The sequence below is a fragment of the Pseudomonas sp. NY15437 genome (genome assembly GCF_048068435.1).
GTDB classification, from domain to species: Bacteria; Pseudomonadota; Gammaproteobacteria; order Pseudomonadales; family Pseudomonadaceae; genus Pseudomonas; species Pseudomonas nitroreducens_B.
The window spans coordinates 164022-207754 of sequence record NZ_JBLUQC010000011.1 but is presented as its reverse complement, the minus strand read 5'-3'; the positions used below and the strand labels follow the sequence as shown (position 1 = coordinate 207754).

The 43733-nt window shown below is 66.6% G+C and carries 42 protein-coding genes and 2 pseudogenes (1 of these 44 only partly in view); 28 read left to right on the top strand and 16 right to left on the bottom strand.

Translation table 11 applies throughout. The features are described from left to right. On the top strand, nucleotides 1-223 hold a 223-nt coding region (locus ACNFIA_RS23310), incomplete at its 5' end, for a hypothetical protein (RefSeq protein ID WP_416789071.1). Nucleotides 224-278: 55 nt separating this feature from the next. On the opposite strand, the gene ACNFIA_RS23305 is transcribed toward ACNFIA_RS23310, so the two are convergent. Next, complete coding sequence (locus ACNFIA_RS23305) at nucleotides 279-563, bottom strand: hypothetical protein (protein ID WP_416789068.1); 285 nt, start codon at nucleotides 561-563, stop codon at nucleotides 279-281. Between the two features lie 265 nt (nucleotides 564-828). Here ACNFIA_RS23305 and ACNFIA_RS23300 point away from each other — a divergent pair, with 265 nt between their 5' ends. The 8 genes from ACNFIA_RS23300 to ACNFIA_RS23265 all read left to right on the top strand — a co-directional run bounded on the left by ACNFIA_RS23300 (nucleotide 829) and on the right by ACNFIA_RS23265 (nucleotide 7439). Continuing rightward, complete coding sequence (locus ACNFIA_RS23300; RefSeq protein WP_259756690.1) at nucleotides 829-1419, top strand: amino acid synthesis family protein; 591 nt, start codon at nucleotides 829-831, stop codon at nucleotides 1417-1419. Between the two features lie 23 nt (nucleotides 1420-1442). Then, nucleotides 1443-2276 carry an alpha/beta fold hydrolase gene (locus ACNFIA_RS23295; protein ID WP_416789065.1) on the top strand — a complete coding sequence of 278 codons (834 nt, stop codon included), beginning with the start codon at nucleotides 1443-1445 and terminating at the stop codon, nucleotides 2274-2276. After that, complete coding sequence (locus ACNFIA_RS23290; RefSeq protein WP_259756692.1) at nucleotides 2273-3754, top strand: aldehyde dehydrogenase; 1482 nt, start codon at nucleotides 2273-2275, stop codon at nucleotides 3752-3754. Before ACNFIA_RS23295 ends, ACNFIA_RS23290 begins: the two co-directional genes overlap by 4 nt. A 155-nt stretch (nucleotides 3755-3909) precedes the next feature. Next, on the top strand, nucleotides 3910-4398 hold the full coding sequence (locus tag ACNFIA_RS23285; RefSeq protein ID WP_259756693.1) for a flavin reductase family protein: 489 nt from the start codon (nucleotides 3910-3912) through the stop codon (nucleotides 4396-4398). A gap of 153 nt (nucleotides 4399-4551) precedes the next feature. Beyond that, nucleotides 4552-4941 (top strand): carboxymuconolactone decarboxylase family protein, encoded by a 390-nt coding sequence (locus ACNFIA_RS23280; RefSeq protein ID WP_259759711.1) that lies wholly within the window; start codon nucleotides 4552-4554, stop codon nucleotides 4939-4941. A gap of 82 nt (nucleotides 4942-5023) precedes the next feature. Continuing rightward, nucleotides 5024-5776: a GntR family transcriptional regulator gene (locus tag ACNFIA_RS23275; RefSeq protein WP_253443407.1), complete on the top strand. Its 753-nt coding sequence runs from the start codon at nucleotides 5024-5026 to the stop codon at nucleotides 5774-5776. A gap of 4 nt (nucleotides 5777-5780) precedes the next feature. Next, on the top strand, nucleotides 5781-6344 hold the full coding sequence (locus ACNFIA_RS23270) for an NUDIX hydrolase (RefSeq protein ID WP_416789061.1): 564 nt from the start codon (nucleotides 5781-5783) through the stop codon (nucleotides 6342-6344). Between the two features lie 630 nt (nucleotides 6345-6974). Next, complete coding sequence (locus ACNFIA_RS23265; protein ID WP_416789058.1) at nucleotides 6975-7439, top strand: REP-associated tyrosine transposase; 465 nt, start codon at nucleotides 6975-6977, stop codon at nucleotides 7437-7439. A gap of 170 nt (nucleotides 7440-7609) precedes the next feature. On the opposite strand, the gene ACNFIA_RS23260 is transcribed toward ACNFIA_RS23265, so the two are convergent. The 5 genes from ACNFIA_RS23260 to ribBA form a co-directional block, all read right to left on the bottom strand. Next, nucleotides 7610-8752 carry an ABC transporter ATP-binding protein gene (locus tag ACNFIA_RS23260; RefSeq protein ID WP_416789056.1) on the bottom strand — a complete coding sequence of 381 codons (1143 nt, stop codon included), beginning with the start codon at nucleotides 8750-8752 and terminating at the stop codon, nucleotides 7610-7612. A 17-nt stretch (nucleotides 8753-8769) separates the two neighbouring features. After that, entirely contained in the window at nucleotides 8770-9579 is an 810-nt protein-coding gene (locus tag ACNFIA_RS23255) for an ABC transporter permease (protein WP_416789053.1), read from the bottom strand. A 3-nt stretch (nucleotides 9580-9582) separates the two neighbouring features. After that, the gene (locus ACNFIA_RS23250; protein WP_416789051.1) at nucleotides 9583-10533 is read right to left on the bottom strand and encodes an ABC transporter permease; all 951 of its coding nucleotides are present in this window, start codon (nucleotides 10531-10533) and stop codon (nucleotides 9583-9585) included. Then, nucleotides 10518-11543 (bottom strand): polyamine ABC transporter substrate-binding protein, encoded by a 1026-nt coding sequence (locus tag ACNFIA_RS23245; protein ID WP_259756700.1) that lies wholly within the window; start codon nucleotides 11541-11543, stop codon nucleotides 10518-10520. The genes ACNFIA_RS23250 and ACNFIA_RS23245 overlap by 16 nt, the downstream gene beginning before the upstream one ends. Before the next feature lie 322 nt (nucleotides 11544-11865). After that, nucleotides 11866-12975 carry a bifunctional 3,4-dihydroxy-2-butanone-4-phosphate synthase/GTP cyclohydrolase II gene (gene ribBA / locus ACNFIA_RS23240; protein ID WP_259756701.1) on the bottom strand — a complete coding sequence of 370 codons (1110 nt, stop codon included), beginning with the start codon at nucleotides 12973-12975 and terminating at the stop codon, nucleotides 11866-11868. 88 nt (nucleotides 12976-13063) lie between these two features. Here ribBA and ACNFIA_RS23235 point away from each other — a divergent pair, with 88 nt between their 5' ends. Then, on the top strand, nucleotides 13064-13357 hold the full coding sequence (locus ACNFIA_RS23235; RefSeq protein ID WP_416789048.1) for a DUF1330 domain-containing protein: 294 nt from the start codon (nucleotides 13064-13066) through the stop codon (nucleotides 13355-13357). A gap of 1112 nt (nucleotides 13358-14469) precedes the next feature. On the opposite strand, the gene ACNFIA_RS23230 is transcribed toward ACNFIA_RS23235, so the two are convergent. Then, entirely contained in the window at nucleotides 14470-15867 is a 1398-nt protein-coding gene (locus ACNFIA_RS23230) for a purine-cytosine permease family protein (protein ID WP_416789045.1), read from the bottom strand. 334 nt (nucleotides 15868-16201) lie between these two features. Here ACNFIA_RS23230 and ACNFIA_RS23225 point away from each other — a divergent pair, with 334 nt between their 5' ends. Then, nucleotides 16202-16687 carry a flavin reductase family protein gene (locus ACNFIA_RS23225; RefSeq protein ID WP_416789043.1) on the top strand — a complete coding sequence of 162 codons (486 nt, stop codon included), beginning with the start codon at nucleotides 16202-16204 and terminating at the stop codon, nucleotides 16685-16687. A 474-nt stretch (nucleotides 16688-17161) separates the two neighbouring features. Here ACNFIA_RS23225 and ACNFIA_RS23220 read toward each other — a convergent pair whose 3' ends face one another. Together ACNFIA_RS23220 and ACNFIA_RS23215 are read right to left on the bottom strand one after the other, a co-directional pair. Then, entirely contained in the window at nucleotides 17162-17890 is a 729-nt protein-coding gene (locus ACNFIA_RS23220; RefSeq protein ID WP_416789090.1) for a methyl-accepting chemotaxis protein, read from the bottom strand. A 129-nt stretch (nucleotides 17891-18019) separates the two neighbouring features. Further along, nucleotides 18020-18952 (bottom strand): annotated as a pseudogene (locus tag ACNFIA_RS23215) (cache domain-containing protein); the annotation flags it as partial. A 360-nt stretch (nucleotides 18953-19312) separates the two neighbouring features. On the opposite strand from ACNFIA_RS23215, the gene ACNFIA_RS23210 reads away from it, so the two are divergent. Beyond that, nucleotides 19313-20356 (top strand): LLM class flavin-dependent oxidoreductase, encoded by a 1044-nt coding sequence (locus tag ACNFIA_RS23210; RefSeq protein ID WP_416789040.1) that lies wholly within the window; start codon nucleotides 19313-19315, stop codon nucleotides 20354-20356. Between the two features lie 592 nt (nucleotides 20357-20948). Here the strand turns inward: ACNFIA_RS23210 and ACNFIA_RS23205 are convergent. Next, complete coding sequence (locus tag ACNFIA_RS23205) at nucleotides 20949-22571, bottom strand: MFS transporter (RefSeq protein ID WP_259756711.1); 1623 nt, start codon at nucleotides 22569-22571, stop codon at nucleotides 20949-20951. A gap of 184 nt (nucleotides 22572-22755) precedes the next feature. Continuing rightward, nucleotides 22756-24420, bottom strand: coding sequence for a GMC family oxidoreductase (locus ACNFIA_RS23200; RefSeq protein WP_416789038.1), 1665 nt, complete (start codon nucleotides 24418-24420; stop codon nucleotides 22756-22758). 124 nt (nucleotides 24421-24544) lie between these two features. Here ACNFIA_RS23200 and ACNFIA_RS23195 point away from each other — a divergent pair, with 124 nt between their 5' ends. Together ACNFIA_RS23195 and ACNFIA_RS23190 are read left to right on the top strand one after the other, a co-directional pair. Then, entirely contained in the window at nucleotides 24545-25456 is a 912-nt protein-coding gene (locus ACNFIA_RS23195) for a LysR family transcriptional regulator (protein ID WP_416789036.1), read from the top strand. Nucleotides 25457-26208: 752 nt separating this feature from the next. Continuing rightward, nucleotides 26209-26544, top strand: a complete 336-nt coding sequence (locus ACNFIA_RS23190) for a hypothetical protein (protein WP_416789033.1) — start codon at nucleotides 26209-26211, stop codon at nucleotides 26542-26544. Between the two features lie 83 nt (nucleotides 26545-26627). Here ACNFIA_RS23190 and eco read toward each other — a convergent pair whose 3' ends face one another. The 3 genes from eco to ACNFIA_RS23175 form a co-directional block, all read right to left on the bottom strand. Then, complete coding sequence (eco, locus tag ACNFIA_RS23185) at nucleotides 26628-27110, bottom strand: serine protease inhibitor ecotin (protein ID WP_416789030.1); 483 nt, start codon at nucleotides 27108-27110, stop codon at nucleotides 26628-26630. Between the two features lie 109 nt (nucleotides 27111-27219). Further along, the gene (locus ACNFIA_RS23180) at nucleotides 27220-27939 is read right to left on the bottom strand and encodes a tellurite resistance TerB family protein (RefSeq protein WP_416789027.1); all 720 of its coding nucleotides are present in this window, start codon (nucleotides 27937-27939) and stop codon (nucleotides 27220-27222) included. A gap of 112 nt (nucleotides 27940-28051) precedes the next feature. Then, entirely contained in the window at nucleotides 28052-28765 is a 714-nt protein-coding gene (locus tag ACNFIA_RS23175; protein ID WP_416789026.1) for a tellurite resistance TerB family protein, read from the bottom strand. A 249-nt stretch (nucleotides 28766-29014) separates the two neighbouring features. Here ACNFIA_RS23175 and ACNFIA_RS23170 point away from each other — a divergent pair, with 249 nt between their 5' ends. From ACNFIA_RS23170 to ACNFIA_RS23125, 10 genes and pseudogenes are all read left to right on the top strand, one after another. Then, entirely contained in the window at nucleotides 29015-29926 is a 912-nt protein-coding gene (locus ACNFIA_RS23170) for a LysR family transcriptional regulator (RefSeq protein WP_416789024.1), read from the top strand. Between the two features lie 299 nt (nucleotides 29927-30225). Next, nucleotides 30226-31680 (top strand): gamma-aminobutyraldehyde dehydrogenase, encoded by a 1455-nt coding sequence (locus ACNFIA_RS23165; RefSeq protein ID WP_416789022.1) that lies wholly within the window; start codon nucleotides 30226-30228, stop codon nucleotides 31678-31680. Nucleotides 31681-31937: 257 nt separating this feature from the next. Continuing rightward, the gene (ydcS, locus tag ACNFIA_RS23160) at nucleotides 31938-33083 is read left to right on the top strand and encodes a putative ABC transporter substrate-binding protein YdcS (protein WP_416789019.1); all 1146 of its coding nucleotides are present in this window, start codon (nucleotides 31938-31940) and stop codon (nucleotides 33081-33083) included. A 199-nt stretch (nucleotides 33084-33282) separates the two neighbouring features. Continuing rightward, nucleotides 33283-34311 (top strand): ABC transporter ATP-binding protein, encoded by a 1029-nt coding sequence (locus tag ACNFIA_RS23155; protein WP_416789016.1) that lies wholly within the window; start codon nucleotides 33283-33285, stop codon nucleotides 34309-34311. A 1-nt stretch (nucleotide 34312) separates the two neighbouring features. Beyond that, entirely contained in the window at nucleotides 34313-35263 is a 951-nt protein-coding gene (locus ACNFIA_RS23150) for an ABC transporter permease (protein WP_416789014.1), read from the top strand. Further along, entirely contained in the window at nucleotides 35253-36074 is an 822-nt protein-coding gene (locus ACNFIA_RS23145; protein ID WP_054908253.1) for an ABC transporter permease, read from the top strand. Before ACNFIA_RS23150 ends, ACNFIA_RS23145 begins: the two co-directional genes overlap by 11 nt. Before the next feature lie 250 nt (nucleotides 36075-36324). Further along, complete coding sequence (locus ACNFIA_RS23140) at nucleotides 36325-37749, top strand: gamma-aminobutyraldehyde dehydrogenase (RefSeq protein ID WP_416789010.1); 1425 nt, start codon at nucleotides 36325-36327, stop codon at nucleotides 37747-37749. Nucleotides 37750-37937: 188 nt separating this feature from the next. Continuing rightward, the gene (locus tag ACNFIA_RS23135; RefSeq protein WP_259756744.1) at nucleotides 37938-38414 is read left to right on the top strand and encodes an ester cyclase; all 477 of its coding nucleotides are present in this window, start codon (nucleotides 37938-37940) and stop codon (nucleotides 38412-38414) included. Between the two features lie 262 nt (nucleotides 38415-38676). Next, nucleotides 38677-38970, top strand: a pseudogene (locus ACNFIA_RS23130) (methyl-accepting chemotaxis protein); the annotation flags it as partial. Nucleotides 38971-39102: 132 nt separating this feature from the next. Further along, complete coding sequence (locus tag ACNFIA_RS23125; protein ID WP_416789087.1) at nucleotides 39103-39834, top strand: cache domain-containing protein; 732 nt, start codon at nucleotides 39103-39105, stop codon at nucleotides 39832-39834. Nucleotides 39835-39946: 112 nt separating this feature from the next. Here ACNFIA_RS23125 and ACNFIA_RS23120 read toward each other — a convergent pair whose 3' ends face one another. Next, on the bottom strand, nucleotides 39947-40276 hold the full coding sequence (locus ACNFIA_RS23120) for a hypothetical protein (RefSeq protein WP_259756745.1): 330 nt from the start codon (nucleotides 40274-40276) through the stop codon (nucleotides 39947-39949). 399 nt (nucleotides 40277-40675) lie between these two features. On the opposite strand from ACNFIA_RS23120, the gene ACNFIA_RS23115 reads away from it, so the two are divergent. The 4 genes from ACNFIA_RS23115 to ACNFIA_RS23100 are packed head-to-tail and all read left to right on the top strand — an operon-like array spanning nucleotide 40676 to nucleotide 43449. Continuing rightward, nucleotides 40676-42160 carry a hypothetical protein gene (locus tag ACNFIA_RS23115; protein ID WP_416789007.1) on the top strand — a complete coding sequence of 495 codons (1485 nt, stop codon included), beginning with the start codon at nucleotides 40676-40678 and terminating at the stop codon, nucleotides 42158-42160. Nucleotides 42161-42198: 38 nt separating this feature from the next. Next, complete coding sequence (locus ACNFIA_RS23110) at nucleotides 42199-42600, top strand: TssQ family T6SS-associated lipoprotein (protein WP_259756747.1); 402 nt, start codon at nucleotides 42199-42201, stop codon at nucleotides 42598-42600. 24 nt (nucleotides 42601-42624) lie between these two features. After that, nucleotides 42625-42987: a hypothetical protein gene (locus ACNFIA_RS23105; RefSeq protein ID WP_416789003.1), complete on the top strand. Its 363-nt coding sequence runs from the start codon at nucleotides 42625-42627 to the stop codon at nucleotides 42985-42987. Nucleotides 42988-42990: 3 nt separating this feature from the next. Next, nucleotides 42991-43449: a hypothetical protein gene (locus ACNFIA_RS23100; protein WP_416789000.1), complete on the top strand. Its 459-nt coding sequence runs from the start codon at nucleotides 42991-42993 to the stop codon at nucleotides 43447-43449. A 58-nt stretch (nucleotides 43450-43507) separates the two neighbouring features. Here the strand turns inward: ACNFIA_RS23100 and ACNFIA_RS23095 are convergent, their stop codons facing one another. Next, nucleotides 43508-43733, bottom strand: partial view of an NADH:flavin oxidoreductase/NADH oxidase gene (locus ACNFIA_RS23095; protein ID WP_259756749.1) — the end only. The gene runs 881 nt beyond the window's last position; only the last 226 of its 1107 coding nucleotides appear in the window; its start codon lies off the right edge, out of view; the stop codon is at nucleotides 43508-43510.

Below are 43733 nucleotides of genomic sequence, written 5' to 3'. Positions count from 1 at the left end.
TCCGGTTTTTCGCTTAGGCGAAAAACCGGATGTCCGGGGCAAGACCTTTGCCTTCTTTGGGGCGTTTGCCAAAGAAGGTCGCCCGAGGGGGCGAAACACAGAAGTCAGCGCGCACACCGAAGCGACGCAGAAACCGCCAAGCCAAGGCAGCGCCCTGCAACATCCGAGCAAAAAGCGTCGGCCCTGCCGACGGATCACGGGCATGGCCCGTTCCTACAGGTGAGTATCAGGCGCCGGCCTGTAGGAGCGCGACCCGCGAGCACCGGCGGATGAAAGGGTCAGAACCCCTCCAGATCGATCAACTCCCCCTCGAAGCGAATCGACCCGCCCTCCTCGTTGGCCTCGCCACCCTGGATCTCGCCGTAATAAGAGAGCCCGTTCTCCAGCGTCACACAGACGTGGGTCGGCTCGTCCGGCGCATCCAGCTGGCCCTTGAAGCACACCTCGATCACGCCCTCTTCCGGCGCGCTGAGGGTCACCGTCACGCGGGCGTTGTCCACCGCTTCGGCCTCGCGCCCCCAGTGTTCGGCGCTGACGGTCACGGTGGCGATTTCCTGTTTCATGCTCGAAGGCTCTCCAGAAGGCTCCGGCGCCATGCGCGCCGGCTGATGCCGCCAAGGATACCGCGCCGCCGAGACCACCGAAACGGCGGCTTTCCCCCGCGACCGCTTGTCGCCTGTTCCTCCGGCATACCCCCGCACCGCCCGCCACTGCTGGCTCCTGGCGCAGCACTCCCATGGCAAATACGCCTTGCGCAAACCGTATTATGGTATACCATGATACCGAATCCCTTCCCCAACCCAGCCGCAGTCATCACTGGAGCGACCCATGAGTTTCGAGATTCGCAAGATCGTCACCTACAGCGAGCAGACCTTCATCGAAGCCGGCAAGGCCACCGACACGCCGGTGACCATGGTCGGCCTCGCCGTGGTGATCAAGAACCCCTGGGCCGGTCGCGGCTTCGTCGAAGACCTCAAGCCCGAGATCAAGGCCAACTGCTCCGAGCTGGGCGCACTGATGGTCGAGCGCCTGACCGCCGCCATCGGTGGCGCTGACAAAATCCAGGCCTACGGCAAGGCCGCCGTGGTCGGCGCCGATGGCGAGATCGAGCACGCCTCCGCCGTCATCCACACCCTGCGTTTCGGCAACCACTACCGCAAGGCCGTGGATGCCAAGAGTTACCTGAGCTTCACCAACAAGCGCGGCGGCCCGGGCACCTCGATCCAGATCCCGATGATGCACAAGGACGACGAAGGCCTGCGCTCGCACTACATCACCCTGGAAATGCAGATCGAAGACGCCCCGCGCGCCGACGAGATCGTCGTGGTACTGGGCGCCGCCGACGGTGGCCGCCTGCACCCGCGCATCGGCAACCGTTACATCGACCTGGAAGAACTGGCCGCCGAACAGGCCCAGTGATCCACACCGTGCAGGAGCGCTCCATGATTCGGCTCACCGCTGAACGCACACCGGCCGGCACCAGTTACCTGGCGACCGGCCAGGGCCACCCCGTGGTACTGATCCACGGCGTCGGCCTGAACAAGGAAATGTGGGGCGGCCAGATCGTCGGTCTGGCCCCGCACTTCCAGGTCATCGCCTATGACATGCTTGGCCATGGCGCGAGTCAGCTGCCGCAGCCGGACTGTGGGCTGGTCGGTTATGCCGACCAGCTGCGCGAGTTGCTGGACCACCTGGGCGTGACCACTGCCACGGTCATCGGTTTCTCCATGGGTGGCCTGGTGGCGCGGGCCTTCGCCCTGCACCATCCCGAGCGCCTGGACGGCCTGGTCGTGCTCAACAGCGTGTTCAACCGCAGCGCCGAACAGCGCGCCGGGGTGATCGAGCGCACCCGCCAGGCCGCCGAGCACGGCCCGGACGCCAACGCCGAGGCCGCCCTGTCGCGCTGGTTCAGCCGCGAATACCAGGCCGCCAACCCGGCGCAGATCGCCGCGATCCGCCAGACCCTTGCCAGCAACGATCCGCAGGGCTATCTGACAACCTACACGCTGTTCGCCACGCAGGACATGTACCGCGCGGACGACCTGGGCAGCATCAAGGTGCCCACCCTGGTCGCTACCGGCGAGCTGGACCCGGGCTCGACGCCGAAGATGGCCACCGAGCTGGCCGAACGCATTCCGGGCGCCAGGGTGGTGGTGCTCGACGAGCAGCGCCACATGATGCCGGTGGAGTCGCCGCGGCTGGTCAACCAGATGCTGCTCGACTTCCTGCAACAGGCGCAGGTTTCCAAGAATCACGTACAGGGGAATGTCGCATGACCCTCGCACGCTTCCAGATGTTCATCGATGGCCAGTGGGTCGACGCCGTCTCCGGCAAGACCTTCCAGAGCCTCAACCCGGCCCTGGCCAAGCCCTGGGCGGAATTGCCCGATGCCGACGAAGCCGACGTCGAGCGCGCCGTGCAGGCCGCCCAGCGCGCCTTCGACGCCCCGGCCTGGCGCGGCCTCACGGCCACCGCGCGGGGCAAGCTGCTGCGCCGCCTGGGCGATCTGATCGCCGAGAACAAGGAACACCTGGCGCAGCTGGAAAGCCGCGACAACGGCAAGCTGATCCGCGAGACCCGCGGCCAGGTCGGCTACCTGCCGGAGTTCTTCCACTACACCGCGGGCCTGGCCGACAAGCTCGAAGGCGGCACCCTTCCGCTGGATAAGCCCGACCTGTTCGCCTACACCGTGCACGAGCCGCTGGGCGTGGTTGCCGGGATCATCCCGTGGAACAGCCCGCTGTACCTGACCGCGATCAAGCTGGCCCCGGCCCTGGCCGCCGGCAACACCATCGTGCTCAAGCCGTCCGAACACGCCTCGGCGACCATCCTCGAACTGGCTCGCCTGGCCACCGAAGCCGGCTTCCCGGCCGGCGTGGTCAACGTGGTCACCGGCTTCGGCCCGAGCACCGGTGCGGCGCTCACCCGCCACCCGCTGGTGCGCAAGATCGCCTTCACCGGCGGCGCCGCCACCGCGCGCCACGTGGTGCGCAGCAGCGCGGAGAACTTCGCCAAGCTGTCGCTGGAGCTGGGCGGCAAGTCGCCCAACATCATTTTCGCCGACGCCGACCTGGACAGCGCCATAAACGGCGCCGTGGCCGGCATCTACGCCGCCTCCGGGCAGAGCTGCGTCGCCGGCTCGCGCCTGCTGGTGCAGGACGAGATCTACGACGAGTTCGTTGCCCGCCTGGTGGAACGTGCCCAGCGCATCCGCATCGGCAACCCACAGGACGAGCAGAGCGAGATGGGCCCCATGGCCACCGCGCAGCAGCTCGCCGTGGTCGAAGGCCTGGTCGCCGACGCCCTGGCCGAAGGCGCCCGCCTGCGCCTGGGTGGCAAGCGTCCGTCGATCGATTCCGAAGGCTGGTTCTACGAGCCGACCCTGTTCGAGTGCGACAGCCACTCGATGAAGATCATGCAGGAGGAAGTCTTCGGCCCGGTCGCCTCGGTGATCCGCTTCAAGGACGAGGCCGAGGCCCTGGCCATGGCCAACGACTCCCAGTTCGGCCTCGCCGCCGGCATCTGGACCCGCGACCTGGGGCGCGCCCACCGCATGGCCCGTGGCGTGCGCAGCGGGATCATCTGGGTCAACACCTACCGCGCGGTGTCCGCCATGGCGCCCATCGGCGGCTTCCACAACAGCGGCTACGGCCGCGAGAGCGGCATCGATTCGGTGCTGGCCTACACCGAGCTGAAGACGGTGTGGATCAACCTCTCGCAGGCGCCCATGCCCGACCCGTTCGTGATGCGCTGAGAACCTGTTGAATGTCTCGCCGAGCGCAGCCCAGGCAAGGCAAAAGCAGGCGAGAAAGCGCAGTTTACTCGCTGTAAATGAGCATTTTGAGCCTGCTTTTAACGCCGCATGGGCAAGCGCAGGCAGACATTGAACAGGTTCGGAGGAGCGACGAAATGATCGAACCCGGCATTTACAAAGAAGTGATGGGCTCCTTCCCGTCCGGCGTCACCGTGGTCACCACCCTGGACGCCGATGGCAGGATCGTCGGCATCACCGCCAGCGCGTTCAGCGCGCTGTCGATCGACCCGGCGCTGGTGCTGTTCTGCCCCAACTACGAGTCGGACACCTATCCCATCCTGCGCGACAGCAAGCAGTTCGCCATCCACCTGCTGTGCGCCGACCAGCAGGCGGAGGCCTACGCCTTCGCCAGGAAGGGCCAGGACAAGGCCAAGGGCATCGAGTGGCGGCTGAGCGAGCTGGGCAACCCGCTGCTGACCCGCGCCACCGCGATCATCGAATGCGAGCTGTGGCGCGAGTACGACGGCGGCGACCACGCGATCATCGTCGGCGCGGTGAAGAACCTGATCCTCCCGGAGCAGGAGGTCACCCCGATGGTCTATCACCGCGGCAAGCTCGGCGCACTGCCGGAGATAGCCGGCTGACGCCTTCCAGGGCCGCTCGCCATCATCCTCGGCAGCGGCCTTTTTTCATGGTCCGCCCGCGCTAGCGGACCCGGTTACAACCTGTAGGAGCGGGCCATGCCCGCGATCGCGCGCATGGCGCGCTCCTACAGGGAGACGCGTGAGGAATACCCGATGAGCAACGAGAAATACGAAAAAGGCCTGGCCATCCGCACCCAGGTGCTGGGCGAGGCCTACGTCAGCAAGTCGATCCAGAACGCCGACGACTTCACCCGCCCGCTCCAGGAGATGGTCACCGAGTACTGCTGGGGCCACGTCTGGGGCCGGGAGGGCTTATCGCTCAAGGAACGCAGCATGATAAACTTGGCGATGATTTCGGCACTCAACCGCCCCCACGAACTCAAGCTGCACGTGCGCGGCGCCCTGCGAAACGGCTTATCCCGCGAGCAGATCCGCGAGATCCTCCTGCAGGTCGGCATCTATTGCGGGGTTCCCGCGGCGGTGGACAGTTTCCGCCTCGCCCGCGAAGCCTTCGCCGAGGCCGACGCCGAGGAACGTGGTTGATTGCTGGCCCGACTTGACGAAAGAGCGCCCCAGGGTGCTCCATCGATCTTCCTATGGACAGCCAGAACACAGAGCGGACCCCATGAAACGCTTGCCACTCGACGATAGCTTCAAGGTCAATCGCAACCCCGTCACCCTGCGCGAAATCGTCCTCGACAAGCTGCGCGGCGCGATCCTCAACTTCCAGCTGCTGCCGGGCGACCGCCTGGTGGAGCGCGATCTGTGCGATCGCCTGGGCGTCAGCCGCACCTCCGTGCGCGAGGCGCTGCGCCACCTGGAATCCGAGGGCCTGGTGGAGTTCGCCGATGCCAAGGGTCCGCGCGTCGCCATCATCACCCTGGAAGACGCGGTCGACATCTACGAGTTGCGCTGCGTGCTCGAAGGCCTGATCGTCCAGCTCTTCACCCTCAACGCCAAGGCCCGCGACATCCGCAACCTGGAGCGCGCGCTGGAGGAGAACCGCCAGGCGCTGGAAGACGGCGAGCTGCAGCAGGTCATCGAGTCGGTGCAGGGCTTCTACGACGTACTCCTGGAAGGCTCGGGCAACCGCACCGCCGCCACCCAGCTGCGCCAGTTGCAGGCGCGCATCAGCTACCTGCGGGCCACCTCCGTGTCCCAGGAAAACCGTCGCGCCGCCAGTAACCAGGAAATGGAACGCATGGTCGAGGCGATCAAGAGCGGCGACCCGGTTGCCGCTCACCAGGCCTCGGTCGACCACGTGCGCGCCGCCGCCAAGGTTGCCCTGGACTACCTGCGCTCCAAGCAGGACGGCGCCGGCAAGGTGCGCGACATCGCCACCCCCATCGCGCTCAAAGAGCCGCGCATAGGCCGCTGACGCCATGCCCGCCCCGCGCTTCTGTCCCGCGTGCGGCAGTGGCGGCCTCAGCCGCCGGTGCCCGCCGGGGGACACCCATGAGCGCCTTGTCTGCGCGGGTTGCGGCTACATCCACTACGAAAACCCCAAGGTCATCGCCGGCTGCATCATCGAGCGCGACGGCAAATACCTGCTCTGCCAGCGCGGCATTCCGCCGCGTCCCGGCACCTGGACGCTGCCGGCCGGCTTCATGGAAAACGGCGAAACCACCGAGCAGGCCGCCCTGCGCGAAGTCTGGGAAGAGACCGGGGTACGCGCCGACATCGTCTCGCCCTACTCCATCTTCAGCGTGCCGAAGATCAGCGAGGTCTACATCATCTTCCGCGCCAGCGTGATCGAAGAAACCGGCGAGCACGGCCCCGAGACCCTGCAGGTTAAATTCTTCGCCCCGGAGGAAATCCCCTGGGAGTGCATCTACTACCCGGCGATCCGGCAGATCCTCGAACGCTACATCGAGGAACGCCAGGCAGGGGTATATGGCATCTACATGGGCAACGACGACACCGGGAAGGTGCATTTCATCCGGTAACACCGCCCCCCCGTGTAGGAGCGTGCCATGCACGCGATCCGTCGGCAGGGCCGACGGTTAGTCCTAGCACCTCCGCCGCCCATGAAACTCGGTGACGCGGGTCGCTGATTCTCCTTTCTGAAACGTCATTCGAGCCTGACCGCGCGTATCCGCGCGTTCGCGGGCATGGCCCGCTCCTACACGAGCCCACCTGTAGGAGCGTGCCATGCACGCGATCCGTCGGCAGGGCCGACGGTTGGTCCTAGCACACGGCGCCCGTGCAAACCGGCGATGCGGGTTGCTGATCTCCCTTCTGGAACGCCATCTGGATCTGACCGCGCGTTTTCGTGTGTTCGCGGGCATGGCCCGCTCCTACACGAGCCGACCTGTAGGAGCGTGCCGTGCACGCGATCCGTCGGCAGGGCCGACGGCTGGTCCTAGCACCACTGCCGCCCATGAAACTCGGTGATTCGGGTCGCTGATTTTCCCTTCTGGAACGCCATCTGGGCCTGACCGCGCGTATCCGCGCGTTCGCGGGCATGGCCCGCTCCTACAGGGGACACCGAATCAGCCGGCTGGCTTGCGGCTGTTTCCTCTCGTAGCGAACAGCAGCGAACGTGATAGTCGATCCACTCACACAGAGGATCGACCATGGCCCTGCACTCTGCCGGCCGCGCTGCGTTGCGCAAAGGCCGCGTCGCCCTGCCCCATACGGTCTATCTGCTTACCTCCACGACGCTCCGGCGCCAGCCATTCTTCGCTAGCTTCAAAGCTGCATGTGCAGCAGCACGCTGCTTCGAGGATCGGCAACTGTTGAATGGCTGCACCATGCTTGCCTGGGTGCTGATGCCGGATCATGTGCACTGGCTGCTCCAGCTGGGCGAAGAGGCCTGCCTGGAGACGACCGTGAAGAACCTGAAATCCGCCAGCGCACGCCTGGCCAATCGGGCGCTAGGCAGGCGAAGCGAGCTATGGACACCGAGCTTCCATGACCGGGCTTTACGTCGTGAGGATGACCTGCGCCAAGCCGCGCGCTATCTGGTTGCAAATCCGCTTCGCGCAGGATTGGTTCGGCGAGTCGGCGATTATTCCTTCTGGAACGCCATCTGGATCTGACCGCGCGTTTTCGCGCGTTCGCGGGCATGGCCCGCTCCTACACGAGGGTGCCGCGCGCGCGATCCGGCGGTTGGGCCGGACACCTACTACATCCGAAAAACGCCAGGCAAAAAAATCCCCCGACGCCAACGGCACGCCGGGGGTGCAAGGGATAAATCGTCAGGATTCGCTCAGTGCGCGCCCTTGGTCAGGTCACTCTCGTTCCACTGGTCGTACACGCAGGCATCGGCGGCGGCCCAGCGCACGCGCACCTCGCTGCCGGGGGCCAGCGGCTGGGTGTTGCCGGACAGCTCCTTCAGCGTCAGCATCGCGCCGCTGGCGGTGACCACGCTGCAGGTCAGGCTCTCGCCGAGGAACACCGTCTCGGCCACCTTTGCCGGGATTTCGTTCCAGCCCGCCGCCAGCGGCGTGGCGGCGGCCTGGGTCGGGCTCAGTACCTGGGCTTTTTCCGGACGCACCATCAGCAGGATGTCCTGGCCCTCGCGCAGGTTCGCGGTCGGGCGGATGGCCAGTGCGCGGCCTTCGAATTCCGCCGCGGCGTTGCCATGGGCACGGGCGCGAAGGAAGTTGGAGTTGCCCAGGAACGACGCCACGAAGGCATTCGGCGGGTTCTGGTAGAGGTCATAGCCGCTGCCCAGGCCGACGATCTTGCCGTGGCTGAAGATGGCGATGCGCTGGGACAGGCGCATCGCTTCCTCCTGGTCGTGGGTGACGTAGACGATGGTGATGCCCAGGCGGCGGTGCAGGTGGCGCAATTCGTCCTGCAGGTCCTCGCGCAGCTTCTTGTCCAGCGCGCCGAGGGGTTCGTCCATCAGCAGGATGCGCGGTTCGTAGACCAGCGCGCGGGCGATGGCGACGCGCTGCTGCTGGCCACCGGAGAGCTGCGCCGGGCGGCGGTGGGCGAACTTGTCCAGTTGCACCAGCTTGAGCATGGCGTCGACACGGCGCTCGCGCTCGGCGCCCTTCTGCTTGCGGATGTCCAGCGGGAAACCGATGTTGTCGCGCACCGACAGATGCGGGAACAGCGAGTAACGCTGGAACACCATGCCGATGTCGCGCTTGTGCGGCGGCACGTTCACCAGCGACTGGCCGTCCACCAGGATCTCGCCGCTGCTGGGCGTCTCGAAGCCGGCCAGCATGGACAGCGTGGTGCTCTTGCCCGAGCCGCTGGAGCCCAGGAAGGTGAGGAACTCGCCGTCCTGGATGTCGAGGGAGATATTGTCCACGGCGGTGAAGTCGCCGTAGTGCTTGTTCAGGTTGCGCAGGCTGACCAGGGTCTTCTGCTCGCGGGATTCTTGGATCACGGCACTCATGGCATTTACCTCGGCGCTCAGGCGCGGATTTCGTTGCGCCGGCGCAGGGCGGCGGCGATCACCATCACCAGCACGGACAGGCCGATCAGCAGCGTCGAAGCGACGGCGATCACCGGGGTCAGGTCCTGGCGCAGGGTGGTCCACATTTTCACGGGCAGGGTCTGCAGGGTCGGGCTGGCCATCATCACGCTCAGCACCACTTCGTCCCAGGAGACCAGAAAGGCGAACAGCGCGCCGGCGACCATGCCGGGGCGGATCGCCGGGAAGGTCACCTTGATCACCGCCTGCAGGCGCGACGCCCCGCAGATCACCGCGGCGTCCTCGATGGACTGGTCGAACAGCTTCAGCGAGTTGATGATCGAGATGATGGTGAACGGCAGCGCGACGATCACGTGGCTGACCACGAAGGAGAACAGCGTGCCGGTGTAGCCGAGCTTGAGGAACAGCGCGTAGACCGCCACCGCGATGATCACCAGCGGCACGATCATCGGCAGGGTGAACAGCCCGTAGAGCAACTCCCGGCCGGGGAACTTGCCGCGCACCAGGGCGAACGCGGTGGGCAGGCCCAGGGCGACCGAGCAGATCGTGGTGAGGATCGCCACCTTCAGGCTGGCGAGCGCGGCGCTCATCCATTCGGGGTTGGAGAAGAACTGGCCGTACCACTTCAGCGTCCAGCCCGGCGGCGGGAACACCAGCCACTGCGAGGAGCCGAAGGACAGCAGCACGATGAACACGATGGGCAGCAGCAGGAAGGCCGCGATGCTGCCCGTCGTGAGGTAGAGGCCGACGCGCATGCGCCGGCTCATGGCATTGGGTGAGAGCAGCATGGCTTACCTCGCGCTACTGGAAGCCACCGGGGATTCCGGCTGCAGCTTCAGGTAGAGGTAGAACAGCACCAGGGTGATGGCGATCAGCAGCGCGGCGGCGGCGCTGGCCAGGCCCCAGTTGAGGAAGGATTGCACCTGCTGGACGATGAACTCCGGCAGCATCATGTTCTGTGCGCCGCCCAGCAGCGCCGGGGTGACGTAGTAGCCCAGAGACATGACGAAGACCATCAGGCCGCCGGAGAACAGCCCCGGCCGGCACAGCGGCAGGAACACCCGGAAGAAGTTGGTCCAGGGGCTGGCACCGCAGATCGAGCCGGCCTGCAGCACCATCGGGTCGATGGCGGCCATGGTGGCCTGCAGCGGCAGCACGATGAACGGGATCATGATGTAGCTCATGCCGATCACCACGCCGGTCAGGTTGTGCACCAGCTCCAGCGGCTGGTCGATGATGCCCAGCGCCATCAGGGTCTTGTTGATCACCCCCGAGGCCTGCAGCAGCACCAGCCAGGAGTAGGTGCGCGCCAGCAGGCTGGTCCACATCGACAGCAGCACGATGTTCAGCAGCATGCGGCCCCAGCCGCGCGGCACCAGGGTGATCGCCCAGGCCAGCGGGAAGCCCAGCAGCAGGCTGATCACGGTGACCAGCGCGCCGACCGCGAAGGTGTTGAACAGCACCCGCGAGTAGGCCGAGTTGGCGAACAGCTGTGCGTAGTTGTCCAGGCCTGGGGTCGGCTCCAGCACGCCGCGCAGCAGCAGGCCGATCAGCGGGGCGAGGAAGAACAGGCCGAGGAACAGCAGCGCCGGCAGCAGGTTGCGCACGCCGCGCCAGCGGTGGGTGAGCACTTCATCCTGTCGGATGGGTTCGGCCTTCGGGGCCTTGCCGCCGGCGGCGCGGGATGCGCCTCCGGCAGCCTGGCCCGGCTGCATCACAGCCATTTTCACTTGACCAGCCATTCGTTCCACCGTGCGGCGATCGCCGGGCCGTTCTTCGCCCAGTAGGCGTAATCCAGGGTGATCTGCTCCTGCCCATAGGCGGTGGGCAGGTTCGGCGCGAGGTCGCCCTTGAGCTGGCCGACGCTGTCCAGGTTCACCGGGGCATAGGCGGTCAGGTTGGCGAAGTCGGCCTGGCCCTTGGCGCTGCTGGCGTTGGCCAGGAACTTCATCGCCGCGTCCTTGTTCTTCGCGCCCTTGGGCACCACGAGGAAATCAGCCATGACCAGGTTCTGTTTCCAGCTCACGCCCACTGGCGCGCCGTCCTGCTGCAGGGCGTAGATGCGGCCGTTCCAGAACTGGCCGAGGGTCGCCTCGCCGGAGGCCAGCAGCTGCTGCGATTGCGCGCCGCCGCCCCACCAGACGATGTCCTTCTTGATGGTGTCGAGCTTCTTGAAGGCGCGGTCCAGGTCCAGCGGGTAGAGCTTGTCCTTGGCCACGCCGTCGGCCAGCAGGGCCAGCTCCAGCACGCCGGGGCTCGGCCATTTGTACAGCGCGCGCTTGCCCGGGTAGCTGGCGGTATCGAACAGCGCCGACCAGTCCTGCGGTTGCTTGCCGCCGACCTTGCCCTGGTTGTAGCCGAGCACGAAGGAGAAATAGAACGAGCCGACACCATGGTCGGAAACGAAGCGCGGGTCGATGCGGTCACGCTTGATGGTGTTGAAGTCCAGGGGCTCCAGCAGGCCCTCGGCGGCGGCGCGCAGGGCGAAGTCGGCCTCCACGTCGACCACGTCCCACTGGACGTTGCCGCTCTCCACCATGGCCTTGAGCTTGCCGTAGTCGGTGGGGCCGTCCTGGACCACGGCGACGCCGGTGGACTGGCTGAAGGGTTCGGCCCAGGCCTGCTTCTGCGCATCCTGGGTGGTGCCACCCCAGCTGACGAAGCTGAGGCTGTCGGCGCCGAAGGCAGCGGTGCCGGTTGCGCCCAGGACTGCCGCGGCCAGGACCGCGATCGCACGTTTTTTGAACACCATCTTGCTTGCCCTCATTGTTGTGATTGTTCACGGCGACCTTCGGGGGACGCCGGTCTGGAGCAGGTGGCCGGAGCGTCGTCAGGGTCCGATGGAGTGGCACGCTGACGAGCAGAAATCGTAAGGCCTACGGAATGTCATATTATGGTATTCCAAACTTTCCGCAAGTCCTCCGCGACACCGGCCATCGTGGCAGCGAAGCTTGGGTGAACACCGCGTCGTTCCTCGTGTTGCTCAGGTTCTTGATTGGAAAGGAAATCTTTTTTCACACTCGCCGCGCGGAAGTTTTCTGGCGAAACGCCAGCACGGCGAGCGGACGAACGGATCAGCCCTCGAAAGGCAGCGTTTCCACCACTTCCAGGTCGTAGCCGGTGAGGCCGGCGTACTTCAGCGGTGCGCCGAGGTGGCGGATCTTGCCGACGCCGATGTCCTGCAGGATCTGCGCGCCGGTGCCGACTTCGGAATAGATGCGCGACTGCGAGCGGGTGAACTGCCGCGGCGCCTGGGTCAGTTGCGGCACGCGGGCCAGCAGCGCCTGGGAGGACTCGTTGTTGGCCAGCACCACCACCACGCCGTGGCCGACCTCCGCGACCTTCTGCAGGGCGGCCCAGAGCGTCCAGTTCTTCGGCCCGGTGTACTCGGCGCCGACCAGGTCGCGCAGCGGGTCGATCACGTGCACGCGCACCAGGGTCGGCTCATCGCGCCGGATGTCGCCCATCACCATGGCCATGTGCACGCCGCCTTCGATGCGGTCCTCGTACGTGACAAGGCGGAAAGTGCCGTGCACCGTGGGCAGCTCGCTCTCGCCGATGCGCGCGACGGTGTGCTCGGTGCTCAGGCGGTAGTGGATCAGGTCGGCGATGGTGCCGATGCGGATGCCATGGCGCTTGGCGAAGGCTTCCAGGTCCGGGCGGCGGGCCATGCTGCCGTCGTCGTTCATCACCTCGACGATCACCGACGCCGGGGTCAGCCCGGCCAGGCGCGCCAGGTCGCAACCCGCCTCGGTGTGGCCGGCGCGGGTGAGCACTCCGCCTTCGCGGGCGCGCAGGGGGAAGATGTGGCCGGGCTGCACCAGGTCCTCGGCGCGAGCGCCCGGCTTCACGGCGGTGAGCACGGTGTGCGAACGGTCGGCGGCGGAGATGCCGGTGGAGACGCCGGTGGCCGCCTCGATGGACACGGTGAAGGCGGTGGAATAGACGCTGCCATTGGCCGGCACCATCTGTTCCAGCCCCAGGCGGGCGCAGTGTTCGTCGGTCAGCGTCAGGCAGATCAGCCCGCGCGCCTCGCGCGCCATGAAGTTGATCGCCTCCGGCGTGCAGCGCTCGGCGGCGAGCAGCAGGTCGCCTTCGTTTTCGCGGTCTTCGTCGTCGACCAGGAGCACCATCTTGCCCTGGCGGTAGTCTTCGATGATGTCTTCGATGCGGTCGAACGGCATGGTGCGGTACTCGGCTGGATCGTGGATGAAAAAATCTGGTATACCATAATATATTTCTTATCCAAAACAGCAGCACGCAGAGGTGCCCATGAAGGCTTACTGGATTGCCCACGTCGACGTCACCGACCCGCAGCAATACGGCGAATACACCCGCCGCGCGCCCGCGGCCTTCGCCCTGTACGGCGGCAGGTTCCTCGCCCGCGGCGGCCGCTCCGAAGCGCTGGAAGGGCGCTCTACTCCTCAGCGTAGCGTGGTGATCGAGTTCGATTCCTATGAGCAGGCGCTGGCCTGCTACCGCTCGGCGGAATACCAGGACGCCTGCGCGCACCGGCAGGGCGTGGCGAAGGCGGAGATCGTGATCGTCGAGGGGTTCGAGGGGTAAGGCCCCGGCCATGGGCGAGCGGGATTGCCGTCGGCCCTGCCGACGGATCGCGGGCATGGCCCGCTCCTACAGGGGACGTTCGGCGTTGGGCTGTTCGCGAGCAAGCTCGCTCCTACAGGTCCGCGCCCGGCTCCCGTAGGAGCGGACTCGGTCCGCGATATCCCACGCGGCGGAATCCGACCAGCAGAAGACACACCGAAGCAAGACGCCCCTTGTAGGAGCGAGCTTGCTCGCGAACCATCCGAGCGCCGGTGTTACCGGATCGCGGAGAAGCTCCGCTCCTACGACAGCCGAGAGCCCTCGCCAGCCTGTAGGAACGGGCCATGCCCGTGATCGCGGGCATGGCCCGCTCCTACAGGGGACATCCGGCGCTGGGCGGTCGCGAGCAAGCTCGCTCCTACAGGTCCGCACCCGGCTCCCGTAGGAGCGGACTCTGTCCGCGATATCCCACGCGGCGGAATTCGATCCCGGCAGAAGACATACCGAAGTAAAACGCCCCTTGTAGGAGCGAGCTTGCTCGCGAACCATCCGAGCGCCGGTGTAACCGGATCGCGGAGAAGCTCCGCTCTTACGACAGCCGACTGCCCTCGCCAGACTGTAGGAACGGGCCATGCCCGTGATCGCGGGCATGGCCCGCTCCTACAGGGAATGTTGTGCCTTGCGGTTCGCGAGCAAGATCGCTCCTACGAAGAGCCGATGCTCCGCTTTGGCTCTTGAGGCCCTCAAGAGAAACATCCGCACACTCCGACTGCCCCGTTCAGGAGGCCTCGTTGAAGCGGAGTTTCAGGGGTTGAGCGACATGGATGTCGCGAGAGCTGCGATGGGCCAGGGACGGCCCTTCGCAGCGTGCCCCTGAAACTCCGCTTCAACGAGGGAATTTTTCGCCTAAGCGAAAAACCGGATGTCCGGGGCAAGACCTTTTGGTTCCTTTTGGGGCGTTTGCCAAAAGGGACTCGCCCGAGGGGGCGAAACCCAATCTCTCAGCGCACACATCAGCGGCGCAGAGACACTGCCCTCCCTGTAACCAAAGCTCTAGCTCCAGACCGTACAGGCAAAAAAAAGCCCCACCGAATCCCGGCGGGGCAGAGAGTGTGCAACCCAGGTCGAATTCCCTACTCCGCGATCCCCAGCGCCACCGGCTGGCCGGCTTCGCGGGCCTGGCCGCGGGTGGCCAGGCAGTAGTACAGCGGGCAGGTCACCAGCAGGCCGACCAGCCAGGACAGGTCCACCCCATCGATGTAGTTGGCATAGGGGCCGACGAACAACGAGGTATTGGCGAACGGCAGCTGCACGATGATGCCGATGAAGTAGGCGATGATCGCGTGCGGGTTGAAGCGCCCGTAGACGCCGCCGTCACGGCGGAAGATCGACTGGATGTCGTAGCGGCCGCGCTTGATCAGGTAGAAGTCGATCAGGTTGATCGAGGCCCAGGGCACCAGCACGATCAGCATCGCCAGGATCAGGCCGATGAACTGCGAGATGAAGTTGGCCGAGGCGCCCAGCGCCATCAGGCAACTGCCCGCCAGCACCACCGAGGACAGCACCACGCGCACCCGCACACTGGGCGTCCAGCTACCGGCGAAGGTCTGGATCGAGGTGACGATGGAGAGCACGGCGCCATACAGGTTCAGCGCGTTGTGGCTGATGATGTTGAGCAGGAACAGCAGCATCAGCACCGGACCGAACACGCCGGTGGCCTGCTTGACCGCGACCATCGCGTCGGTGCCTTCGGGGGTTGCCAGCACCGCCACCGCGCCGAAGCTGAACGACAGGCTGGTACCCGCCACCGCGCCGGCGAAGGTCGCCAGGAACGGCTTGCCGATGCCGACGCTGGCCGGCAGATAGCGCGAATAATCCGAGGTGTAGGGCGCGAAGCTGATCTGCCAGATGATGCCCAGGCACAACGTGGCCAGGAAGCCGGAGAGGTTGAAGGCGCCGCGGGAGAGGAAGTCCGCCGGCAGCTCGCCGCCGAGCATGATGGCAAAACCCACCAGCAGCGCGCCGCCCATCACCCAGGTGCCGATGCGGTTGAGGGTGTGGATGAAGCGATAGCCGATCACGCCGATGGCGGTGGCGCTCAGTGCACCGAGAATGATCGCCACAGGCGTCGGGGTCGCCGGCACCAGGCCCTGGATCGACTTGCCCGCCAGGACGATGTTGGAAATGAAGAAGCCGACGTAGATCAGGGCGGTGAAGAACACGATCAGCAAGGCGCCGTAACGGCCGAACTGGCCCCGGCTCTGGACCATCTGCGGAATGCCCATCTGCGGGCCCTGCGCCGATGCCAGGGCGAGGAACACGCCGCCGAACACGTGGCCCAGGACAATGGCGATCAGCCCCCAGAGCAGGTCGAGATGGAACACCTGGACCGCCATCGCGCCGGTCACCACCGGCAGCGGTGCGATGTTGGTGCTGAACCACAGCGTGAACAGGTCGCGGGAGCGCCCATGGCGCTCGGCCGGCGGCACGTAATCGACGGTATGGTTCTCGATCAACGGAGTATCGGACATCGGTTTTGCCTTGCTTATTGTCTTTGTAAGGTCAGGTCATCCGGCGCCTCGGATGGGGCAGAAACGGCGCGGCGGTGACGGCTGAAATATTATGGTATTCCACATACCAAGCAAGCATTTTCTGAATAACCGTTGGTCGAATGGTCGCCAGCCGCCCCTCCGGCGAAGGCTCATCTTACCGGCCAAAGCCCCGTATTCTGCAGCCTCCAGGCGACGACGGGGATTGCGCCATCCATCCATCGGGAAAACAAAAGGCTTGATTTCGAAGTATTACGGTATACCATCATACGAAACGACCACTCCCGATGGCCGGCTCACACGACAGGTACTCGCAATGATCGACCACGCTGCCTACAAACACGTCATGGGCTCCTTCCCGTCCGGCGTCACCGTCATCACGACTCTGGACGACGATGGCCAGGTGGTCGGCCTTACCGCGAGCGCCTTCAGCTCCCTGTCGATGGACCCGGCGCTGGTGCTGTTCTGCCCCAACTACAGCTCCGACTCCTACCCGGTGCTGATCCGCCGCAAGCAGTTCGCCATCCACCTGCTGTCCGCCGACCAGAAGGGCGAAGCCTATGCCTTCGCCAGCAAGGGCAAGGACAAGGCCCAGGGCATCGAATGGACGCTGAGCGAACGCGGCAACCCGCTGTTGGCAAATGCCACCGCCATCATCGAGTGCGAGCTGTGGCGCGAATACGAAGGCGGTGACCACGCCATCCTGGTCGGCGCGGTGAAGAACCTGATCGTGCCGGACCAGCAGATCACCCCGATGATTTACTGCCGCGGAAAGATGGGCGCGCTGGAGGCGTTCGCCTGACCGCCTGATCGTTCGCCGTCCGGCGCGGGCCCCTTCTTGCGGGAGTGAGAAGGGGCTTTCTTTTTGCCTGTGGAATGCAAAGCCACCGCCGGGGAAGGCCGAACCGCCGTTGCGGCGGCGGGAAACGCTGGCGCGTCATGCGCCCTACGCCTGCCATGAGGCACGTTCGCAGGATGGCGTGGAGCGCAGCGATACCCATCGAATTGGCGCACCGACAACATGGGTATCGCTGCGCTCCACCCATCCTACAAATCCGTTCTCTGGCGATGCCCGCGTGCGAGCCTGGAATCCCTCGCGGCGGAATCCGCCCTCACCAGGGCACATAGCGGTGAAGGCGCACATTGTAGGAGCGAGCTTGCTCGCGAACCTCGCTTGCCGGTTAGCACGGCGTTATGCGGTTCGCGAGCAAGCTCGCTCCTACGAAAAGCTCATCGGCTAAGAAAAGGGCCCGCCTTCGCGAGCCCGTCTCGTGCCTCAGGTCCTGAACCGCGACACCAGCCGGTTCAGCTCATCGGACAACCCACCCAGGGTCTGCGCATCGCCGCGCGTGGCCTCCGCCAGGCCGGCGACTTCCTGGGCATCGCGGTGGATCTGGCTGATGTGCCGGTTGATCTCCTCCGCCACCTGGTGCTGCTCCTCGGCGGCGGTGGCGATCTGCGCGTTCATGTCGCGGATCACGTCCACCGACTCGCGTATCGCACCGAAGCACGCCCGCGCCTCGCGGATCGAGCCCACGGTGCGCTGCGATGCCTCCAGGCTCGACTGCATCTGCCGCCCGGTGTCGTGGGTACGGCGCGCCAGGGTGCCGAGCAGGTTGTCGATCTCCCCGGTGGATTCCGCCGTGCGCCGCGCCAGCGCGCGCACCTCGTCGGCCACCACGGCGAACCCGCGGCCCTGGTCGCCGGCACGCGCCGCCTCGATGGCCGCGTTGAGCGCCAGCAGGTTGGTCTGCTCGGCGATGGAACGGATGGTGCCGAGGATCGACTGGATATCGTTGCTGTCCTGCTCCAGCTGGCGCATGGCATCGGCGGAGTGGGCGATCTCCTCGCTCAGGCGGCCGACGCTGTCCACGGCGGCGTCGATCTGCTGCTGGCCGTCGTGGGCCTGGCGCTGGCCGCTGTCGGCGGATTCCGCCGCCTGGGTGCAGGAGCGCGCGACCTCGTTGGCCGTCATCACCATCTCGTTGAACGCGGTGGAGACCATGTCCACCGCCTCGCGCTGGCGGGCGGCGGTATCGGCCAGCGCCTGCGAGGTCTCGCGGCTGCTGCCCGAACTCTGGTGGATGCTGCCGGCCGCGGCGCCGATGCTCTGCACCAGCCGCCGGATCGCGTCGAGGAACTGGTTGAACCAGCCGGCCAGTTGCGCCGTCTCGTCACGGCCGCGCACGGCCAGGCGTCCGGTGAGGTCGCCATCGCCCTGGGCGATGCCTTCCAGGCCGGCGGCTACCGCGCGCACCGGGCGCACCACCAGGCCGGCGAACAGCGAGCCGAGGCCGGCGAAGGCCAGCGCGATGACCACCGCAATCAGAGCGATGACCCAGGTCAGGCGGGTCGCCGCGCTCATCACCTCGCTCTCCTTGACCAGGCCGACGAAGCGCCAGCCCAGGGCGTCGGACGGCCAGACGTTGGCGAGGTAGCGCTCGCCGCCGATCTCCACCTCCACCAGGCCCTTCTGCGCGCTGGCCAGGCGCTGGAAATCGCCGCCCAGCTCGCCCAGTTGCTTGAAGTTGTTCTCGGGATTGTGCGGGTCGACCAGGATGGTGCCGTCGCCTTCCATCAGCATCAGGTAGCCGGATTCGCCCAGGCGGATCGCCTTGACGATATCGGTCAGGCGCTTGAGCGAGACGTCGATGTTGACCACCCCGCCCTGCGGGCCGAGCTGGTTGGCGAAGGTGCGCACGCTGCTCACCAGCACCACCTTGTCCGCCGCCCAGTAGTAGGCCTTGGTGCGCAGGGTCTTGCCCGGCTGGGCCATGGCCGCCTGGTACCACGGGCGGGTGCGCGGATCGTAGTTGGCCAGCGTGGCGTCGCCCGGCCAGAAGCTGTAGCCGCCTTCGCGGGTGCCGAGGGACACGTAGGCGTAATCCGGGTGGCTCTGCGCCAGCCCGGTGAAGAGGTCGAAGACGCGCTTGTCCAGCTCGCCGGTGGGGTGCTGCGCGGCATCGCTGGCGATGTACTGCTTGAGGCCGCCGTCGATGGCTGCCAGCTGCGGATGGCTGGCCAGGTATTCGACGTTCTGGGTGATGCCGTCGAAGAACAGCTGCATGGCGTTCTCGACCTGGCGGATCTCCCGGCTGCTGCCGTCGATGAAGCTGTCCCGGGCCTCCCCGCGCAGGTTGAGGATCACCAGTACGGCAACCAGGATCACCGGCAAGCTGGCGATGGCGGAAAACGCGAGGATCAGTTTTTGTTTGAGGTTCATCCCTTACTCCCTTGGTCTGCTCGCGGCAGAAACGCCTTGCAGACATCCCATATTATGGTATACCAATATGCAACGGATTCCCTAGCGCGTAAACCGGCCGTTGTTCTCCGCCGTCGCGCCTGACCGCCGAAAAGCAGCGATGCGTGCCTGCGCATCTCCCGCCGGCTGCCGTGCCGGATACAAGAAAGGTTCGAGGTAAGCGATATGAAGTTTTCCCTGTTCGTGCACATGGAGCGCTACGACGATCAGCCCAGCCACCGCCAGCTGTTCGAAGAGCTCACCGAGCTGACGCTGATGGCCGAGGCCGGCGGTTTCTCCACCGTCTGGATCGGCGAGCACCACGCCATGGAGTACACCATCTCGCCGAGCCCGATGCCGCTGCTGGCCTACCTCGCCGCCCGCACCCAGACCATCCGCCTGGGCGCCGGCACCATCATCGCGCCGTTCTGGCACCCCATCCGCGTGGCCGGCGAATGCGCCCTGCTCGACGTCATCAGCAACGGCCGCATGGAAGTGGGCCTGGCCCGCGGCGCCTACCAGTACGAGTTCGACCGCATGGCCAACGGCATGCCGGCCGGCGACGGTGGCAAGTACCTGCGCGAGATGGTCCCGGTGGTGAAGGCACTGTGGCAGGGCGACGTCGCCCACGACGGCGAAATCTGGAAATTCCCCACCTCCACCTCGTCGCCGCGTCCGCTCCAGAAGCCCACCCCGCCGATGTGGATCGCCGCCCGCGACCCGGATTCGCACAACTTCGCGGTGGCCAACGGCTGCAACGTGATGGTCACCCCGTTGATGAAAGGCGACGAAGAAGTCGTCGACCTTAAGAACAAGTTCGAAGCCGCCCTGGCCAACAACCCGGACGTGCCGCGCCCGCAACTGATGGTGCTGCGCCATACCCACGTGCACACCGCGGACGATCCGGATGGCTGGAAGGTCGGCGCCGAGGCGATCTCGCGCTTCTACCGCACCTTCGACGCCTGGTTCGGCAACAAGCAGACCCCGGTCAACGGCCTGCTGCCGCCCAGCCCCGAGGAGAAGTTCAAGGAGCGCCCGGAGTTCGAGCTGGAGAACATCCGCAAGAACACCATGATCGGCACCCCGGAAGAAATCATCGCGCGCATCCGCCACTACCAGGAACTGGGTGTGGACGAGTTCAGCTTCTGGGCCGACAACAGCCTGCCCTATGCGCAGAAGAAGAAGTCGCTGGAGCTGTTCATCCAGCACGTGGTGCCGGCGTTCCGCTGATCGCCGCGGCTACCTGCGAAAGGCGCCTTCGGGCGCCTTTTGTGCTGACGGCACCCACCCTGTAGGAGCGAGCTTGCTCGTGAACCCGCTTCGCTGCGGAGCCTCCCTGTAGGAGCGCGCCATGCGCGCGATCGCGGGCATGGCCCGCTCCTACACAGGCCGCATGCTTGCCGCATTCGTAGGAGCGGACTCCGTCCTCGATGCTCGCCACAGGGCGCCTTTTGTGCTGACGGCACCCACCCTGTAGGAGCGAGCTTGCTCGCGAACACGCTTCGCCGCGGAGCCTCCTGTAGGAGCGCGCCATGCGCGCGATCGCGGGCATGGCCCGCTCCTACACCCACGCCACGTGCTTGCCGGCAGGACGCCCTCCGTGATGCTCGCCACAGGGCGCCTACTGTGCTGACGGCACCCACCCTGTAGGAGCGAGCTTGCTCGCGAACACGCTTCGCCGCGGAGCCCCCTGTAGGAGCGCGCCATGCGCGCGATCGCGGGCATGGCCCGCTCCTACACCCAAGCCGCGTGCTGGCCGGCATACGTAGGAGCCCAATGAAAAAGCCCGGCATCCGCCGGGCCCTTTCCCCTCAGCCGAAGATCAATCCGCGTGGATGTCGTTGTCCTTGGTCTCGCGCAGGAACAGCAGCGAGCAGACCAGGCTCATCGCCGTGATCAGCACCGGGTACCACAGGCCGTAGAAGATGTTGCCGGTGTACACCACCAGGGCGAACGAGATGGTCGGCAGCAGGCCGCCGAACCAGCCGTTGCCGATGTGGTACGGCAGCGACAGCGAGGTATAGCGGATGCGCGTCGGGAACAGCTCGACCATCAGCGCCGCCAGCGGGCCGTAGCAGCAGGTGGCGATGAAGATCAGCGCGACGATGATCGCCACCACCATCGGCCGGTTCACCAGGGACGAGTCGGCCACGGCCGGGTAACCCGCGTCCTTCACCGCGGCGCCCAGCGCGGCGGCGTCGAAGCCCTCGATGCGCTTCTCGCCCACCGTCACCACCAGTTCGCTGCCCGCTGGCGCGGCCACCGTGCTGTACGGCACGCCGCCCTTCACCAGCAGGGTCTTGGCCTTGTCGCAGGCGCTGTCGAATTTGGCCTTGCCCACCGGGTCGAACTGGAAGGTGCAGGTGGCCGGGTCCGCCATCACGGTCACCGGCGCCTGGCGCGAGGCCGCGTCGATCTGCGGGTTGGCGTAGTGGGTCAGCGCCTTGAACAGCGGGAAGTACAGCACCGTGGCCAGCAGCAGGCCGGTGACCAGCACCGGCTTGCGCCCGACCTTGTCCGACACCCAGCCGGCGATCACGAACAACGGTGCACCGATCACCAGGGAGATGATCAGCAAGCCGTTGGACAGCGCCGGGTCGACCTTCAGCACCTGGGTCAGGAAGAACATCACGTAGAACTGCGCCGCGTAGAAGGTCACCGCCTGGCCGGCGTTGATGCTGAACAGGGCGATCAGGACGATCTTCAGGTTGCTCCAGCGGGTGAAGGATTCCTTGAGCGGCGACTTGCTCACCTTGCCCTCGGCCTTCATCTTCAGGAATGCCGGCGACTCCTGCATGGACAGGCGGATCCAGGTGGAGATGCCCAGCAGCACGATGGAGATGAGGAACGGCAGGCGCCAGCCCCAGGTCTCGAACTCGGCGCCGGTGGCCTGGCGGCAACCCCAGATCACCACCAGCGAGAGCAGCAGGCCGCCGGTGGCGGTGCACTGGATCCAGCTGGTGTAGGCGCCGCGCTTGTGGTCCGGCGCGTGCTCGGCGACGTAGATCGCCGCCCCGCCGTACTCGCCGCCCAGCGCCAGGCCCTGCAGCAGGCGCAGGACGATGAGGATGATCGGCGCGGCCACGCCGATGGTGGCGTAGGACGGCAGCAGGCCCACCGCGAAGGTGGACAGGCCCATCAGCAGGATGGTGGCAAGGAAGGTGTACTTGCGCCCGATCATGTCGCCCAGGCGGCCGAATACCAGCGCGCCGAACGGGCGGACAAGGAAGCCGGCGGCGAATGCCAGCAGGGCGAAGATGAAGGCGGTGGTGTCGTTGACCCCGGCGAAGAACTGCTTGCTGATGACCGCCGCGAGCGATCCGTAGAGGAAGAAGTCGTACCACTCGAACACCGTGCCGAGCGACGAGGCGAAGATCACCTTGCGCTCGTCGCGACGCGAGGTCGCGGGCCGCTCATAGGGGCTGGTCTGTGCTACATCGGTCATTGCGGGCTCTCCTGCCCCTTCTGGGGGCTTTTGTTTTTGTCAGCCTCGACTGCCACGGTGGTGACACCGCGCGATACCGGTTGTGCCGCCCCTGGTAGGAGCGAGCGTGCTCGCGAACCGCCTGGCACGCAGGCGTCAGGGAGCGAAATTCCACGCCAAACACTGTGGGGAGACAGCCTCGCCGTCACGCCACGGGAGCTTCCTCCGCCGTGCGCCCACTGGAAGGGATGACCTCCGCGCCGCGCGCAGGTTCGCTCAATATCATCTGCGCGGCCTTTTCCGCGATCACCAGCACCGGTGAACAGCTGTTGCCGGAGGTCAGGCTGGGCATGATCGACGCATCGGCGATGCGCAGGCCGGGGATGCCGTGCACGCGCAACCGGCTGTCCACCACCGCACCCTCGCCCTGCCCCATGCGGCAGGTGCCGGCGGGGTGGAAGATGGTGGTGCCGATCTCGGCGGCGGCGCGGTGCAGGTCTTCTTCGGTCTGGTAATCCGGGCCGGGCTTGAACTCCACCGGCTGATAGCGCGCCAGCGCAGGCGCGGCGGCGATGCGCCGGGTCAGGCGGATGGCGTCGGCGGCCACGCGCAGGTCCTGCGGGTGGCTCAGGTAGTTGGGCTGGATCACCGGCTTGTCGCGCGGGTCGGGCGAACGCAGGGTCACCGTGCCCCGGCTCAGCGGGCGCAGGTCGCAGACCGAGGCGGTGAATGCCGGGAAGCTGTGCAGCGGCTCGCCGAAGCGCTCCAGCGACAGCGGCTGCACGTGGTATTCCAGGTTGGCCGAACGCTGGCTTGGGTCGGACTTGGCGAACGCGCCCAACTGGCTGGGCGCCATGGACAGGGGGCCGCTGCGCTTGAGCAGGTACTCCAGGCCCATGCCCATCTTGCCCCACAGCGTCGAGGCGATCTGGTTCAGCGACGGCGCCCCGTTCATGCGGTAGATCAGGCGCAGTTGCAGGTGGTCCTGGAGGTTGCCGCCCACGCCGGACAGCGCATGGCGCACGCCGATGCCGTGCTTCTCCAGCAGGTCGCGGGGGCCGATGCCCGAGCGCTGCAGCAGCACCGGCGTGTTGATCGCGCCGGCGCAGAGGATGACTTCACGCCGCGTCCGCAGTTCGCGCCGCGCGCCCTGCCAGTTCACCTCCAGCCCGGCGGCGCGGCCGTTCTCCAGCAGCACGCGCAGAGCCTCGACGTTCGTCAGCACGGTCAGGTTGGCACGGTTGGCGATGGGCCGCAGGAAGGCCTTGGAGGCGTTCCAGCGCACACCCGAGCGCTGGTTCACCTGGAAGTAGCCGCAGCCCTCGTTGTCGCCGCCGTTGAAGTCGTCCACCGGGCGCACGCCGGCCTGCGCCGCCGCCTCGCGGAAGGCATCGAGGATCGCCCACGACAGCCGCTGCTTCTCCACCCGCCATTCGCCGCCCGCGCCATGCAGCTCGCTGGAGCCGGCGAAGTGGTCCTCCATCTTCATGAACAGCGGCAGCAGATCGTTCCAGCCCCAGCCGGGGTTGCCCTCGGCGGCCCAGCCGTCGTAGTCCAGCGCCTGGCCGCGCATGTAGATCATGCCATTGATCGACGAGCAGCCGCCCAGGGTACGCCCGCGCGGGTACTTGATCGCGCGGCCGTTCAGGCCCGGCACCTGCTCGGTGTCGTAGCACCAGTCGGTCCGCGGGTTGCCGATGCAGTAGAGGTAGCCGACGGGGATGTGGATCCAGGGATAGTTGTCCGGGCCGCCGGCTTCGAGCAGCAGCACGCGGTTGGCCGGGTCAGCGGACAGGCGATTGGCCAGCAGGCAGCCGGCCGGACCCGCGCCGACGATCAGGTAGTCATAGGCATCCAGCGCCTGGGGCATGGAAAGGTACCTCGTCGTTCTTGTTCTTTTTGTATGGGGACTGAGCCTAGTCGTTCGTTCGTGATAAAAGAACACTCATTTCGAGTCACCCGCTGTGCGTTTTCTAACAACGAGGACCGCCGAGATGTTCGACTGGAATGACCTGCGCTTCTTCCTCGAGCTGCACCGCAGCGGCCGCCTGCTGACCACTGCCAAGCGCCTGGGCACCACCCACGCCACGGTGGCGCGGCATATCGAGAACATCGAGCGCGACCTCGGCACCCAGCTGTTCGCCCAGCACACCGGCGGCTACCAGCTCACCCCCGCAGGCCAGGCGCTGCTCAAGCATGCCGAGGCCATGGAGAACACCGCCCTGCTCGCCCAGGAGGAAATGAGCCAGGCCATCTCGCCGCTGGGGCAGATCCGCATCGGCGTCACCGAGGGCCTGGGCACGATGTTCCTCGCCCCGCGCATGGGCGAGCTGATGCAGCGCTACCCCGGCCTGGAAGTGGAACTGGTATCGGTGCCGCGCTTTGTCAGCATCACCAACCGCGAGGCCGACATCGCCATCACTCTCGAGCGCCCCAGCGCCGACCTGGTGATCAGCCGGCGCCTGACCCGCTACCGCCTGAGCCTGTTCGCCAGCCCCGCCTACCTGGAAAACGCGCCGCCCCTGCGCGACCGCGACGACCTGTGCAAACACCCCTGGATCGGCTACGTCGACGACCTGCTGTTCAGCCAGGAGCTGCTGTTCCACCACAGCTTCTGCCGCCACCCGCAGGTGGTGTTCCGCAGCACCAGCGTGGTCGCCCAGCAGCAGGCCGCCCAGGCCGGTATCGGCATCGCCATCCTCCCGCAGTACATGGGCCTGCACGACCCACGGCTGTTGCCGGTGCTGCCGGAGGAATTCATCGAGCGCGAATACTGGATGTGCACCCGACGCGAGTTGCACCGCTCAGTGAGGCTGAGGCTGGTGTGGGACTTTCTGCTGGAGGTGTGCGGGCGCGAGCAGGGGATTCTCGTTGAAGGCCAGACCGCGCGCCCGCAACGAGAGTAGGAGCGAGCTTGCTCGCGAACAGAGTACCCTGCGGCGTCCACGCCAGGCGGGTTCGCGAGCAAGCTCGCTCCTACACAGAGCAGAGTCCCCTTTCGGAGCGGAGCGCGCGCCAGGGTGGGCCGCCTGTGGCCTTTGAGATTTCCCTTCGCCAGCAGGCTCGCTCCTACCCAGAGCGACGCCCTCTTGCTGTTGAGCCTGGCGCTAGCCTGAATCGGCCGAATAAAGCAAACGACCTCCCCCGACTCGGCACACCGCGTCTGTAAGAACGATCCTTCAGGTCGAACCATGAATTCAGACACGCCATTTCCCACCTGACGGTCCGCGATGCCGCGGGCAGAGCGCATGCTGAACGGGTGCGCTAACACCACTGGTGCAAATCCCGCCGCGCCCGAACAATCCCCGCTCTCACCGCCCCATTTCCGCCCGCTCCGCGCGCCGCCCGATCTGTGCCACGGCGCATGCCGCGCAGATTTTCCCCGCCCTTCGCCAAGCACCGCTCATTGCCGGCAATCCGCCGCGTTTTCCGCTGCGGCGCTGAACTCCGCGCGTCCTTCAGAAATTAACGTCCGGCTGCTTTCAGATTGCGGCGGGGCGCTCTGGCTGCCGCTGACCGCGCACGATAAAAAACAACGAGAAACCACCGATGGCTCTTCATCGCAACGGCCGCCAGACGCTTCGCCTGGCAGTGGCCGGCACCCTGCTGGGCAGCGCCCTTCCCTTCACGCCAACGGTCCTCGCGGCAGGCTTCGTCGATGACTCGACCCTCACCGGTGGGCGTGCCGCTACTGACCCGGTTGGGCGAGACCTTCACCAGCCGCGTAGCGGGCAGCCTGCTCAGGGCCCACGGCTTCGACGAACTGGTGGCGACCGATGCGCAGGACTATTTCGAGCGGCTGAAGGCGCTGGCGCTTGACGATGCCCAGCGCGATGCGCTGCGCCGGCGACTGGGCGCGGCGCGCATGACATCGCCGCTGTTCGACACGGCGCGCTTCACCGTCGATCTGGAAGCCCTGTATCGGGCGATCTGGGCGCATCATTGCGCGGCCCCGGACGGCCGCGCACCGGTGGTTGTGGCGCCGTCCCTGTAGGAGCGAGCTTGCTCGCGAACCCGCCCAGCGTCGGCCTTGCCGACGGATCGCGGGGATGGCCCGTTCCTACAGGGACGTCGGGATTATTCGGCGCGAGCGTGTTCGATCTTGTCCGAGGCCGACCAGAGGCGGTAGCGGACTTCGACGTCCTTCGGCGCATAGATCACGATCGGCAGCTTGCTGTTGTAGCGCAGCACGAAGCCCTCGCCGACCACCGGGACGAAATCCTGGCGGGTCTTGCCATCGGGGCAGGCCATCAGGGTGCTGGCCGGGCCGCTGACCTTGTCCAGGCGGTAGTAGGAGTAGCCCCAGCCTTCCAGGGTCTTCTCTTCCAGGGTGCCGCCCAGGCGCTGACGGTTGCAGTCGACGGTCAGCGTCTTGCCGGCGAGGATCTCGACCTTGAAGTTCTCTTCCTGCGCCTGCTTGGGCAGGTTGATGACCTGGCGCACGAAGCCGTCTTCGGCCTTGGGATAGGGCGCGACGTCTTCCAGTTTGGCGGCGTTGGCCAGGGTGGCGGTGGCGCTGAGCAGCAGCGCGGTGGGGAGGGTGAAACGTACGAACGGCATGAAGCCTCCTTGCAGAAATGAACAACGAACGCCCCGCACGGGTGCGTTCGTCCGAGCGCTCTGACCGTCAGATTGTACGAATGCTCCTACGGCCCCGCGCTGAGTTGTATCAAGCTACTTCGCCGCCGGCCTTGGCCTGCTGTTCCAGGTGGGCCTGGAGTTCCGGGGCAAGGCCGAGGTGATAGGCGAGTTCATCCAGGTAGGTGCGCTCCGCCCCTTGCTGGTCGTCCACCAGCATCACACTGACCAGGTACATCTCGGCGGCCACCGCCGGATCGCCCTGGGCGGACTCGGCGACCTCCGCGGCGTCCAGCGGCTTGCGCACCTCCGCGTCGAGCCAGTCCTGCAGCTCCGGTTCGTCGGTGTGGCGGGCGATTTCCCCCTGGATGGCGGTCTTTTCCTTCTCATCGATACGACCGTCGGCCTTGGCGGCAGCGATCATGGCACGCAGGATCCCATGGCTGTGGGCTTCGGCCTCCGGGCCGGAGAGCTGATCCACGGTGGTCAGCGACGGCTGCTGCGAGGGATTGGCGTTCTGCTGGCGTTGCCAGTTCTGGTAGGCCTGGAAGGCCATCATCCCCAACGAGGCCAGCATCGCGTAGTTGACACCGCCGCTGCGTCCCTGGGGCGCGCCGCCTCGGCTGGAGCCACCGCCGAGCATGTTGCCCAGTACGTCGCCCAGCCCACCGCCGGCGCCGCCGGAGGCTCCGCCGAGCAAGCCGCCCAGCAATCCACCGAGACCACCCAGGCCTCCTGCACCGCCGCCCTGTTGCGTCTGGGCGCCCTGCCCGGCGCGCAGCAGTTGTTCCAGTAGGTCCGCCGTGTTCATCAGATGTCCCTCGCTAACACCGGTGTGCGTTGGGCAACGATAGCCCCGCCACACCGATGCGCCAGCGCCGTTCGCCGGGCCGGGCGAACGGCGCCCGACGACCGCCGCAAGGTCAGGCGGGGACCGCGTCCAGGGCCTTCTGCGCCTGGGCTTCCAGTTCGGCCTTGAGACCGGCGTCTAGGCTCAGCTGGCGGGCCAGCTCGTCAAGGTAGGCGCGCTCCATGTAGCTGGTTTCGTCGACCATCAACAGGCTGGCCAGGTACATCTCGGCGGCCATTTCCGCGCTGGTGGCGGCGCGGGCGACGTCGGCCGGGTCCAACGGCTTGGCCAGCTCGCGGTCGAGCCAGCCCTGCAATTCGAGGTCGCCGGTGAGCTTGGCGATTTCGCCGTCGATCAGTTGGCGTTCGCGATCATCGATATGGCCGTCGGCCTTGGCGGCTGCGACGATGGCCCGCAGGATGGCGTGGCTGTGCTGCTCGGCCTGCGCCGGGGGCAGCCGGTCGACGGTCTGCGGCTCGCCGCGCGGGGCGCTGGCCTGCTTCTGCTGCCAGTTGCCATAGGCCTTGTAGGCGAGCACGCCAAGCGCCGCGAGACCGCCGTAGGTGACGACCTTGCCGCCCATCTTGCGCGCCTTCTTGCTGCCCAGCAGCAGGCCCAGCGCGCCCGCCGCGAGGGCGCCGCCACCGGCGCCGGAGAGCAGGCTGCCCAGGTCCAGGCCGGCACTTTTGCTGGATTGCTGGCCGCCATCCTGCCGGGCGACGCCCTTGTTCTGCAGGAGGTCCTGGCCGGATCTGAGGAGTTGGTCGAGCAGGCCGCGCGTGTTCATGGCGATCTCCACTGTCTATCGAAAAAGGTGGATTCCGACTCTAGCCCGACGCGCCCGCCAGACGCAGCGACAGTGTGCTTCCGGATATTGCGGGCTCGTGTCGGCGTGTCCGCAGGGCAAACAGGCCGCTTTCATTCGATTAAAAAGAATGCTCCTATAGATTTTCGATAATCAACAATGAAAAGCGCCCTGCCTGCTCTAGACAGCGGCTCCGAGCGCTCCACCGACTTCGCAAGCGGTCCACCGCCCATGATGACGCTCCGCCAGATACGCCATTTCATCGCCGTCGCCGAGACCGGCTCGATCTCCGCTGCCGCCCAGGCGGTGTTCATTTCCCAGTCCACCCTGACCCTCGCCATCCAGCAATTGGAGGAGGAGATCGGCGTGCGCCTGTTCGACCGCCACGCCAAGGGCATGACCCTGACCCACCAGGGCCACCAGTTCCTGCGCCAGGCGCACCTGATCCTGGCCACGGTGGAGAACGCCAAGCGCAGCCTGCAGCAGAGCACCGACCAGGTCGCCGGCAGCCTGACCATCGGCGTGACCAGCCTGGTGGCGGGCTACTACCTGGCGGACCTGATCAACCGTTTCCAGCGCGCCTACCCCAACGTGCAGACCCGCGTGGTGGAGGACGAGCGCCCGTACATCGAGCACCTGCTGGTAAGCGGCGAGATCGACGTCGGCGTGTTGATCCTCTCCAACCTGGAAGACCGCCACGCCCTGCAGACCGAAGTGCTGACCCATTCGCCCCACCGCCTCTGGCTGCCGGCGCAGCACCCCTTGCTGGAGCGCGACAGCATCGCCCTGGCGGATGTGGCCGGCGAGCCGTTGATCCAGCTGAACGCCGACGAAATGGGCCTGCATACCCAGCGCATCTGGTCCCGCGCCGGGCTGGTGCCGCAGGTGACGCTGCGCACGGCGTCGGTGGAGGCGGTGCGAAGCCTGGTGGCGGCGGGCCTGGGCTTGTCGATCCAGCCGGACATGACCTACCGCCCCTGGTCGCTGGAGGGCGACATCATCGAGGCGCGGCCGCTGGTCGACCTCTCCGAGCCGCTGGACGTGGGGCTGGCCTGGCGCCGCGGCACCGCGCGGCCGCCCCTGGTGGACCCGTTCCTCACCATGGCCCGCGAGCAGCCCAACGCGAAGAAGCTGTCGATCTGAGGAGATCCCAACGACTCCGAGCCATCGTAGGGCGCATAACCGTTTGCGGTTATCCGCCGGCAATACTCGGAGCGGCGCCGATGGCGGATAACGCCGGGGGCGTTATGCGCCCTACGAGTTCGGTGCAGCAGAGCCGGCCATTCGATTTAATCGAATGCCACTTTCAGTAATTAGAATTTGTCGACCCCACGCCCGGACTCTAGTCTCTGCCCTCATGCACAGGGCCAGCTCCGGGACCGCCCCACCGGAGCACGCACATGGCCACTGAAAACAAGACAGATAAACGACGAGCTTCCAAGATGACCGGCGCAACCCTGCATACCGCCTTGCTGATCGACGGCCAACTGGTCGCCGGCGAAGGCATCGCCGAGCCGATCATCAACCCGACCACGGGCGAAACCCTCATCAGCATCGCCGACGGCTCCCTGGATCAGGTCGAGCAGGCCATCGCTGCCGCGCACCGCGCCTTCCCCGCCTGGGCCCGCACCACGCCCGCCCAGCGCGCCACCGCCCTGCTCGCCATCGCCGACGCCATCGACAAGCGCGCCAACGACCTCGCCCAGCTGGAATCGCTGAACTGCGGCAAGCCGTTGCACCTGGCACGCCAGGACGACATCCCGGCCACCGCCGACGTGTTCCGTTTCTTCGCCGGCGCCGTGCGCTGTCAGCAGGGCCAGCTCGCCGGCGAATACGTGCCCGGCCACACCAGCATGGTGCGCCGCGACCCGGTGGGCGTGGTCGCCTCGATTGCGCCGTGGAACTACCCGTTGATGATGGCCGCGTGGAAGATCGCCCCTGCCCTGGCCGCCGGCAACACCCTGGTGTTCAAGCCGTCCGAGCATACGCCGCTGAGCATCCTGGCGCTGGCCCCGGCGCTGGCGGAAATCCTGCCCGCCGGCGTGATCAACATCGTCTGCGGCGGCGGTGAGGGCGTCGGCAGCCATCTGGTCAGCCACCCGAAGGTGCGCATGGTGTCCCTGACCGGCGACATCGTCACCGGGCAGAAGATTCTCCAGGCCGCCGCGCGCACCTTGAAGCGCACCCACCTGGAACTGGGCGGCAAGGCGCCGGTGATCGTCTGCAACGACGCCGACCTCGACGCCGTGGTCCAGGGCGTGCGCACGCACGGCTACTACAACGCCGGGCAGGACTGCACCGCCGCCTGCCGCATCTACGCGCAGGCCGGCATCCATGACCGCCTCGTCGCCGAACTGGGCGATGCTGTGGCCAGCATCCGCTTCGCCCGCAAGCGCGATGCCGACAACGAGATCAGCCCGCTGATCAGCGCCCGCCAGCGTGACCGCGTGGCCAGCTTCGTCGAGCGCGCCCTCGGCCAGCCGCACATCGAGCGCGTCACCGGCGCCGCCGTGCATTCGGGCCCCGGCTTCTATTACCAGCCGACGCTGCTGGCCGGCTGCAAGCAGCAGGACGAGATCGTCCAGCGCGAGGTGTTCGGCCCGGTGGTCACCGTGACCCGCTTCGACCAGCTGGAACAGGCGGTGGACTGGGCCAATGACTCCGAATACGGCCTGGCCTCCTCGGTGTGGACGCAGAACCTGGACAAGGCCTTCCAGATCGCCAACCGCCTGCAGTACGGCTGCACCTGGATCAACACCCATTTCATGCTCGCCAGCGAGATGCCCCATGGCGGGCTCAAGCGCTCGGGCTACGGCAAGGACCTGTCCAGCGACTCGCTGCAGGACTACAGCGTGGTGCGCCACATCATGGCGCGCCACGGCCAGCAACTGGATTGAACCATCCGGCGGGGTCACCCGCCGGCACATAAGAAGAAGCCCTGCATCAGGGCGTGTGAAAACGTAGCGAGCGACGGTCAGGCAAGGCGAAGTCGCTCCGGGAAAGCGGAGTTTATGCCCATAAATGAGCATTTCCCGGAGTGGCTTCAACGCAGCCTGGCGCGCGCAGCCCGCAGTAGTTTTCTCACGTCCTGAAGGGCTGTTGCTCGATTGACCCTGCCCCACCAATAGAGACAACAACGAGAGGGAGACACCCGATGCGCAAGACCGCACTGCTCAGTGCCATCACCACCGCCCTGCTGGCCAGCGCCGGCGTCCAGGCCACCGAGGCCCTGAAGGAAGTCGGCAAGGGCGAAGGCCGCCTGGACATCATCGCCTGGCCCGGCTACATCGAGCGCGGCCAGTCCGACAAGAACTACGACTGGGTGACCCAGTTCGAGAAGGACACCGGCTGCCAGGTCAACGTGAAGACCGCCGCCACCTCCGACGAGATGGTCAGCCTGATGGCCAAGGGCGGCTACGACCTGGTCACCGCTTCGGGCGACGCCTCCCTGCGCCTGATCTACGGCAAGCGCGTGCAGCCGATCGACCCGTCGCTGATCCCCAACTGGAAGAACATCGACCCGCGCCTGAAGGACGCCGCCTGGTACGTGGTCAACGGCAAGACCTACGGCGCGCCGTACCAGTGGGGCCCGAACCTGCTGATGTACAACACCAAGGTCTTCCCCACCGCGCCGGACAGCTGGAAGGTCGTCTTCGAAGCCCAGAACCTGCCCGACGGCAAGTCGAACAAGGGCCGCGTGCAGGCCTACGACGGCCCGATCTACGTCGCCGACGCCGCGCTGTACCTGAAGGCGACCCAGCCGGAACTGGGCATCACCGACCCGTACCAGCTCGACGAGAAGCAGTACGCGGCCGTGGTCGAACTGCTGCGCAAGCAGCATGACCTGATCCACCGCTACTGGCACGACACCACCGTGCAGATGAGCGATTTCAAGAACGAAGGCGTCGCCGCATCCAGCGCCTGGCCGTACCAGGCCAACGCCCTGAAGGCCGAAGGTCAGCCGATCGCCACGGTGTTCCCGAAAGAAGGCGTCACCGGCTGGGCCGACACCACCATGCTGCACGCCGAAGCCCAGCATCCGAGCTGCGCGTACAAGTGGCTGAACTGGTCGCTGGAGCCCAAGGTCCAGGGCGACGTGGCCGCCTGGTTCGGCTCGGTACCGGCAGCACCCGCCGGCTGCAAGGCCAGCGCCCTGCTCGGCGACGAAGGCTGCGCCACCAACGGCTACAACCAGTTCGACAAGATCGCGTTCTGGAAGACCCCGGTGGCCGAGGGCGGCAAGTTCGTTCCGTATAGCCGCTGGACCCAGGACTATATCGGGATCATGGGCGGCCGCTAAGCCGCTGAAGGTTCGCGAGCAAGCTCGCTCCTACGAAAAGCTGCACTCCCTGTAGGAGCGAGCTTGCTCGCGAACCCGCCCCGTGCGGATCGCCTCCCGGCGAACCACGGCATCCATCCGATCGCATCGATTCACCCGTATCTCAGATTCACGGGCGGGGCTCCCCTACGCCGGATTCCTGCCCCTTGGAGCGTGCACCATGACCACTCCCGCTGTTCAATTCACCCAGGTCTCCCGCCAGTTCGGCGACGTCAAGGCCGTTGACCGGGTGTCCATCGACATCAAGGACGGCGAGTTCTTCTCCATGCTCGGCCCCTCGGGTTCGGGCAAGACCACCTGCCTGCGCCTGATCGCCGGCTTCGAGCAACCCAGCGCAGGCTCCATCCGCATCCATGGCGAGGAGGCCGCGGGCCTGCCGCCCTACCAGCGCGACGTCAACACGGTGTTCCAGGACTACGCGCTGTTCCCGCACATGAGCGTGCTGGAAAACGTCGCCTACGGCCTGAAGGTGAAAGGCGTCGGCAAGGCCGAACGCCTCAAGCGCGCTGAAGAAGCCCTCGGCATGGTCGCCCTGGGCGGCTACGGCGTGCGCAAGCCGGTGCAACTGTCCGGTGGCCAGCGCCAGCGCGTGGCACTGGCCCGCGCCCTGGTGAACCGCCCGCGCGTACTGCTGCTGGACGAACCCCTCGGCGCGCTGGACCTCAAGCTGCGCGAGCAGATGCAAAGCGAGCTGAAGAAGCTGCAGCGCCAGCTGGGCATCACCTTCATCTTTGTCACCCACGATCAGAGCGAAGCCCTGTCCATGTCCGACCGCGTGGCCGTGTTCAACAAGGGCCGCATCGAGCAGGTCGACACCCCGCGCAACCTCTACATGAAGCCGGCCACGCCGTTCGTGGCGGAATTCGTCGGCACCTCCAACGTGCTGCGCGGCGACATCGCCCAGAACCTCACCGGCAATGCCCAGCCCTTCTCCATCCGCCCCGAGCACATCCGCTTCGCCACTGGCGAGCGCAACGCCTCGGACATCGAGATCAGTGGCCTGCTGCACGACATCCAGTACCAGGGCGCGGCGACCCGCTACGAGATCCGTCTCGACAACGGCCAGAACCTCTGCCTCAGCCAGGCCAACAGCCAGTGGGCCGACATCGACCACGCCCACCAGCCGGGCCAGCGCGTGACCGCTCGCTGGGCGCGCGAGGCGATGGTGGTGCTGCACGAGGGCGCGTGACATGGAACTGACAATGAATGCTCCGGTGCTGCAGGCCAGCGGTGGCCCGCTGCGCCGCCTGTCCAACCTGCTCTACCGCAAGCCGACGCTGTACCTCTCGCTGCTGCTGGTGCCGCCGCTGCTGTGGTTCGGCGCGATCTACCTCGGCTCGCTGCTGACGCTGCTGTGGCAGGGTTTCTACACCTTCGACGACTTCACCATGACGGAGACGCCGGACCTGACCTGGGCGAACTTCGGCTCGCTGTTCAGTGGCTCCAACTTCGACATCATCCAGCGCACCGTGCTGATGGCGGTCGCAGTGTCCATCGCCAGCGGCGCGGTGGCCTTCCCCATCGCCTACTACATGGCGCGCTACACCACCGGCAAGACCAAGGCGTTCTTCTACATCGCCGTGATGATGCCGATGTGGGCCAGCTACATCGTCAAGGCCTACGCCTGGACCCTGCTGCTGGCCAAGGGCGGCGTGGCCATGTGGTTCGTCCAGCACCTGGGCCTGGAGCCTGTGCTGAACCTGCTGCTGGGTATTCCCGGCGTGGGTGGCAACACCCTGTCCACCTCCAGCTTCGGGCGCTTCCTGGTGTTCGTGTATATCTGGCTGCCGTTCATGATCCTGCCGATCCAGGCGTCCCTGGAGCGCCTGCCGCCGTCGCTGCTGCAAGCCTCGGCCGACCTCGGCGCGCACCCGCGGCAGACCTTCCTGCAGGTGATCCTGCCGCTGTCGATCCCCGGCATCGCCGCCGGCTCGATCTTCACCTTCAGCCTGACCCTGGGCGACTTCATCGTGCCGCAGCTGGTGGGCCCGCCGGGCTACTTCATCGGCAGCATGGTCTACGCCCAGCAGGGCGCGATCGGCAACATGCCGATGGCCGCCGCCTTCACCCTGGTGCCCATCGTGCTGATCGCGGTCTATCTCTCCATCGTCAAACGCTTAGGAGCCTTCGATGCACTCTGACTCTTCATCTCAAGGGCAGGCTTCCTGGGGTCTGAAAGCGGCCGCCTGGGGCGGGCTGGTGTTCCTGCACTTCCCGATCCTGATCATCTTCCTGTACGCCTTCAACACCGAGGACGCGGCCTTCAGCTTCCCGCCCAAGGGCTTCACCCTGCACTGGTTCAGCGTCGCCTTCGCGCGGCAGGACGTGCTCGAAGCCATCGAGCTGTCGGTGAAGATCGCCAGCGTCGCCACGCTGATCGCCATGCTCCTGGGCACCCTGGCCGCGGCCGCGCTGTACCGCCGCGACTTCTTCGGCAAGGAAGGCATCTCGCTGATGCTGATCCTGCCGATCGCCCTGCCCGGCATCATCACCGGCATCGCGCTGCTGTCGGCGTTCAAGACACTCGGCATCGAGCCGGGCTTCCTGACCATCGTCATCGGCCACGCCACCTTCTGCGTGGTGATCGTCTACAACAACGTGATCGCGCGCTTCCGCCGCACCTCGCACAGCCTCATCGAAGCCTCGATGGACCTGGGCGCCGACGGTTGGCAGACCTTCCGCTACGTGATCCTGCCGAACCTCGGCTCGGCGTTGCTGGCCGGCGGCATGCTGGCGTTCGCGCTGTCCTTCGACGAGATCATCGTCACCACCTTCACCGCCGGCCATGAACGCACCCTGCCGATCTGGCTGCTCAACCAGCTGGGCCGCCCACGCGACGTGCCGGTGACCAACGTGGTGGCGATGCTGGTGATGATCGTGACCATGCTGCCGATCCTCGGCGCCTACTACCTGACCAAGGGTGGCGAAGGCGTGGCGGGGAGCGGGAAGTAACTTGGGTGCCGTGCGCCCCACCCTACCCCTCTCCCGAGGGAGAGGGGACTGTCCGGTGCAGGAGGAAACCAAGGTTTCGGCCGGCACGAATAGCTCCCTCTCCCTCTGGGAGAGGGCTGGGGTGAGGGAAACCCGCGGCACCGATATCAACAGAACCCCTCAGGCCCGCCGGCCATGACAACCGGCAGGCCCTTAACAAGAAACACCCCAACCGAATTTGCACCACGCTCCTGACCAAGAGGACTCAACCATGCAAACCAACCTGCTGATCAACGGCCAACTGGTCGCTGGCGAAGGCGAGAAGCTCGCCGTCCTGAACCCTTCCCTGGGCACCACCCTGGTGGAGATCGCCGAGGCTACCCCGGCCCAGGTCGACGCTGCCGTGCTGGCCGCCGACGCCGCCTTCGACAGCTGGTCGCAGACTGCGCCCAAAGACCGCGCCCTGCTCCTGCTGGCACTGGCCGACGCCATCGACGCCAACGCCGAGGAACTGGCCCGCCTGGAATCCAACAACTGCGGCAAGCCCTACTCCGCTGCGCTGAATGACGAACTGCCGGCCGTGGCCGACGTGTTCCGCTTCTTCGCCGGCGCCTGCCGGGTGATGCAAGGCTCCGCCGCCGGTGAATACCTGCCGGGCCACACCTCGATGATCCGCCGCGACCCGGTGGGCGTGGTCGCCTCCATCGCGCCGTGGAACTACCCCCTGATGATGGTCGCGTGGAAACTCGGCCCGGCCCTGGCCGCCGGCAACACCGTGGTGCTCAAGCCCTCCGAGCAGACCCCGCTGACCGCCCTGCGCCTGGCCGAACTGATGGCCGGCATCTTCCCCGCCGGCGTGGTCAACCTGGTGTTCGGCCGTGGCCCGAGCGTTGGCGAGCCGCTGACCACCCACCCCAAAGTGCGCATGGTCTCCCTGACCGGCTCGGTCGCCACCGGTAGCCGCATCATCGCTGGCACCGCCGACACCGTGAAGCGCATGCACATGGAACTGGGCGGCAAGGCCCCGGTGCTGATCTTCGACGACGCCGACATCGACGCCGCCGTGGAAGGCATCCGCACCTTCGGCTTCTACAACGCCGGGCAAGACTGCACCGCCGCCTGCCGCATCTACGCGCAGAAGGGCATCTACGCCAAGTTCGTGCAGAAGCTCGGCGAAGCGGTCGCCAGCATCCAGTACGGCGAGCAGGACGACCCGAACACCGAACTGGGCCCAGTCATCACCGAGCAGCACCTGGAGCGCGTCATCGGCTTCGTCGAGCGCGCCCGCCAGGTGCCGCACATCGAAGTGGTCACCGGCGGCAAGCGTGCCGACCGTCCGGGCTTCTTCTTCGAGCCGACCGTGCTCGCCGGCGCCCGCCAGGACGACGAAGTGGTCCGTCGCGAAATCTTCGGCCCGGTGGTCTCGGTCACCGAGTTCGAGGACGAAGCGCAGGCGCTAGCCTGGGCGAACGACTCCGACTACGGCCTGGCCTCCTCGGTGTGGACCAGCGACATCGGCCGCGCCCATCGCCTGTCCGCCCGCCTGCAGTACGGCTGCACCTGGGTCAACACGCACTTCATGCTGACCACCGAGATGCCCCACGGCGGCATGAAGCTGTCGGGCTACGGCAAGGACATGTCGATGTACGGCCTGGAAGATTACACAGCCATCCGCCACGTCATGATCAAACACTGATTGGTGATACGGCCTGCTGCGCGTCGGCGGAGCTGCGTTGGGACGCCTATGCCCACGCGGCCATCGACGAGGCCTGGCGCGCGGTGGGTGAACTGTCCTGAGGAACCCGGCGCCATGCCTGAGCGTGGCGCCACATTGAACGGCCGTCCGGCCGACAACCCGCGGGCACGCCCGCAACGGAGGCAAGCATGCGTCACCTCGCCAGAGCGTTTTACCTGCTGTCGCTGTTCACCCTCGCCGGCCTGGCCCAGGCGGCAGAGTCGCCCAAACAGATCGTCGATGCCTACATGGCCGCGTGGAACGCCCACGACGCCGAGAAGGCCGCCGGCTACCTGGCCAAGGATGCGGAGTACTTCGACGTCACCGTCGGCACCCCGCAGAAGGGCCGCGACGCCGCGCGCGACAATGTGATCAAGGTGTTCGTGGGGGCCGTTCCGGATCTTACGTGGAAGATGAACGGCAAGCCGATCGTCGACAAGGACGGCATCGCCTTCCAGTGGACCTTCAGCGGCACCAACACCGGCGCCTGGGATGCCCAAACCCCGGCGACCAACAAGCCGCTGTCGTTCGACGGTGTGAGCTACGTGAAGGTCAAGGACGGCAAGATCGTCTACCAGGGCGACTACTACGACGCCCTGGGCCTGCACAAGCAGCTCGGCTGGTAAGCGGATTGCGACCGTCCGCGCGTTGGTCGGTCGTGCAGCTTTCGTAGGAGCGGACTCCGTCCGCGATGGGCCGGCCTCGGCTGCCGACCATCGCGGATGAATTCGCTCCCACGCTGCCCTTGTAGGAGCGCCCCATGGGCGCGATCGCGGGCATGGCCCGCTCCTACAGGGAGCACCATCGGCCACGCCTGCGGACGCGGCCGACATAACCAGAAAGAAGACCTCGCCCCCCTGCCCTCATCCGTCACAGCAGTCCCACGCCATGCCAATCACACTCGAACCACGGCCCGCCACGGCCGAAGACAGCTCCAGCACCCGCTCCACCATCGACCAGGTCAAGCAGTTGATCGCCGACCTCAACGTGCGCTGGACCGAGATCAGCAAGGTCTCCGACGTCATCAAGCAGATCGCCCGAAACACCAACCTGGTCGCCCTCAATGCCGCCATCGAAGCGGCCCGCGCCGGCGAAAGCGGCCGCGGCTTCGCGGTGGTCGCCGACGAGGTGCGCCGCCTCGCCACCCAGTCGGCCAACGCCACCGCCGACATCGGCAACGTCGTCGCCTCGATCAAGAGCGAAAGCGCCCGCGCCCTGGCCGACGTCGAGCAGGCCGAGCACTCCAGCCTGCTCGATACCGCCCGCGTGGTGCTGGCCAGCGAGGCGCAGCGCCTGGAAGCGCGTTTCGCCGTGATGGCCACCGCGCTCTATGGCCTGAAGCACTTCATCCTCGGCATGAAGGCGCGCAACCTCGGCCCGCAGCGCGAACAGATCGACGCCGTCATGCACGAATACCTGACCCGCAACCCTGAGCTGCTGGCCTTCGCCTGCGGCTGCGAACCCAACGCCTTCGACGGCCGCGACAGCGAGTTCGTCGACGCCCCAGGCCACGACGCCAGCGGTCGCTTCATGGCCTACTGGCACCGCGGCAGCGGTGTGGCCCAGCGCGAGTGCCTGGTCGGCTACGACCGCGCCGACGGCAGCGGCGACTGGTACCAGGTACCACGCGACAAGGGCCGCGACGTGTTCATGGAGCCCTACGAGTACAGCGTCGGCGGCAGCACGGTGCTGATGACGTCCTTCATGTCGCCGATGCTCGCGAACGGCCGCTTCCTCGGTATCCTCGGCGCCGACTACACCCTCCAGCAGCTGCAGGAAAGCCTCGGCCAACTGTCGCCCATGGGCAACGGCCGGTATGCGCTGCTCTCCAACGCCGGCGTCTATGTCACCCACGCGGACATCCAGCGCCTGGGTGACAAAGCCGGCGAACTGCCCCAGGAAGCGCGCAACGCCATCGCCCAGGGCCGCAGTTGGGAACAGGTGAAGGGCCGCCGCGTGCACCTGCTGCAGCCCATCCGCGTGGGCGACAGCGATGCACCCTGGGCGCTGATGATGAGCTTCGAACTGGCACAGGCCGGCGAGTGATTCCAGTGTTGTGACGCCGCGCGGCGTTCGCGAGCAAGCTCGCTCCTACGAAGGCAGGCTCCGGAGGCGGGGGTGCTGGAGGAGCGAGCTTGCTCGCGAACCCGGCCTCGACCTACCCACGCTGGGGCAACTCGGTGATATGAATCTCGGTCACCAGCGACGGCTTCACCAGCGGCGTGCGCGACAGCAGCGGACAGAAGCGCGCCAGGGCGCCAATCAGCTCCCACTGGGTATCCAGGGATTTCGCCAGTACGTCCACGTCCGCCAGCACCCGCTGGCCCACGCGCTGCAAATGCGGGTCGGGGCTGTGCCCAAGCTCCACCGACAACTGGGTGATCAGCGCGCTGAGGTTGGACATGTTGCGGGTGGCGAGGGCGAGGATATTCGCCAGCAGGGCGATTTCCGATTGCGGGATGACAGCAGGCGTTGCGGAGGCGTCCATGCGTGCTCCAGTGAGGCTGTGTGGGGGGCTGCGCACTCCTTGCGCCAGCACGCTGAGCGTAGCATCACAACGCCACTCTGCGACAGATATCACATTTCATTTCTTTTCCTGACCTCCTGGTCATCTTCCGCCAGCGCTACCCAACGGCTCGCCCGGTTCGCAGCCTATGCGCGGCGGGCCTCCGACCTCACGGCACGGGACGGCAAAGCGCGACTTGATGCTCAATTCCCCGCAGTGACAGGGCAAACCCCCGTGCAGGTTTGAACGAAAAAAATCGACTACCTATGATCCGCGGCCACCCCATCGAAACGCCGAATTCTTTCTTGTCGTCATGAAGAGCGTTTTTTCAAGGACGAGAACAGGGAATGACTGCTTCAACTTCCTGAAGACACAACGCGCATGGAACCGACTGCCAACACTCCCCGACCTGACGACGCTCGGACCTCCCTGAATCGTTCGACCCCGGCAGCGGCCCTTCCCGACGACGCCCAGCCTTCGGCAGCCCACGACGAGGACGGTTTCAACACGCTCTACACCGCCCACGGCCTGCGCCCGCAGGGCCCCCGGGGCAACGAGCCCTTCGGCCCCAGCTCCTTCCCGCGCCACACCGATGCCGGCGCGGACGTTCACGTCCGGCGCTATCGCCTGCTCGGCGACGACGAGACCGATGACACCGCCGCCGCGCCGATGCACGAACCATCGCCCTGGGAAATGGGCGGCACCGCCTACAGCGTCGAGCCGCCCGTGGCAGAGCCGGAACCACAGCCCGCCGCGGAACCAGAGCCTGACCACCCGGTGATTCCCTATGCCGGCGTCATTCCTTCGGACGAGACCGCCGTCGTGCGGGCGACCGTTCCGGCGCCGAAGTTCCCCCATGGATCGGTGGTCCGCCGGGGTGGCGCCGCATCGAAACTGAACCGCCCGCTGATCGGCGGCGTACTGCTCGGCACGTTGCTCACCGCGCTCCTGCTCGCCCTCTGGAAACCCTGGACCAGCGATAGCGCAAGCCTGCCTGCCGCCACGGTTGCCGCCCACCCCGACGCGGCGGCCACACCGTCATCCGCCGCCGTCACTGCCGAGACGCCGCGTGACACCGGGGACGTCGCTTCCCAGTCCACGGCGCCCGACCTTGCCAGCGCCTCACCGCCAATCGTCATGCCGCCCGCACCGCTGCCCAAACGCGTGCTGCCGGCTCATCCCGCGCCATCGGCTGCTGTCGACGTGACGTCCGCCACAGCGCCCGCTGCCACGTCGGCCCCAACGCCACCGAGCGCGGAAATCGCCGCACATTCGACGGCTGCGCTTGCCACGGCTCCGCAGCCGTCTGTCACGCAAACCGCACCGTTGCCCAAACGCTTGCTCCCCACTCACGCCCTACCGGCGCCCAGCGCTGAGGCGGCCGTCGCACACACCTCTGCCACCGCGCCAGCACCGATCGACGCCGTACCGCCCCAGGCACTGGCGGCCCCCACGCCTGCGCCGGCTGCGACAGCGCCCGGCGCCGAAGCGGTACCACCGAATGCGAGCGCCGACGCTCCGCTCGCCACCCTGCCGCCGGCCACCCCGCCTGTCATCGCCAAGGCCGTCCCCACACCGCCGCACCGCGCCGCCGCCAAGGCCGCCACGGCCGGCAATAAGCCGCAAGCCCAGCCCAGCAGCAGTGCGCCAGCCGCCGCGATGGGAACCCTGACCATCACCCTCAAGCCTTGGGGCGAAGTCTGGGTCGATGGCGTGAAGCGCGGCATCAGCCCGCCACTGCTCAAGCTGCAGCTGACCCAGGGCATCCACCTGGTGGAACTGCGCAACCCGGGGCTGCCCAGCTACAGCCAGTCCCTGGCGATCTCCGCCGGGCAGTCGGTGACCCTGCAACACAGGTTCCAGTAATGCCCTGGCGCGCCCCTTTCCAGCTTTCGGACCGCACGATGAACCTTCCACGCCACCTGCCGTTGCCGCTTCTGATCGCTCTCCTGGCCTTGAGCGGTTGCCAGACGACCGTTGAAACGCCCGCGGCTGAACCGGTGATCGCCGCACCGACCAGCTCGGGCGACCTCGCCCTGGCGGAAGGCCTGCGCCTGTACGAAGACGGTGACTACGACCAGGCCGAACAACGTTTCCTCGCGCCGGCGATCTGGCACAGCGAGCCCCGCGTGCAACTCACCGCGCTCAAGTACCTGGCGTTCACCTACTGCGTCAGCGAACGCCCTATCCAATGCCGCTTCGCCTTCGAGCGCGCCCTGCAGATCGACCCGACGTTCCACCTGACCACGGCCGAATCGACGCACCCGATGTGGGGGCCGGCGTTTGTCCAGGCCGCCCGCCGCTGAATCCTCCCCGACCGCGAGGCAACCATGAAGTCTCACTCCCGGCTCCGCCGCTACCTGTTCGCGCTGCCCCTGCTTGGCGCGATGCCCCTGTGCCATGCCGCAGCGGATGCCAGCCTGGTGGCGGCCATCGACAACCTCTGGGATGCCAAGGCGATTTCGATCAACGTGCGCGGTGGCGCGTTCGACGGCAAGCCAGCCGGCAACGCCACGCTCTATCGCAGCGCCATCGAGAAAGCGCCGGGTTATCTGCTGGTGGGTGCCGAAGGGGCGTCGATCACGATGGGGCAGAAGCGCTTCGACGCCGACGCGACACCCTGGGGCAACTTTCCGCGCCTGGACATGCCACACGCCCGCCTGCTCGAGGTGAGCCTGCCGAAGAAGCACTAATGGGTGATTGCCGGGCCCGGCAGCGGTCTGTTCAGCGTGGGTGACTGGCAGCGCTATGGCTTCCTCCACGTGCTCGACGTCAGCGCGCCAGCGGCGCCCGTGCATTACCCGCTATACGCCGATGGCGAACTGGGCGAGCACGTGATTGGCCGGTTGCCGGATTCGCCGGTGCTCAACTATGCGCGCCTGGTGCCTTCGAGCCGCAACGCCGACGGCCGGATCGACGGCTATGAGGTAACCCTCTATGCCCTCGAACGTCGCGGCCCGCAGCGGGTGATCAAGGATGGCGCACCACTGGCGTACTCGCTGAAGCTCGCCAATGCCGTATGGACGCTCAGCGACAGCCACGGCACGCCGCTGAGCGATCAGCGCGACGCGAAGAAACGGCCCTTCACCGCGTTGCCCCCCGCAGCGCTGTTCAAGGGCATCGTCACCGTCAAGGAAGACCACCCGGTCGAGTGATCCCCACTGAACCGAACCGAAGGGTCACGCGGCCTGGCACGCGTGACCCTTTTTCGTTTCACGCCTGGCCGAAGGCCTTGCGCTTGGGCGTACCGCGTTGCGCGGCGCGCAGGTACTGCGCCGGCCAGGGCACCGGTTGGCCGCCCAACTCATCGGCGGCGTGCAACGGCCAGTACGGGTCGCGCAGCAGTTCGCGGGCCAGCAAGATCAGGTCCGCCTGCCCGGTGCGCAGGATGTGCTCGGCCTGCACCGGCTCGGTGATCATCCCCACGGTGCCGCTGGCG

What these genes read in the sequence shown, in the direction of transcription:
- ACNFIA_RS23155 (WP_416789016.1), top strand. Translation starts at nt 33,283, where the DNA reads ATGACCACTCCCGCTGTTCAATTCACCCAGGTCTCCCGCCAGTTCGGC.
- ACNFIA_RS23105 (WP_416789003.1), top strand. Translation starts at nt 42,625, where the DNA reads ATGAAGTCTCACTCCCGGCTCCGCCGCTACCTGTTCGCGCTGCCCCTG.
- ACNFIA_RS23120 (WP_259756745.1), bottom strand. Translation starts at nt 40,276, where the DNA reads ATGGACGCCTCCGCAACGCCTGCTGTCATCCCGCAATCGGAAATCGCC.
- ACNFIA_RS23200 (WP_416789038.1), bottom strand. Translation starts at nt 24,420, where the DNA reads ATGCCCCAGGCGCTGGATGCCTATGACTACCTGATCGTCGGCGCGGGT.
- ACNFIA_RS23190 (WP_416789033.1), top strand. Translation starts at nt 26,209, where the DNA reads ATGACTCGACCCTCACCGGTGGGCGTGCCGCTACTGACCCGGTTGGGC.
- ACNFIA_RS23145 (WP_054908253.1), top strand. Translation starts at nt 35,253, where the DNA reads ATGCACTCTGACTCTTCATCTCAAGGGCAGGCTTCCTGGGGTCTGAAA.
- ribBA (WP_259756701.1), bottom strand. Translation starts at nt 12,975, where the DNA reads ATGCCGTTCGACCGCATCGAAGACATCATCGAAGACTACCGCCAGGGC.
- ACNFIA_RS23230 (WP_416789045.1), bottom strand. Translation starts at nt 15,867, where the DNA reads ATGTCCGATACTCCGTTGATCGAGAACCATACCGTCGATTACGTGCCG.
- ACNFIA_RS23290 (WP_259756692.1), top strand. Translation starts at nt 2,273, where the DNA reads ATGACCCTCGCACGCTTCCAGATGTTCATCGATGGCCAGTGGGTCGAC.
- ACNFIA_RS23305 (WP_416789068.1), bottom strand. Translation starts at nt 563, where the DNA reads ATGAAACAGGAAATCGCCACCGTGACCGTCAGCGCCGAACACTGGGGG.
- ACNFIA_RS23295 (WP_416789065.1), top strand. Translation starts at nt 1,443, where the DNA reads ATGATTCGGCTCACCGCTGAACGCACACCGGCCGGCACCAGTTACCTG.
- ACNFIA_RS23260 (WP_416789056.1), bottom strand. Translation starts at nt 8,752, where the DNA reads ATGAGTGCCGTGATCCAAGAATCCCGCGAGCAGAAGACCCTGGTCAGC.
- ACNFIA_RS23165 (WP_416789022.1), top strand. Translation starts at nt 30,226, where the DNA reads ATGACCGGCGCAACCCTGCATACCGCCTTGCTGATCGACGGCCAACTG.
- ydcS (WP_416789019.1), top strand. Translation starts at nt 31,938, where the DNA reads ATGCGCAAGACCGCACTGCTCAGTGCCATCACCACCGCCCTGCTGGCC.
- ACNFIA_RS23125 (WP_416789087.1), top strand. Translation starts at nt 39,103, where the DNA reads ATGGCCACCGCGCTCTATGGCCTGAAGCACTTCATCCTCGGCATGAAG.
- ACNFIA_RS23220 (WP_416789090.1), bottom strand. Translation starts at nt 17,890, where the DNA reads ATGGTCTCCACCGCGTTCAACGAGATGGTGATGACGGCCAACGAGGTC.
- ACNFIA_RS23175 (WP_416789026.1), bottom strand. Translation starts at nt 28,765, where the DNA reads ATGAACACGCGCGGCCTGCTCGACCAACTCCTCAGATCCGGCCAGGAC.
- ACNFIA_RS23150 (WP_416789014.1), top strand. Translation starts at nt 34,313, where the DNA reads ATGGAACTGACAATGAATGCTCCGGTGCTGCAGGCCAGCGGTGGCCCG.
- ACNFIA_RS23225 (WP_416789043.1), top strand. Translation starts at nt 16,202, where the DNA reads ATGATCGACCACGCTGCCTACAAACACGTCATGGGCTCCTTCCCGTCC.
- ACNFIA_RS23265 (WP_416789058.1), top strand. Translation starts at nt 6,975, where the DNA reads ATGGCCCTGCACTCTGCCGGCCGCGCTGCGTTGCGCAAAGGCCGCGTC.
- ACNFIA_RS23250 (WP_416789051.1), bottom strand. Translation starts at nt 10,533, where the DNA reads ATGGCTGGTCAAGTGAAAATGGCTGTGATGCAGCCGGGCCAGGCTGCC.
- eco (WP_416789030.1), bottom strand. Translation starts at nt 27,110, where the DNA reads ATGCCGTTCGTACGTTTCACCCTCCCCACCGCGCTGCTGCTCAGCGCC.
- ACNFIA_RS23210 (WP_416789040.1), top strand. Translation starts at nt 19,313, where the DNA reads ATGAAGTTTTCCCTGTTCGTGCACATGGAGCGCTACGACGATCAGCCC.
- ACNFIA_RS23115 (WP_416789007.1), top strand. Translation starts at nt 40,676, where the DNA reads ATGGAACCGACTGCCAACACTCCCCGACCTGACGACGCTCGGACCTCC.
- ACNFIA_RS23300 (WP_259756690.1), top strand. Translation starts at nt 829, where the DNA reads ATGAGTTTCGAGATTCGCAAGATCGTCACCTACAGCGAGCAGACCTTC.
- ACNFIA_RS23245 (WP_259756700.1), bottom strand. Translation starts at nt 11,543, where the DNA reads ATGGTGTTCAAAAAACGTGCGATCGCGGTCCTGGCCGCGGCAGTCCTG.
- ACNFIA_RS23275 (WP_253443407.1), top strand. Translation starts at nt 5,024, where the DNA reads ATGAAACGCTTGCCACTCGACGATAGCTTCAAGGTCAATCGCAACCCC.
- ACNFIA_RS23110 (WP_259756747.1), top strand. Translation starts at nt 42,199, where the DNA reads ATGAACCTTCCACGCCACCTGCCGTTGCCGCTTCTGATCGCTCTCCTG.
- ACNFIA_RS23140 (WP_416789010.1), top strand. Translation starts at nt 36,325, where the DNA reads ATGCAAACCAACCTGCTGATCAACGGCCAACTGGTCGCTGGCGAAGGC.
- ACNFIA_RS23285 (WP_259756693.1), top strand. Translation starts at nt 3,910, where the DNA reads ATGATCGAACCCGGCATTTACAAAGAAGTGATGGGCTCCTTCCCGTCC.
- ACNFIA_RS23195 (WP_416789036.1), top strand. Translation starts at nt 24,545, where the DNA reads ATGTTCGACTGGAATGACCTGCGCTTCTTCCTCGAGCTGCACCGCAGC.
- ACNFIA_RS23255 (WP_416789053.1), bottom strand. Translation starts at nt 9,579, where the DNA reads ATGCTGCTCTCACCCAATGCCATGAGCCGGCGCATGCGCGTCGGCCTC.
- ACNFIA_RS23235 (WP_416789048.1), top strand. Translation starts at nt 13,064, where the DNA reads ATGAAGGCTTACTGGATTGCCCACGTCGACGTCACCGACCCGCAGCAA.
- ACNFIA_RS23205 (WP_259756711.1), bottom strand. Translation starts at nt 22,571, where the DNA reads ATGACCGATGTAGCACAGACCAGCCCCTATGAGCGGCCCGCGACCTCG.
- ACNFIA_RS23170 (WP_416789024.1), top strand. Translation starts at nt 29,015, where the DNA reads ATGATGACGCTCCGCCAGATACGCCATTTCATCGCCGTCGCCGAGACC.
- ACNFIA_RS23135 (WP_259756744.1), top strand. Translation starts at nt 37,938, where the DNA reads ATGCGTCACCTCGCCAGAGCGTTTTACCTGCTGTCGCTGTTCACCCTC.
- ACNFIA_RS23180 (WP_416789027.1), bottom strand. Translation starts at nt 27,939, where the DNA reads ATGAACACGGCGGACCTACTGGAACAACTGCTGCGCGCCGGGCAGGGC.
- ACNFIA_RS23270 (WP_416789061.1), top strand. Translation starts at nt 5,781, where the DNA reads ATGCCCGCCCCGCGCTTCTGTCCCGCGTGCGGCAGTGGCGGCCTCAGC.
- ACNFIA_RS23280 (WP_259759711.1), top strand. Translation starts at nt 4,552, where the DNA reads ATGAGCAACGAGAAATACGAAAAAGGCCTGGCCATCCGCACCCAGGTG.